Genomic DNA, 57671 nt, shown 5'->3' with positions numbered 1-57671 from the left:
ACGAACGCAAAGAAGGCTGATGCTCCTGAAGCAAACAAGTCACAAAAGCAAAACAACAAGCCTAAGAAGAAGCAGAACGCAAATGCTAATAAGCCAACGCCTGCTAAGAATAATAATAATCAACCTGCTAAGCCAGCTGAAAATGGAGCGGAGGTCGCTAAGAAAAAGAAGCGTCGTCCACGTCGTCGTAAGCCAAAGGCAACGCAAGGTGAGTCAGCACCATCAGCTGAATAAAACACAAGCGTCGATTCTAACGGGTCGACGCTTGTTTGTTAGGAAGGATGCATCATGAACGAAGAACAAACGCAACGTTACGAACTGCTATTAGCAAAAGGAAAAGAAGCTTATGAGAATCATGCATTCTGTCCAGCGCTGGATGCATTTGATGAAGCATATGATTTGCAACAAACGCCAGAACTTAATCAATTGATTACACGCGTGCTATTAGCGGATGGTCAATTCAAGACGGCACAATTGTTTGCGGATGAATTCATTGATTCATATCTAGAAAGTGCCGAGTTAGCGGAGTTATATGTGACGGTGGCATTAAAGAATCAACAATTTATTGCCGCACGAGAATTTGTGACGTGGGTGGCACCAGAAGTTGCGACGACATTAACGGCTGAAATCGAGACTGCCGAAGAAACTTTTAGAACGGAACAAAAGGCAACGTTGAACACGATTGCCCGTCAGTTCTATCACCTAAGTGACGGGGATGCCGTTAACCAGAAAGAACGTCTAATTGCTGCTGACAAGTTGCCACTTCGCGAATACCTGGTTGGTGCACGTTTTGCATTGGTTGATCCGTTCTTGCCAGCAATTGCCCGTGTGACCGTGCTAGACAAGCTACGCCGCTTACAAGTGACCGAGTCAGTTGAGATGACCTGGTTGGATGAAAAGACCCTCATAATCGTGCCAAATGAGTTGCAATCACTAGATGACATGCCACTTTTCCAAACAGTGGTGGCGACGTTATCTGGTTATGAACATGAAATTGGCCCGGCTACGGTACACGCTTTGGTTGAACAAGCCCGTTTGATGTTGATGATTGCTTATCCAGCAATTGATCGCGTTGTTGAGAACCCACGCGCTTGGGCAGCTGGTTTAATGGCGGAGACGATGGGTGAAAATGCCCCAGTGGAGCCGGTTGAACAACAATCTTGGCGGGCAAAATTAGGGCAAGAAATGATGGGATTAATGCCTTAAAAAAACTATTTTGAAATTGATAGTCGAATTTAGGTAAAAAATATTTACAAAAATCGCCAAGTTATATATAATAATTCCAGTCTCATATAGAGAAATTACAAAGATTTTCGCACCAAGTTGTTTTAGTTCTGTAAGGAATGTAGTATAATACTATTTAAGCAATAAGGGTTAGCCCATTTAAGGGCTAACATGCGAATATTAGGAGGACAAGCTTTTGGCTAAGGAAAATTTCGAGCGCACTAAGCCTCACGTTAACATTGGAACTATCGGTCACGTCGACCACGGTAAGACTACTTTGACTGCCGCTATCTCAAAGGTATTGGCTGACAAGGGATTGGCTGAGCAACAAGACTTTGCTGCTATCGACGCTGCTCCTGAAGAGCGTGAGCGTGGTATCACGATCAACACTGCTCACATCGAGTACGAGACGGAAGCTCGTCACTACGCCCACATCGACGCCCCTGGTCACGCGGACTACGTTAAGAACATGATCACTGGTGCTGCCCAAATGGACGGTGCTATCTTGGTTGTTGCTTCAACTGACGGTCCTATGCCACAAACTCGTGAGCACATCTTGTTGGCTCGCCAAGTTGGTGTTGACTACTTGGTTGTGTTCTTGAACAAGGTTGACTTGGTTGACGACGAAGAGTTGGTTGACTTGGTTGAAATGGAAGTTCGTGAATTGTTGTCAGAGTACGATTTCCCTGGGGATGATATTCCAGTTATCCGCGGATCAGCTTTGAAGGCTTTGGAAGGTGACCCAGAACAAGTTAAGGTTATCGAAGAGTTGATGGACACTGTTGACTCATACATCCCAACGCCAGAGCGTGACACTGACAAGCCATTCTTGATGCCTGTCGAAGACGTATTTACGATCACTGGTCGTGGTACTGTTGCTTCAGGTCGTATCGACCGTGGAACTGTTAACTTGAACGATGAAGTTGAAATCGTTGGTTTGCACGAAGACGTTCGTAAGACTGTTGTTACTGGAATCGAAATGTTCCGTAAGTCAATGCAACAAGGTCAAGCTGGTGATAACATCGGTGCATTGTTGCGTGGTGTTGATCGTAAGGAAATCGAGCGTGGTCAAGTTTTGGCTAAGCCTGGTTCAATCCAAACGCACACTAAGTTCTTGGCCGAAGTTTATGTTTTGACTAAGGAAGAAGGAGGCCGTCACACGCCATTCTTCACTAACTACCGTCCACAATTCTACTTCCACACGACTGACGTTACGGGTGTAGTTCAATTGCCAGAAGGCGTTGAAATGGTTATGCCTGGTGACAACGTAACATTCGATATCGAATTGATCGCACCAGTTGCCATCGAAAAGGGATTGAAGTTTACGGTTCGTGAAGGTGGACGTACTGTCGGTGCCGGAACTGTTTCAGAAATCAAGGACTAATTTTACGGTTAACGTAGAATTTTCCAATGTAGCTTAGGCTGCTCAAAAAAGAGAGTTATGACATATTCGTATGTCATAACTCTCTTTTTGTTTATCCAGGCAGATTGTTGGGCGTTTCGTCTAACGGATGGTATTCTGACCGTAAGATTACTTGATACGGGGGAATAACCATGGCGAGACCGAAGACGAAAGCGGAGTTATTAACTGCATCAGAACAGCAATTTGAGAAGATGTGGCAATTAGTTGATGCCATGCCAGAAGAAGAACAAACTGCGACCTTTGCTTTTGGGGCTGATATGGGCAAGGAAGCACATTGGGGACGCGATAAGAATGTCCGTGATGTCTTAGTTCATCTCTATGAATGGCACCAGTTACTATTGCGATGGGTGAACGCAAATCTAAATGGTGATCAGCAACCATTCTTGCCAGCACCCTATAATTGGAAAACGTATGGTGAGATGAATGCTGGCTTCTGGGAACAACACCAGGAGACCACACTAGCGGATGCAAAGGTCATGCTACATGAAAGCCACGACAAAGTAATGGCGTTGATTACGGACTTTTCCGATGAAGCATTGTTTACCAAACAGTATTTTTCATGGACGGGGACAACAACGCTTGGTAGCTATTGTATTTCAGCCACAGTTGCACATTATGAATGGGCAATAAAGAAGCTTAAAGTACATAAGAAAACTTACCAGGCGTAATGACTGGTATGACAAGGTTCTTGGTATTCACATGAATTCAAGAGCCTTTTTTCTGTAAATTTTGTTGCTCACGACCAACGCAAATGTGATAGAGTAGCTTATACACTTTTTTCAATGAAGAGGAGCTTTAAACAATGCAAATTTATTTGGCAGCACCATTCTTTAGCGATGAGCAAATTGATCGTGTCGCACGTATTGAGGCAGCCCTAGAGGCTAACCCAACGGTGACTGATTTCTACTCACCACGCCACCACCAAAAGACAGATAACCCAGAGTACACGCCAGCATGGGCTGCTGAAGTATTCCGTCGAGATGTCACACAAGTGTTGGACGCTGACGCATTGGTTGTTGTTGCTGATTTCCGTGATGATGACGCTGATTCAGGAACAGCCTTTGAAGCTGGTATGGCATGGGCATTGAAGAAGCCAGTGATCATGGTCGAAGAGACGGACTACAAGACTAACTTGATGTTGACGGAGTCATTGACGGCCTTCGTTAACAAGGCTGAAGATTTGGCAACTTATGACTTTAAGAACTACCCAGAGTCAAAGTTTGAAGGTCAACTTTTCTAAGTTCGTTTTTGTCGGGAAAATGTCGTGTTTTGGCCTACATTTATTGCCAAATAACGGTTTTTCCGGTAAACTTATAAAGTATGTAAAGATAATATATGTCGTCGGTCTTTAACCGGTGACTATTGGAGGAATAAACATGGCAAACGCAGTTTTCACTAAGGGTGAAGGCAACAAGGGAACGATCAAGTTCGAAGTTCCTGTTGACGTATACGAAAAGGGTATCGACGCCGCATTTAACGACGTTAAGAAGCAAATTACGGTTCCTGGTTTCCGTAAGGGTAAGATGCCTAAGCAAGTCTTTTTCCAAATGTACGGTGAAGAGTCATTGTACCAAGACGCTTTGAACGTTGTATTGCCAGATGTATTTGCTGATGCAGTTGCTGAAGCAGGTGTTACGACTGTTGGTCAACCAAAGATCGACGCAGAGTCAATGAACAAGGGTGAAGCTTGGGTTTTGACTGCTGAAGTTGAATTGGCACCAGAAATCGAATTGGGCGAGTACAAGGGTGTTAAGGTTCCTGCATCAGACGTTACTGTTTCTGATGAAGAATTGGATGCTGAAATCACTCGTTTGCAAGAAGGTCAAGCAGAATTGGTTTTGGTTGACGCTCCTGCAAAGAACGGTGACACGGTTGTTATCGACTTCGTTGGTTCAGTTGACGGTGTTGAGTTCGACGGTGGAAAGGGTGAGAACTACTCACTTGAATTGGGTTCAGGCTCATTCATCCCTGGCTTCGAAGACCAATTGGTTGGTGCCAAGGCCGAAGACGTTGTTAACGTTAACGTAACGTTCCCAGAAGAATACCAAGCTGCTGACTTGGCAGGTAAGGACGCTTTGTTCGTTGTTACTGTGCACGAAGTTAAGGCTAAGGAAGTTCCAGCTTTGGACGACGAGTTCGCAAAGGACATCGACGAAGAAGTTGAAACTTTGGCAGAATTGAAGGACAAGGTTAAGGCTCGCTTGACGACTTCTAAGGAAGACGCAGCTAAGGATGCCAAGGAAGACGCAGCTATCGCAGCTGTTGTTGACAACGCATCTGTTGAAGGTGGTCAAATTCCTGACTCAATGATTCACGAAGACGTTCACCGTCAAATGAACCAATTCTTTGCTTCAATGCAACAACAAGGTATCTCACCAGAGTTGTACTACCAAATCACTGGTTCATCAGAAGATGATTTGCACAAGCAATACGAAGAAGGTGCTGAGCGTCGTGTAAAGACGAACTTGGTATTGGAAGCTATTGTTAAGGCAGAAAACATCAAGCCATCAGCTGACGACATTGCTGCTGAAGTAAAGTCATTGGCTGACCAATATGGTATGGACGAAGCTGCTGTTCGCGGTGCTTTGTCAGACGACATGTTGTCACACGACATTGCTATCAAGCAAGTTGTTGACATGATCGTTGATAACGCTGTTGAAGCTTAATTCAATTAAACGTTAAACAAAAGAGGTTAGACTTTTTCGAGTCTAACCTCTTTTTGCAGTGTTACACTATATAAGGTCTAAGAATATCGTATTAAAAAACACAAAATCTCTGGTACAATAGTAGGTAACTTACGTTTAGTCTAACGTTTAAAAACTTACAGGAGGTTGAACAGTGTTTAATACTACCGATAATTCAAACGGCATTGCCTACTGTTCATTCTGTGGTAAGGCTTCTACTGAAGTGAAGAAGCTTATCGCAGGGCCTGGCGTATACATTTGTAACGAATGTGTGGCTTTGGCACAAGATATTATTAATGAAGATTTGCAACAAGATGCATTGGAGCGCACATTGACTTTGAAAACACCACGTGAAATTGTCGATAACTTGAATTCATACGTTATCGGACAAGACGAAGCTAAGCGTACTCTTGCAGTTGCCGTCTACAACCACTACAAGCGCGTTAACGCGATGTTGACGGGCGAAACTGGGGCTGAAGGTGTTGAACTGCAAAAGTCAAACATCGCCATGATCGGACCTACTGGGTCTGGTAAGACGTACATCGCACAATCAATGGCTAAGCTATTGAACGTGCCATTCGCAATTGCGGATGCCACGACTTTGACTGAAGCTGGATACGTCGGAGAAGACGTTGAAAACATTCTATTGAAGTTGATCCAAGCCGCCGACTACGATGTCGAGCGTGCTGAAACTGGTATCATCTACATCGACGAAATTGACAAGATTGCCAAGAAGGCCGAAAACGTTTCAATTACGCGAGACGTTTCTGGTGAAGGTGTGCAACAAGCCCTTTTGAAGATGCTAGAAGGTACGATTGCTAACGTTCCGCCTCAAGGAGGACGTAAGCACCCTAACCAAGAGTTTATTCAAATCGATACGACGAACATTTTGTTCATCGTAGGTGGTGCCTTTGCAGGTATCGAACAAATGGTTAAGGAACGTGTTGGTGCGAAGGTTATTGGATTCGGAACGGATTCAAAGACGCAACAATTCAACACGTCAGACAAGTCAATCATGCAACAAGTTGTGCCTGAAGACTTGATGAGCTTTGGTTTGATTCCAGAATTCATTGGTCGTTTGCCAATTTTGACTGCTTTGGAAGAATTGACTGAAGACGATTTGGTTCGCATCTTGACGGAGCCTAAGAACGCGTTGGTTAAGCAATACCAAGCTTTGTTGGCTCTTGAAGGTGTTGCTTTGACGTTCACGCCTGAAGCTTTGAAGGCTATGGCCCACTTGGCTATCGAGCGTGAGACGGGAGCCCGTGGCTTGCGTTCAATCATCGAAGAAACGATGCGTGACGTGATGTTCGACGTACCTTCACGTGATGACGTTAATGGCGTTATTATTACGGAAGGTGCCGTTTTGAACCACGAGCAACCTGAATTGGTCACTGAACAAGCATAATTTAACGGAGGATTTATCATGGAAGTACACAATGTCGAAATGGTAATGTCTGCCGTTCGTGCGAGCCAATACCCAACTGATGGGTTGCCAGAAGTGGCTTTTGTGGGTCGTTCAAACGTTGGTAAGTCATCATTGACGAACGTTTTGATTAACCGCAAGTCATTTGCTCGCACGTCATCACAACCAGGTAAGACGCAAACGTTGAACTTCTACAAGGTAGAGGATCAAATTTTCTTCGTCGACGTGCCTGGTTACGGTTATGCCAAGGTGTCAAAGAAGGCGCGTGAAGAATTCGCTGTGATGATCGGTGAATACTTGCGCACACGTGAGCCTTTGAAGGGAATTGTACAACTTGTTGATGCACGTCACATGCCTTCTAAGGAAGACATCGAGATGTACAACTGGTTGACGTCAGACGACATTGGCTTGCCAGTGCTTGTTGTTGCGACGAAGGCCGACAAGATTTCACGCGGTAAGTGGAACAAGGCTGAAGCTGGCATCAAGCGTGGGTTGCAATTCAACCCCGATGTTTCTGACTTTGAGATTTTCTCATCAGAAACGAAGTATGGTAAGGACAATGTTTGGGATTGGCTAGAAGCTCGTATGCTAGATGGTACGGACTTCGATCCTGAAGAATTCGAAGACTAATAATTATACCCATGTCATTTATTGGCATGGGTATTTTTTGTATGTAAAACGGTTAGATTGCAACCGTTTTCAGATGCAAATTCGATGAAATAAGCGCTATTCTTTGAATTCAATCTCACACGGCGGTACTATTTAGTCATCGCTTAGGAGGGCATTCGAGTATGAATAAAGTAGTTAAGGGAGCAGCACTTGCATCAGCAAGTCTAATTTTTGGATCAATCGTGGTACCAACGGCAACGCAGGCCGCCACATATAAGACAATCAATTGGACGGAGACTGCACAACTCGGTACGATGGACCAAGCAAAGTCATCTGCTGCAGTTGATTTTGATGCCATGCAAGCCATTGGGGATGGTTTGTACCGTAATGATAAGAACAGCACACCACAATTGGCATTGGCTGAATCAGTTGAAAAGTCTGATGACGGATTGACGTACACATTCAAGCTTCGTCCAAATTTGAAGTGGTCAAATGGGGATGCCTTGACGGCCAACGACTTCGTTTATGGTTGGCAACGTACCAACAATCCAAAGACGGCGTCAACGTATGCCTATCTATTCTCAGGTATTAAGGGCGCTGATGACATTCAGTCAGGCAAGGACAAGAACTTGGATGATTTGGGTGTAAAGGCGCTGGATGACACGACTTTGCAAGTCACGCTAGACAAGCCAATGCCACAGTTGGAATCAATTTTAACTATGGCACCATTCTTCCCACAAAATAAGGCTTTCGTTGAAAAGGCCGGTAGCAAGTACGGTACGACGGCTAAGTACACGTTGTCATCTGGTCCATTCGTCATGAAGGGTTGGAGTGGTTCGAACAACAAGTATACGTTGGTGAAGAACAAGCAATACTGGGATGCAAAGGCGGTTAAGACGCCTAAGATTGTCGTGCAAGCGATTAAGGACCAAAACACTGGTTATAACTTGTATAAGGCTGGTAGCGTCGACTTCACGAACTTGTCACCTGACCAAGTCACGGCGTCAAAGAATTCAAAGGCCTACAAGGTGATTCCATCAGCCACAACGGCTTATGTAGAATTCAATCAAAAGAATTATCCGGTCTACAAGAACGTGAAGATTCGCCAAGCGATGTCTTATGCCATTGATCGTAAGACGTTGGCAAATAAGATTTTGACTGGAACGGCTACACCGGCAACGACGTTCACGGCTGCCAAATTGGCTAAGGATCCAAATACGGGCGAAGATTTTGCCAAGTCAGCAGCTGTGCCTGGCGCAATCGCGTATGACAAGACCAAGGCTAAGCAGTTGATAAAGGAAGGCCTTAAAGAGACTGGTAAAAAGAAGTTATCTGTCCAATTGTTGGCTGATGACACAGATGCTTCAAAGCGTATGGCCCAGTTCATCCAAGCCCAATGGCAAAAGTTAGACAACGTGAAGGTAACCATCAAGGTGGTACCATTCAAGCAAAGTTTGGCTTTGTCCGAGGCCAAGAAGTTCCAAGTAGTCATTGACCGTTGGGGCGCTGACTACGCGGATCCATCATCATTCTTGGATTTGGCAACGACGAATTCAGACTTCAACTATGGTAGCTGGAGTGACCAAACGTATGATGACGCCGTGAACGCAGCCAAGACAACCGATGTGAACGACCCTAACAAGCGTTACGAAGACTACAAGACAGCTGAGCAACAGATTGAAAAGCAAGTTGGTGTTGCGCCACTTTACTACCAATCATCAGCCACGTTGATGCGCCCATCAGTTAAGAATGTGGTGCTGAACCCAGTTGGATCACCATACGACTGGAAGTGGGCCTACAAGAAGTAACCAGCATTAAATGGTATACTGGTATCGAGAAGAGGGCTCAGCTACCGTAGAAAGTAGGTAACGATAATGCAAGCGAAGCATGGTACACAAATTGTGGATGTCTGGCAGATTTCAGATGACATGTCACCAGCTGTTTGGGTGCAAGACGCATTCAAACAAGGACTACTCCACTGGGATGCACGTGAAGAAAACACTTTGATGCTCAATGCACCTTGGTCGGTTGCAATGGGGGCGTGTGGTGACTTTCTAACACGTGATGGGCAGGAATTGCGCATCGTGAATGAAAAAGAATTCGAAAAAGATTATCAGGTAATCGATAATCAATAGCATCGACCGGAAAGCGCTGAAATATCAGCGCTTTTTTGCTATACTGGTAGTTATGAATAAACAAGAAGAGGAAAGACAACATGGCAGAAAAGACACGTTTTAAAGGCGAAATTCTAGGTAAAGAAATCATAATTACAGCGGCTGAATCACAAGCACACATGAAGGCTGTTTTTGAATTGGCTAACCAACAATTGGACCAAATGAAGCAATTGGCACCCAAGTTGTCAGATGACCAACTCCTAACATTGTTGGCCATCAACGCCTTGTCAGACCAATTGAAGATGCAAGCTGAGAAGGATCACGCTGAATAATGAACTTGCTGTCAATTATTATTGCAGTATTGCTTCTGGCGGCGGTGCTACGTGGTCGTTACCTAGGTTTCGTCCGTAGTTTACTGACGTTAGGTGGCCGTTTTGTGGTTTACGCAGTGGCTGTATTGATGTCACACCGTTTGGGAAGCTGGATTCACGAAACATTTTTGATGACCGTGCAAGCACGCTGGGCGGCCAACGGCGTACCCGATTTTGTTTCTGATAAAGCCAATGAATTTTTAGCATCTGGCTTAGCGTTTGGACTCATTATGGTGATTGGAACGTTCATTGTGCGTTCGATCGAGCGTAGTTTGCGTTTCATTAACCAGGTACCCTTGCTTGGAACGGTTAATCGTCTAGCAGGTATGTTGGTTTACGGCCTTTTAGTCTACGTTGAAATCTTCTTTGTTTTACAATTAACACAGACATGGGAAATCCCTTGGTACCACGATGCGATGATTCAGTCACCCATCGCCCAATGGATTTTGAATCAGACACCTTACTTCTCAGATGCCATCTATCAATGGTGGATTCTCCAGTAGGGATTAATAAGAGATATTAGAGGTTAAGACACATGAATAAGAAAGTCTTAGCAACCCTTGAGTATGAAGCGGTAAAGGCCCAATTGCGACCATACCTCTCAACGGCTGCTGGTGAAAATGAGTTGCGCAACTTGTTGCCAACTGCAGATGCCAACGAAATGCAAACGTGGTTGGCAGAAACGTCAGACGCAGCTAAGGTGCTACGCTGGCAAGGTGGGATTAACATTCCAAAGTTGGCGGATGTTAAGCCACACATGCAACGTTTGAAGATTGATGCGTCATTGAGTGGGACCGAATTGGCGCAAGTCGGACGCGTGCTGTTTACGACGGGACAAATGCGTTTGTTCTTCGAAAACTTGGTGGAAGATCGCGGTGAGCCATTGGCTGCCTTGCGTCCTTACTACACGCGTTTGGTGGTTATGCAAGATTTGACGCGTCGTGTGAATACGGCGATTGATGGGGATGGTCGTGTGACCGATGAAGCCTCACCAGAATTGCACCGTGTGCGTCAAGCCATCACGTCAACGGAAAATGCCATCCGTCAAAAGATGCAAGATTACACACGTGGCAAGTCAGCGCAATACTTGTCTGACCCAATCGTGACGATACGTAATGATCGTTATGTTATTCCAGTTAAGACGGAATACCGTAGTCACTTCGGTGGTGTCGTGCACGACCAATCACAAACGGGGCAAACGTTGTACATCGAGCCTGGTGATGTGGTTGACATGAACAACCGCTTGCGTGAGCACTACATCAAGGAGCGTCACGAAGAAGAGCGTGTTTTGGCTGAATTGTCAGCCATGTTGCGCCCTGAAGCCGACAACATTCAAAAGAATGCTGAAGTTTTGGGTCACTTGGACTTTGTGAACGCTAAGGCTCGTTATGCTGCTGCTACGAAGTCACAAGAGCCTGAGTATAGCCCGGAGAACCACGTGCGTTTGTTGCAAGCGCGTCACCCATTGTTGGACCCACAAAAGGCTGTGGCCAACGATATTATCATTGGTGAAGACTACAAGGCCATCATCGTCACGGGTCCTAACACCGGTGGTAAGACGATTACCTTGAAGACGTTGGGCTTGTTGCAATTGATGGCCCAATCAGGGTTGTTCATTCCAGTTGCTGAGTACTCAACAGTTGGTTTGTTCAAGGAAGTCTTTGCGGACATTGGTGATGAGCAATCAATCGAGCAATCATTGTCAACGTTCTCATCACACATGGTGAACATCGTTGAAATCTTGAAGCAAATTGACGCTGATTCATTGGTGCTATTCGACGAATTGGGTGCCGGAACTGATCCGCAAGAAGGAGCAGCTTTAGCCATGTCAATTTTGGATGCCGTGGGTGCCAAGGGTTCATACACTGTTGCCACGACTCACTACCCTGAGTTGAAGGTTTACGGCTACAACCGCGTTGATACCATCAATGCCTCAATGGAATTTGACGTTGAAACATTGCGTCCAACGTACAAGTTCTTGTTGGGAATTCCTGGTCGTTCAAACGCCTTGGAGATTTCAAAGCGTTTGGGCTTGGATCAAAGCATCATCGATGCGGCAGCCTCATTGACGACGGAAGATTCACAAGAATTGAACGACATGATTGCCGACTTGGTTGAACGTCGTAACGCCGTGTTGGCCCAACAAGTGCAATTGGCCCAACAAGTCATCGAAAATCGTCAAATGAAGAACGATTACGAGCAAAAGCTTGAAAAGATGGAAACTGAGAAGGCTCGCACACTTGAAGAAGCCAAGAAGGAAGCAAACCACATCGTTGCTGATTCACGTAAGAAGGCTGATAAGATTATAGCTGATTTGCGTAAGATGCAACTTGATGGTGTGGCCGTTAAGGAAAACAAGTTGATGGATGCCAAGGGTGCCTTGAACGCCATGCGTCAAGAACCATCAGCTGAAAACAACCGTGTTTTGCGTAAGGCTAAGAAGGCGAAGAGCCAAAACATCGAAGCCGGCGATACGGTTTTGGTGCGTGAGTACGGTCAACAAGGTACGGTTAAGCGTAAGCTCAAGGACGGTAAGTTTGAAGTCCAAATGGGTATCTTGAAGATGGTGCTTGCTGAAGATGAAATCGAAAAGCAAAACGTTGCCGAAGTGAAGTCAGAGCAAAAGGCTGCGCCAAAGCCACGTGTTAACACCAGCAAGGCCGTTAACCGTGCGAACGCATCAGCAACACTTGATTTGCGTGGACAACGCTATGAAGCTGCCATGAGCGAGCTTGATCAATTTATCGATCGCGCATTGCTAAACAACTTGCCTTCCGTTGAAATTATTCACGGTAAGGGAACTGGTGCAATCCGCCAAGGTGTGCAAGAATACTTGCGTTCACACCGTGCCGTGAAGAACTTCAACTTCACGGGTCCTGATCAAGGAGCCACGTACGCTGAACTAGGTTAATACTGAATGAAGACCAGCAATTCGTTGCTGGTCTTTTTGTAAACCTTGACGTATTTGTGGCCAATTCTTAAACCCGCAATAAAACATACCGAATCCAGGTGTTTATATCAGTTTTTCATTTAAGAGTTAGTTATAATAACCACAAGGAACTAACTAAAGGGAGTAATAAAATTATGGCAGAAGCAAATTTGGATACCAAAGCATTGTTGGAGAAGTACTTGCGTGATTCACACGTTTTGAACTTGGCAACAGCCGTTAACAACCGTCCATCAAACCGTGACGTCTTTTATTTGACGCCCGATGAGTTGACGGACTACATTTACATCACAACGACGCGCAACTCAAACAAGATGGCTGAAATTGAGGCTAACCGATTTGTTGCGTTCACGACGGTGCCAACTGATGAGGACAATGGGGTAGTCACATCAAACAAGGCTGAAATTCATTTGACGGACAAGTCAATTGATGACGTCGCAGAATTGATTGAAAACCAAATTCCAAACTGGATGGATGTTGCTGGAGAAGCAAAGGACAGCTTTGTTGTGTTGAAGTTGTCATTTAGCTCAGTCAAGATCTTCGGTGATCAAGGAATCAGTTCATTGTTGTTGAACGAAGAAGGCGTTGCTGAAGAAGCAATGTAATACTGACTAGAAAAGAATGTCCAATTGGGCATTCTTTTTTCTTTATTGCGGTTGTTTCGCAAATTGGGCATATGTATTCGGTACAGTAAAAGCATTAAGACTTACGGGAGAGAGTATTAGTATTATGCCTTTTACAAAACGAATTATTGCTGGGTCAACGTTAATCACGCTGTTGCCAATTTTATTTGGTGCCGTTCTGTATCAGCAGTTGCCTGATCGCATGCCCACACATTTTGCAGCAGATGGTTCTGTCACAGCGACTATGCCCAAGTTGGCAGTGGTGCTCGGATTACCGTTGATATTTGTCATCATAAATGTCATCATCTTGGTATTTATGAATGCTGACCCGAAGAATAAACACTTAACTGGCTTTCCAGTGGCAATTATTATCGCGAGCCTAATTCCGTTTATTACGGTCGCAACGATGTTAATGGTGGATGTCTTAGCGCTTGGCTACCGAGTTCAAATCACAACGGTGGTGATGTTTATTTTAGGCATTGTGTTTATCGCCATAGGCTTGGTACTACCGAAAGTAGATACCAGTTACACCATTGGTATTCGCACGCCCTGGACGCTGTCAAACCGCAATAATTGGCGCATGGTGCATCGTTTAGGTGGTCGCTTGTTCATTGGTGCCGGAATCTTGCTATTCGGCTGTGCGGGCTTTAATCACACACCAATTTTCTTAACGATTCTGGTCATCATTATCTTGATTGTTGTCATCGTCCCAATTGTTTATTCATATCTGCTTTGGCGCCAATCTAACCGTTAATTTGAGGGATTAAATGCCTATTCGACAAATCGGACACTTGGCGTTATACTAAGCTTACATTAGAAAATAATGAGGGAGGAACGCTAATTATGGCAGTTCAAGATATTACGGATGCAACATTCGAACAAGAGACAAATACAGGGGTAACGTTGACTGATTTCTGGGCAACGTGGTGTGGTCCTTGCCGCATGCAATCACCTGTTGTTGAAACGGTAGCTGAATCAATGCCTGACGTAAAGTTCAACAAGATGGATGTTGATCAAAACCCTGCCACGGCCCAAGAATTTGGTATCATGGCGATTCCAACGCTCCTTGTAAAGAAGGATGGCGAAGTGGTTGAACGCTTGACTGGTTTCACACCAGCACATCAACTAGAAGCAATTTTGGCAAAGTATGCCTAACGGTTAAACGAGATGTTTATGCATCTCGTTTTTTATTTGGACCAGTTCACGATGTGGACTGGTCTTTTTTATTATCAAGTCATCTAATTGTACTGACAAATAAAAAGTTGGAAACAAAGTGGCCATGTAAAAGTCTGAAATTGTACGCACAACAAAAAGTGCAACTTTCACAAAAATGTTCGTGAATTATATAACAATCAAGATGATGAATGCCTGAAACACAAGCTATTCCCGACGTTTGGACGGAAATTTGACCTTTGTAACTGATTTGAGACGATTTTTTGGCGTCAGTGAAATTAATTAATTGTCCGTATGACATATTTGGGGTTGTTTTATGTTGTCCGGACGAATAGAATAAAGCATGTAAAGAAAGCGCTTTCTTGTATTACCTGATAAACACCATTCGCGCATTAGGTAATTTAAATTATTTAGACGAGAACTAATTTAATTAGTTGTATTAGGTGGAGTAATCATGAAAGAAAAAAAGATTTCAAGTAAATTCATTTACTTCTTCGGCGCGTTCGGGGGAATTCTATTTGGATATGACATTGGTGTTATGACGGGGGCCTTGCCATTCTTGCAGAATGATTGGAACTTGCAAAACAATGCCTCAATCATCGGTTGGATCACATCATCATTGATGTTGGGAGCAATCATTGGAGGCGCTTTGGCGGGTCAACTTTCTGACAAACTTGGTCGTCGTAAGATGGTTTTGATTGCAGCGGTTTTGTTCGCAGTATTCTCACTTGCATCAGCCTTGTCACCACACGATGGTCAATATTACTTGATTGCAGTTCGTATCTTCCTGGGACTTGCAGTCGGAGCGGCATCAGCTTTGGTGCCAGCGTACATGTCTGAAATGGCGCCAGCCGCAGTTCGTGGGCGTTTGTCAGGTATTAATCAATTGATGATTGTGTCAGGTATGTTGTTGTCATATATCGCAGACTACGCTTTGCAAGGTTTGCCTGAAAGCATCGCATGGCGCATGATGCTTGGTTTGGCTGCTGTGCCAGCCGTTATCTTGTTCCTAGGTGTGCTTCGTTTGCCTGAATCACCACGATTCTTGGTTAAGCAAGGTAAGTTGCAAGAGGCGCGTCAAGTTTTGAGCTGGATTCGCCGTCCAGAAGAAGTCGAAGCAGAAATGCGCGACATCGAAGATACCGCAGCTGGTGAAGCTGCTGTAAGTAAGGTAACGTCATGGGGAACGTTGTTTACAGGTCGTTACCGTTACTTGGTGATTGCTGGAATCGGTGTTGCCGCCTTCCAACAATTCCAAGGTGCAAATGCTATTTTCTACTACATCCCATTAATCGTTGAAAAGGCGACTGGTTCATCAGCAAGTTCAGCTTTGCTTTGGCCAATTGTTCAAGGTGTGATTTTGGTTATCGGTGCCTTGGTTTACATGGTGATTGCCGACAAGTTTAAGCGTCGTACGTTGTTGACGGTTGGTGGAACTGTGATGGGATTGTCATTCTTGATGCCAGCTGTCTTGAACGCCGTGATGCCTAACATGAGCCCAATGATGATTGTTGTGTTCTTGAGTATCTATGTGGCCTTCTACTCAGCAACTTGGGCCCCATTGACTTGGGTATTGGTTGGTGAAATCTTCCCATTGGCTATCCGTGGTCGCGCAAGTGGATTGGCTTCTTCCTTCAACTGGATTGGATCATTCTTGGTTGGATTGTTGTTCCCAATTATGACGGCTGCCATGGCCCAAGAAGCTGTGTTCGCCATCTTCGGAATTATCTGTGTGCTTGGTGTTGTCTTCGTTCGCGTGGCAGTGCCAGAAACGCGTGGTCGTTCATTGGAAGAAATCGAACAAGTTGGTGCTGCCCGTGCCGCTCTTAAGGGTGAAAACGGTGTGGTAGAAGGACGCGAAGCCTAGGCTACAGTGAGGATTCACAAAGTTAGCGGGAAATAGGAGAGAGTTATGACTAATAACGATATTAAAACAGTTATCAATACTGGCCAAGCAGCCCTTGGTATTGAATTTGGTTCAACTCGCATCAAGGCTGTCCTGGTAGCGCCGGACTTTTCGACGATTGCCGTGGGTAGCCACGAATGGGAAAACAAGCTTGAAAATGGTGTTTGGACGTACTCACTAGATGATATCTGGTCGGGTGTTCAAGATGCTTACCGTGATATGGCGGATCAAGTCAACCAGAATTATGCGACAGTGATTCGTAATCTATCATCAGTTGGCTTCGCAGCCATGATGCACGGTTACATGGCATTTGATAAGGGTGATAACTTGTTGGTGCCATTCCGTACTTGGCGTAATGCCATGACGGCTGATGCAGCCAAGCAATTAACGACGTTGTTTGATTTCAATATTCCGCAACGTTGGAGTATCGCGCACTTGTTCCAAGCGATTTTGAATCAAGAGGCCCATGTGAAGGATGTTGCCTTCATGACAACGTTAGCTGGTTATGTGCACTGGCAGTTGACCGGTGAAAAGGTATTGGGTGTTGGGGATGCTTCTGGTGTCTTCCCAATCGATTCACAAACTGGCGACTATGATGAAGCGATGATTGAGAAATTTAATCAATTGAAGGCGGTGCAACAGTACCACTGGACATTGCGTGATATTTTGCCAACGGTTAAGACGGCTGGTGAAGTTGCCGGTCGTTTGACTGATGAAGGTGCTAAGCTATTGGATCCGAGTGGCTTGCTGACAGATGGGGCAATTGCTGCCGCTCCTGAAGGCGATGCCGGTACGGGGATGGTTTCAACCAACTCAGTTAAGCAACGTACAGCCAATGTTTCAGCCGGAACATCTGCCTTCGCCATGATTGTGTTGGAAAAGGCATTGTCTGAAGTTCACGAAGATATTGATATGGTGACGACGCCGGATGGGTCAGCAGTGGCCATGGTTCACGCCAATAATTGCACCTCTGAAATTAATGCTTGGGCCCGTGTGTTTAAGCAATTCTCACAAGCAATTGGTGTTGATATCAGTAACAACGACTTGTACGGGGCACTGTTCCAATCTGCATTGGATGGCCGTCCAGATGCTGGTGGTTTGTTGAGTTACGGCTATCACTCAGGTGAAAACATCACTGGTGCTAGCGAAGGTCGTCCGTTGTTCGTTCGTACACCGAACGCTGAATTCAATTTGCCGAACTTGATGCGTATGCATATTTTCTCAGCCTTTGGTGCCGTGAAAATCGGTTTGGATATCTTGAAGCAAGAAGATGTTGCGATGGACTCAGTCGTTGCACAAGGAGGCATCTTCAATACGCCGGTGGTTGGTCAAAAGCTTTTGGCTGCCGTTATGGATGCGCCAGTAACGTTGATGACGAACGCTGGTGAAGGTGGTCCATGGGGAATGGCTGTCCTAGGTCAATATGTCACGATGCGTCGTGAAGATGAGTCGTTGGCGGACTTCTTGGAGAAGCGTGTGTTCGCTAACCAAGACAGTACGACGATGGCACCTGATCCGGTGGACGTGACTGGTTTTGAAGAATTCATGGTTCGTTATAAGGCGGGAATTGGTATTGAACAAGTTGCCATTACTGCGCTGACGGACGAACCGGTAGTCATAAAAGAAGAGGAGCGTGATATTCATGTTGGAGAACTTGAAGCAGCGGGTGTATGACGCAAACATGGCTTTGCCAAAGCACAATTTGATTAAGTTTACATGGGGAAACGTATCAGAAATTGATCGTGACAGTGGCCTCTTTGTTATCAAGCCATCCGGTGTTGCTTATGAAGATTTAACACCTGACGACATGGTTGTTGTGGATTTGGATGGCAATGTGGTTGAAGGTGACTTGAACCCATCAAGCGATACAGAAACGCACCGTGTGTTGTATCGTGAGTTTCCGGAAATTGGTGGCATTGTGCACACACATTCACCATGGGCGGTTTCATTCGCGCAAGCTGGTGTTGATATTCCGGCTGCTGGAACGACCCATGCAGACACGTTCTACGGGGATGTCCCTGCAACAACATTGATGACGGACGATGAAATTATGGGTGAATACGAACTTGAAACGGGAAACGTTATTGTGAAAACGTTTGAAGATCGTTGCATCGATCCGGTCGAAGTGCCAGCGGTATTGGTACAAGATCACGGTCCGTTTGTTTGGGGACCAAACGCTGCTAAGGCAGTATATAACTCAGTTGTGTTGGAAGAAGTTGCACAAATGGCCTACCACACGATGATGTTGAATCCACACAATGTGCACATGTCACAAACGTTGTTGGATAAGCACTATTTGCGTAAGCATGGTGCGAATGCTTATTACGGACAAAACACGGCGAAGCCGGTTGCAAATTAAAATTAGCGAAATTACTTAGGGGATTAATGATTATGTTTAACGAAAATAACTACAAGTTCTGGTTTATCACGGGTTCACAATTCTTGTACGGACCTGAAACATTGCAAGAAGTTGAAGCAAACGCAAAGAAGATTGTGGACGGCTTGAATGAATCAGGCGTATTGCCATACCCAATCGAGTTCAAGTTGGTAGCCACAACGTCAGAAAACATCGCAGCAACGATGAAGGAAGCCAACTTCGATGACTCAGTTGCTGGTGTGATTACGTGGATGCACACGTTCTCACCAGCTAAGAACTGGATCCGTGGTACGCAATTGTTGCAAAAGCCATTGTTGCACTTGGCAACGCAATTCTTGGAAGAATTGCCATACGAGACGATTGACTTCGATTACATGAACACGAACCAATCTGCCCACGGAGATCGTGAGTACGCATTTATTAACGCTCGTTTGGGTATCAATAACAAGATTATTGCTGGTTACTGGCAACATGATGACGTGCGTCAAGAAATTTCAAATTGGATGGACGTCGCAGTTGCTTACAACGAATCATTTAAGATTAAGGTTGTGACGTTCGGTGACAAGATGCGCAACGTGGCTGTTACTGACGGTGACAAGGTTGAAGCACAAATCAAGTTTGGTTGGACAGTTGATTACTGGGCTGTCGGTGACTTGGTAGAAGCGGTTAACGCCGTTAACCCTGACGACATCGACGCCAAGTACGCTGAATTGGAGAAGGAATACGACTTCGTTATCGGCGACAACACACCAGAAAAGTTTGAGCACAACGTGAAGTACCAAATCCGTGAATACTTCGGTATCAAGCACTTTATGGACAAGCACGGTTACACGGCCTTCACAACGAACTTCGAAGATTTGTTCGGTTTGGAGCAATTGCCAGGTTTGGCTGCCCAATTGTTGATGGCTGAAGGTTACGGCTTCGCCGGTGAAGGAGACTGGAAGACGGCTGCTTTGACGCGTTTGATGAAGATTATGGCGCACAACGAAGCAACGGTCTTCATGGAAGACTACACATTGGACTTCCGTAAGGGTCACGAAGCTATCTTGGGATCACACATGTTGGAAGTTGATCCAACGATTGCATCAGACAAGCCACGTGTAGAAGTTCACCCATTGGGTATCGGTGGTAAGGATGATCCAGCTCGTTTGGTCTTCACGGGTATGGAAGGTGACGGAATCGACGCCACGATGGCTGACTACGGTAACGAGTTCAAGTTGATGTCATATGATGTGACTGGTAACAAGCCGGAGGCTGAAATGCCTCACTTGCCAGTGGCTAAGCAATTGTGGACGCCAAAGCAAGGTTTGAACCAAGGTGCTGTTGGTTGGATGTCAGTTGGTGGTGGACACCACACGGTTTTGTCATTTAAGATTACGGCCGAGCAATTGCAAGATTTGGCTAACATGTTCAAGTTGACTTACGTAGACATTAAGGGCTAATTGTATTTTCAAAACGTCTTAAAAACTTAAATCATCTCAAAAGTTACAAAGCAGGAGCGACGTTCACAAAAACGTCGCTTTTGTGTTTCAAAAACATCGGGTAAAATAGCTTGTGGAGGGACTCACAATGTCAGATTTAACAACAAAAGTAACCCTTGCCGATGGCCACCAAATGCCATTGCAAGGTCTTGGACTATATAAGGTTACCAACCAAGCTGAATTGACAGATGTCATGAACGCGGCTTGGGAAAGTGGCTATCGCCTATTTGATACCGCCCAAATGTATCAAAACGAAGGAATGCTGGGAACGGCTATCAAGGATCTCGCGTTGCCACGTCAGGAAATGTTTATCACAACTAAGGTAGCGGAAAGTAACCAAGGTTATGATGCGACGTTGGCATCTGTTGAAACGTCATTGCGCGAGTTGGACATGGATTATGTTGATTTGTTGTTGGTACACTGGCCATTGCATCAACATTTCTTTGAAACGTGGCGCGCATTTGAGCGTTTGAAGGATGAGGGATTGGTGAAGTCAATCGGAACGTCAAACTATGGCATGGTGCACTTGCAATATCTTGCCACGCAAGCGAATGAGCAACCTGTTGTCAACCAAGTGGAAAACCACCCACATTTGACGCAAGATGCGTTGCTGCAATATCACAAGGATAACAACATTCAAACGCAAGCATGGGCACCACTTGGTCGTGGGTCAGTCTTGGCCGAGCCGGTGATTGTTGAAATTGCGGCAAAGCACGGCAAGACGCCAGCACAAATTGTACTGCGTTGGCACGTGCAACGTGGCACGAGTATCATTCCAAAGTCTTCAAAGCCAGAACGCGTTATCGAAAATGGTAACGTGTATGATTTCGCTTTGACTGATGAAGAAATGACATTAATTACGAATTTGAATAAGTTTGAGCGCATCAGCCAAGAACCAGAACAGGTTTATGAGCGTGGCGCACAATACCCACACTAAAACATACAAAAACAGCGACACTGCTGAGCTTGATGATCAAGTCTCAGTAATATCGCTGTTTTTTTGTTTACGCTTGGCGTTTAAAGCACTTATTTACCAGCTTTTCAAATTTATCTTCAAATTCAGGACTCCAACGGCTCCATACTAGGATGAACCAGGCGATGATGAAGCCGACTGTTAGTACGAAAGCGATGATATCTGCAACAAAAGCGGGTGTACCGAAGCTTTTAAGGACTAACATGATCAGTAAATAGAAGAATGGGCCGGCGACTATTAAGCCGAGGGTCATCGCGAGAGAATCTTCTCTATCATGAATGATGGCCGTGGCTTCTTTTTGACCGGTAATGACGAGTTCGATGAATTCTGGCTTGGTGACAATGTTAATATCGCCTTGTTCATCTGCAGGCAAGGTTTGCCTAAATGCCAAAGCTTGTTCAATATGGTCGCCGACTGAATAAGGGGCGACAGTTTCACCGAAGGCAGTTGGACTTAAGTTAAATAGTTCGTTGTAAGGAACGGTTGTCGTCTGTGCCTCGGAATAAATGGTTAGCGTCGTTGCGCCTTTTTTAACGAGATAGTACATAACAAAATCCTCCGTTATATAGCACGCTCATCCTACTTAACTTCATTATCCAGGGCATGACGCGTTGTTTCAAATTATTTGCTCAAAAGAAAAAGAAGTTCCCGCCATTGGCGAGAACTTCTTTTAATATTTAATCAACGTGGCGACTTGAAGAGTCACGAACGATTAGGTCACTTGGGTAGTGAATGTTTTCTACCTTGTTGCCGTTAATAATGTTTAGCAACATGTTTGCGGCATCACGCCCCATTTTACTCTGTGGGTGACGTACAGTTGTTAGGCTTGGTGTCATGTATTGCGACATGGCGTAATCGTCAAATCCAACAATCGCAACATCTTCTGGCACACGCAGGCCAAGTGACTTGACCAGATCAATGGTTTGAATCGCCAAAGCGTCGTTGTACAGCGCCAAGGCCGTTGGACGATCGGCTGCTTCGAGGTGCGCCTCAATCTTATTCAAAATTTGGGCGTTACTTGCTTCATCATTTGATTGATACATCACGATGTTACTGTGTAGCGCGATGGCAGGGTATTGTTGGTATGCCTTGTAGAAGCCTTGCATACGGTGCGCACCTTGCACATCGTCGACCTTGAACACCCCAAGAATGCGTTCGTGACCTTGATTAATCAGGTGAGTAATCAAATCAGCTTCGGCGTTTGAGTCGTCAACTTCCAAGTAGGGGAAATCGAAATGCTCATACGTTGAGTTGATAAACACGGTTGGGATATTCAACTCATGAATCTGATCATACAAGTCTTTGTTGGGATTTGGTAGGGCAGACATCGTTGGTTCGATAATCAATCCGTTAACCCCTGTTTCAATCATGCGCATCAAACTTTGACGCTCACGCTCGTAAGTGTTGTGTGTGTTACTAATGAAGAGCGAATAACCTTCGTCAGAAATCACACGGTCAATCCCGCTGATGATTTCAGGGAAGATATAGTCGGCTAGGTGCGTTGTGATAACACCAATCACCTTATTGTCAGTTGCAACGGCTGGCGCTTTATTCCAGTCATCAACATACATACCGCCACCTTGTACACGGTATAGGAGGTGTTCTTGTTCCAAATCACTGGTGGCGCGACGGACGGTGTAGCGGCTCACGCCATATTGTTCAGTTAAGTTGGCTTCGGTTGGTAGCTTGTCGCCGATGGCGTACTTACCAGCGAGAATATCATCGCGAAGCCCTTTCTTAACGATATCGTATTTTGTATCCATATCAATTAGATCTTATCTTTCTGTCTTTATCGTTCTTTCATTATACAAGGGATTGTCTGAATTTGTTAGACGAATCAGTGAATTGTTATGAATAGTGGAAGGGTTTTATGGGTTGTCCGTACAAATGTAAGCGCATCCGGTATTAAGGACAGTTGTCACTATTTGAGAGTTAGTTCTGGGAAGGAGAAATGGTTTTCCTGTCTAAACGCACGTATATAAAGGTTTGTGGCTGTATGCAACTTACAATTACATTGTGAATAAAGTATCAAACTTTAAGAAACTGTGAACTGTTCGTGAAAAGGTCTTATTTGGGGTTGCGAGTTGTCCGTACAAGTAATTTAATAATAATCGTTAAAGAAAAGAAAACGCTTTCAGATAATTTAGGAGTTTTACAGATATGACAGTTAGCTACGAAAATCCGGTTATTATCCAACGTGCTGATCCATTCATTTACAAGCACACGGACGGTTACTACTACTTTGTTGCTTCAGTACCAGCTTACAACTTGATTGAGTTGCGTCGCGCCAAGACGATTGATGGTTTGGCACATGCGATGCCACGAACAATCTGGCGTAAGCATGATTCAGGTACTGGTGAACAAAGTGAATTGATTTGGGCACCGGAGCTGCACTACACAGATGGTAAGTGGTATGTCTACTACGCAGCATCACACACAACAGCATTTGATGAAAATGGGATGTTCCAACACCGCATGTTCGCCATTGAGTGTGAAGCGGCTGACCCAATGGAAACTGAAGATAACTGGGTTGAAAAGGGACAAATCGAAACCCACCTTGATTCATTTGCATTGGACGCAACGTCATTCGAATTGAATGACAAGTTGTACTACGTATGGGCGCAAAAGGATCCAGCAATTAAGGGTAATTCAAACTTGTACATTGCTGAAATGGAAAATCCATGGACGCTGAAGACAGCACCGGTCATGTTGTCAAAGCCAGAATTTGATTGGGAAACCAAGATTTTCTGGGTGAACGAAGGGCCAGCAATCTTGAAGCGTAACGGCAAGGTGTTCTTGTCGTTCTCAGGGTCAGCAACCGACGAAAACTACGCAATGGGGATGTTGTGGATTGAAGATGATCAGGATGTGCTTGATGCCGCTAACTGGCACAAGCTCGACCACCCAGTCTTCCAATCTGACATGGAAAACGGTTTGTACGGACCAGGGCACAATTCATTTACGGTTGCTGAAGATGGTGAAACAGATTTGTTGGTTTACCACGTACGCAACTACTTGGACATCAAGGGTGATCCTTTGTACGATCCAAACCGCCACACGATGGTGCAACCATTCGAGTGGGATGACAACGGCTTCCCAGTGTTCGGTAAGCCACAACCATTTACTTTTAACTAATACATGAAAACTCAGGGGGATAATCATGAGTCAAGTTGTTAAGGAAAGCAAGCATTTTTGGGGATTTGCTGCTTCGCACTTTAGTTACTTCTTTATTTGGGCCATCACATATGGATTCTTGACGCTTTGGTTGGGTCAAGAAGCAGGTTTGACCGGAGCACAATCCGGCGTGGTCTTCTCATTGGTGGCAGGAATGTCATTGCTGTTCCAACCGTTGTTCGGAATTATTTCTGACAAGTTGGTCTTCAAAAAGACACTGTTGATTACAATCGCAGTCGCTGGAATCTTCATTGGACCTTACTTCCAATGGGCCTTCATGCCAATCTTGGCCATTAGCCCAGTATTGGCATCAATCGTAACGGGTGTGGTCTTGGCCTTCATCTTGAACGGTGGTGTGTCAGTTATCGAGCAATACGTACAACGTGCATCATTGGCCAACAAGTTTGAGTTTGGTCACTCACGTATGGGTGGATCTGTTGCCGGTGCCGTATCAGCCTTGGTTGCTGGTCGTTTGTTCTTGTGGCAACCAAACGCAATCTGGTGGGCCTGCTCGGCTTCAGCTGTTTTGCTAACAATGTTGTTGTTGTTCTCAACGAAGATTAACTTCTCAAATGCAGCTGCTGCAATGGGAACCTCAAATGAAAAGTTGACGAAGAAGGATATCTTCTCAATCTTCAAGTTGCGTAACTTCTGGATCTTGGCCCTATTCTACATGGGTGCCTCAGCTTTGTTCGACGTGTTCGACCAACAATTTATCGTCTTCTTTAAGACATTCTTTGAGACTGATGCTCAAGGAACAATGATGTACTCATACATGAACTCAGCACAAACGGTTATCGAATTGTGCTTGATGATTCCAATGCCATTTATCATCAACAAGATTGGTGCCCGTAATGGATTGTTGATTTACGGATTCTTGACGTTCGTTCGTATCTTCGGATCAGCGATGGCACCATCATGGGAGTGGATTGTATTCTTCCGTTTGCTTGCCGGATTCGAAATGCCTTTGCTATTGGTTTCAATCATGAAGTACATCTCAGGTGCCTTCGACATTCGTTTGTACGCAACGGTTTACGCTTTGGCATCAAACTTTGCTAAGCAAATTTCAGTCTTTATCTTCTCAACTGTAGCCGGATCAATGTACGACAAGACTGGTTACCAATCAACGTACTTGATGATGTCAGCTGTGGTTTTGGTTATCACGTTGGTAGCCGTATTCTTCTTGGAGCGTGAAAAGAAGGTGAACCCAGTTAAAGAAGCAGCAGGTGGACCGGTCGAGCAGGTGACCGAGCCACAGGCGTAACTCTAACAAAAATGTAATTGCGAAAGATTTTTAAGTTATAAAATAGTTATCCCGATTGGCAGCGATGCCGATCGGGATTTTTTAATTTGTACGGTTAAAAGTAAACTTACATATAATTCGTTTTAAACAACAGAAAAGCTATTAAATCAACGTTTAATAGCGTTTTGCAAAAAGAATTATCTGTGAACATTGTGCGTGTTGTATGAATTGTACGGATAACCTATTGAATTGTCCGTACAAGTGGTTTAAACTATTTCATGTAAACGATTACAAAAGAAATTAAATTCTCGTTTGAGGGGAACGGAATCAATGAATAAAGAACAAATTCAAAATGAAATCATGAATGGCCAAACGGCTTTGGGGATCGAATTTGGTTCAACACGAATCAAGGCGGTGCTGGTCGGAACTGACTTCTCAACAATTGCTGTTGGTAGTCACGAATGGGAAAACAAGCTTGAAAATGGCGTTTGGACATACTCACTAGAAGACATCTGGTCAGGTGTTCAAGATGCCTACCGCGATATGGCAGATCAAGTAACTGATAAGTACGGTACGGTAATTCGTAACTTGTCATCAATTGGTTTTGCAGCCATGATGCACGGTTACATGGCGTTCGATAAGGGTGGTAATTTGTTGGTGCCATTCCGCACGTGGCGTAACGCAATTACTGGTGAAGCCGCTGGTCAACTAACAGAATTGTTTGACTTCAACATTCCACAACGTTGGAGCATCGCACACTTGTTCCAAGCAATCTTGAACCAAGAAGTGCACGTGAAGGATATCGACTTCATGACAACGTTGGCTGGTTATGTGCACTGGCAAGTGACTGGTGAAAAGGTGTTGGGTGTTGGGGATGCATCAGGTGTCTTCCCAATCGACTCAGACACAGTTGATTACGATGAAACGATGTTGGCGCAATTCGACGAGTTGAAGTCAGTGCAACAATATCACTGGCAATTGCGTGACATCTTGCCAACGGTTAAGACAGCTGGTGAAGTTGCTGGTCGTTTGACGGATGAAGGTGCTAATTTGTTGGATCCAAGTGGTTTGCTTGCAGGTGGGGCTATCGCGGCTGCACCTGAAGGAGATGCTGGTACCGGAATGGTGGCAACGAACTCAGTTAAGCAACGTACGGCCAATGTCTCAGCTGGAACGTCAGCGTTTGCCATGATCGTCTTGGAAAAGGCATTGTCACAAGCACACGAAGATATTGATATGGTCACGACGCCAGATGGGTCAGCGGTTGCCATGGTTCACGCCAATAACTGCACGTCTGAAATTAACGCTTGGGCCCGTGTCTTCAAGCAATTCTCACAAGCAATCGGTGTTGAGATTAGCACAAACGAGTTGTATGGTGCTTTGTTCCGTTCAGTCTTGGATGCTCGCCCGGATGCAGGCGGCTTGCTAAGTTACGGTTACCACTCAGGTGAAAACATTACGGCAGTTGACGAAGGACGCCCGTTGTTTGTTCGTACGCCAAACGCCGAATTCAACCTACCAAACTTGATGCGCACGCACCTATATTCAGCGCTCGGTGCCGTTAAGATTGGCTTGGATATCTTGAAGCAAGAAGATGTTGCGATGGATTCAGTTGTTGCACAAGGTGGTATCTTCAACACACCAGTTGTGGGACAAAAGATTTTGGCAGCTGTGATGGATGCGCCAGTCACGTTGATGACAAACGCTGGTGAAGGTGGCCCTTGGGGAATGGCTGTCTTGTCACAATACGTCACGATGCGCGAAGCTGGCGAAAACCTAGCTGATTTCTTGGAGGAGCGTGTGTTTGCGAACCAAGAAAGCGTTACGATGGCACCAGATCCAGTTGATGTCGCCGGATTTGAAGAATTTATGGACCGTTACAAGGCTGGAATTGCAATTGAACGTGTGGCAATTAATGCCATTTCAGATGAGCCAGTATCAGTGGTCGCTGAGACTGAGGAGGAAGAAGTATATGCTTGAGAATTTGAAGCGTCGCGTGTATGACGCAAACATGGCTTTGCCAAAGCACGATTTGATTAAGTTTACTTGGGGGAACGTGTCAGAAATCGACCGTGAAAGTGGCTTGTTTGTCATCAAGCCATCAGGTGTTGATTACGAAGATTTGACACCAGCTGACATGGTTGTCGTCGATTTGGACGGTAACGTGGTTGAAGGTGACTTGAACCCATCAAGCGATACGGAAACGCACCGTGTCTTGTACCGTGAGTTCCCAGAAATCGGTGGTATCGTCCACACGCACTCACCATGGGCCGTTTCATTTGCCCAAGCTGGGGTGGATATCCCAGCATGTGGTACGACCCATGCGGATACGTTCTACGGGGATATTCCAGCAACGAGTTTGATGACGGAACAAGAAATTAACGGTGAATACGAGCTTGAAACGGGAAACGTTATCGTCAAAGCGTTTGAAGAGCGTTGCATCGATCCGGTTGAAGTGCCTGCAGTGCTGGTACAAGATCACGGTCCATTTGTTTGGGGACCAAATGCCACCAAGGCGGTCTACAACTCAGTCGTGTTGGAAGAGGTCGCACAAATGGCGTACCACACGATGATGTTGAATCCACATAATGTGCACATGTCACAAACATTGATGGATAAGCACTACTTGCGTAAGCACGGTGCAAATGCTTATTACGGACAAAACACGGCGAAGCCGGTTGCAAATTAAAATTAGCGAAATTACTTAGGGGATTAATGATTATGTTTAACGAAAATAACTACAAGTTCTGGTTTATCACGGGTTCACAATTCTTGTATGGACCTGAAACGTTGCAAGAAGTTGAAGCAAACGCAAAGAAGATTGTGGACGGCTTGAATGAATCAGGCGTATTGCCATACCCAATCGAGTTCAAGTTGGTAGCCACAACGTCAGAAAACATCGCCACAACGATGAAGGAAGCCAACTTCGATGACTCAGTTGCTGGTGTGATTACGTGGATGCACACGTTCTCACCAGCTAAGAACTGGATCCGTGGTACGCAATTGTTGCAAAAGCCATTGCTACACTTGGCAACGCAATTCTTGAACAACTTGCCATACGAGACGATTGACTTCGATTACATGAACACGAACCAATCAGCTCACGGTGACCGTGAGTATGCCTTCATCAATGCCCGCTTGGGTATTAACAACAAGATCATCTCAGGACACTGGGAGGATCAAGAAGTTCGCGAAGCCGTTGCAAATTGGATGGACGTAGCGGTTGCCTACAACGAATCATTTAAGATTAAGGTTGTGACATTCGGTGACAAGATGCGTAATGTGGCTGTTACTGACGGTGACAAGGTTGAAGCGCAAATCAAGTTTGGTTGGACGGTTGATTACTGGGCTGTCGGTGACTTGGTAGAAGCGGTTAACGCCGTTAACCCTGACGACATCGACGCCAAGTACGCTGAATTGGAGAAGGAATACGACTTCGTTATCGGCGACAACACACCAGAAAAGTTTGAGCACAACGTGAAGTACCAAATCCGTGAATACTTCGGTATCAAGCACTTTATGGACAAGCGCGGTTACACGGCCTTCACGACGAACTTCGAAGACTTGTTCGGTTTAGAGCAATTGCCAGGTTTGGCTGCGCAATTGTTGATGGCTGAAGGTTACGGCTTCGCCGGTGAAGGAGACTGGAAGACGGCTGCTTTGACGCGTTTGATGAAGATTATGGCGCACAACGAAGCAACGGTCTTCATGGAAGACTACACATTGGACTTCCGTAAGGGTCACGAAGCTATCTTGGGATCACACATGTTGGAAGTTGACCCAACGATTGCCTCAGATAAGCCACGTGTAGAAGTGCACCCATTGGGTATCGGTGGTAAGGATGATCCAGCTCGTTTGGTCTTCACGGGTATGGAGGGTGACGGAATCGATGCCACGATGGCTGACTACGGTAACGAGTTCAAGTTGATGTCATATGACGTGACTGGTAACAAGCCGGAGGCTGAAATGCCACACTTGCCAGTGGCTAAGCAATTGTGGACGCCAAAGCAAGGTTTGAACCCAGGTGCTGTTGGTTGGATGTCAGTTGGTGGTGGTCACCACACGGTCTTGTCATTCAAGATTACGGCTGAACAATTGCAAGATTTGTCTAACATGTTCAAGTTGACTTACGTGGACATCAAGGGCTAAACCTGACAGACATTTTAACTGGCGCTATTAACTAACGTAAACAGCTCAAAACTCTCAAAAACATCTCATTTGCCAGTTAAAATGAAACCGTCTCTGACCAAGTGTTAGGGGCGGTTATTCTGTAATAACGATTAAGATTGGAAAACTATCATGAAACCATTAAATGATTCAGAAATTGCCCGCCTCGCTGAGATTGATATCTTTGATAAAGTCGATCAAGGTGAGTGGTACCAATATGCTAAGGAATCAGCTATTCAAGCAATTGTTAAAGCATCTGCACAGCGCGTGCAAATCATTAATGATGTTGCGAAAACGGACATCGAAGAGGCGACACGTCTGTTGCACGAGTTTTTGCCTAATTTAGCTGAAACAGCTGATGTGTACTTCCCAATTACGGCGATTGAACATCCAGAGCGTTTGACTGTCGGTGAAAACAGCTTCATTAACGCGAATCTGCAAATTTTGAGTGCCGGTAAGGTAACGATTGGTGATAACTGCTTTATCGGTCCGAACACGCAACTCTACACACCAAATCATCATCCATACGACGTGGCTTTGCGTCGAGAAGGGTGGCAATATGATTTGCCAATTACTATCGGGAACGATGTTTGGTTTGGCGGCTCAGTGATTGTCCTGCCTGGTGTTACGATTGGTGACAACGTTGTGGTTGGTGCTGGTAGCGTCGTCACGAAAGACGTTCCAAGTAACACGATGGTTGCGGGTAATCCAGCTCGTGCCATTAAAGATTTAACACAAAAGTAAAACGAAAACCGGCGTCATCTCAATTTGCGAGATGACGCCGGTTTTGCATTAGTTTGTCTTTGTGCCAACGAATCCCTTGCTAGGGATGTTCGTTGGTTGTGTAATTTGAATATCGGGATGATCCGCGATGTAGTCACCGATGAGGTCGGCGGTTTCAATTTGGACCTCACGGATAACCTTGTCGATTGTGTACATCTTGTAATTTCCCGTACCGGTAGCACGGTAGTTGTTCATCGTTACTTCGAATGTGTCAGTCATCGACATTGGCTGACCATTAATCGTCAACGCTGTCACACGATTACCGGCAGGACGACTGAAATCAAAGGTGTAATCAATCCCGCTCCAAATGTCGTAATTGTAGTGTTGTACTTTTGGCTCCAAGAAACGGGGATTAATCGTCAATTCACCAGTTGGTGTGAGCGTGAAATAGCGTCCGCTAATTTCCAGAGCATCCTTGATATCCTGACCAGTCAACTTTTCAACAACGAGTGTGTTTGGATAGATGTAATTTGTCATCACATCGCGACGGGTCACTTCATTTGGTAGCCCGCGTACTTCGTCATTAAACAAAGCGGTGTTTGAAATGTGCGTACCAGTCGCAGCCATTTGTACTTGATTCACCAACTCAATGAACGGGTGATTATGCAAACGTGCGTCGAAATGGTTGGTGACCTGCATATTGTCACCAACCGTGCCGATAGCAGTATCCAACCAGTCGTTAACTTGATCATTCAAGGGTGTGACCAAATCAAGAATTGCGGGATGCTCTTTATAATCACCCGTCGCAATCAATTGGGCATCCGCTTGCGTAATGTGCAAGGTGTTATCCAACTCGAGGTCAATCGCGCCGATGTATTCACCGCGATAACCAGGTTGGGTGGTTGGCACGCCATTAACGACGTTTGCAATCGTACGGTGCTGGTGGCCGGTAATTAAGGCGTCGACACCAGACAATTGCAACAGCTCATAGCCTTGGTTTTCAGTCGTGAGGACTTCTAGGCGCTTCCCAGTGGTCAAATCGTGTGAGAAGCCACCGTGATACGCGAGTACCAGGATATCGACGTTAGGGCGCAGCTCAGCAATATAACGCTTTGCGGTCTCAACTGGATCGTTGAATACCAAACCGCGAATGTTATCTGGGTGCTCCCAGTGTGGAATGTATGACGTCGTCAAACCGATGATACCGATTCGCACGTGATTACGATTGATGATGGTGAAGGGCTTGCCAATGAAAGGTTCGCCGGTTGTTTCGTCAAGAATGTTGGCGTTCAACAAATTAGTGACACCGGCCATCGCAGTTTCTAGGTAGTCACGCCCATAATTGAACTCGTGATTGCCGAGAATGCGGACGTCAAAGCTGGCAGTATTCGCCAAATCGTTGTAAATTCCCAAGTCATCGCGATCAATTTTTTCGATGTAGTTGGTCAACGGTGAACCTTGAATAAAGTCCCCGTTATCGATGGCAATTACCACATCATCTGCGGTAGCTTGCGCACGAAGTTCATTCATAGTGGTTACGGCACGTGACAAGCCAATGCGCGTATTCAAAAGTGGTCGGCGAAAGTCATCCGCACGGAAATACCCGTGAACGTCTGAGGTTGAAACCAACGTGACATGCATGATACTGCCTCCGTTAAAATTGTGTTTAATACTATATAGATTACAGCAAAACGGACATCTGATAAATACTAAAGGGAAGCTACTAAAAATGATATGCATACAATAAAAGCCCTAACTCCGTTGTTGAAAGAGTTAGGGCTTTTCGTACAGCTTCAAATTATTTAGCGTCTAGCTTTCGTTTTTGTTGGATAACCTTAAAAATAAGAAGCACATTCAACAAAAGAGACAAAATTAGTAACCATGGGAAAAACCGATAGTACCAAGGGGTTGCACTAGGCGCCCATCGGTCATTTTTTTCGTCATTGGTCAGCACGTCATCAGACTCAGCGGTAACATTAATATCACTATCGTTTACAGGCGTAAGTGTAAGGTCGGTGGTTAATGTTTCCTTGTTCGTGATGGTGTCATTTGTTGTTGAACTACTAATTTCTGAGTCAATCAACCTTTTATTAGTTAGAAGTCTTACGCTACTTTCATCGGATGATTCGACCGCATCTGCACCATCTTTCCCAGAAAGTCTTCCGCTTGTTTCGTTATCCTCGGCATCGTTTGAGGGGCCGATAGGCAGCGTGTCGTCGTCAGCAGGAGGTCCAATAGGTTGCGTGTCTCCGGTAGAAGGAGGTCCAATAGGTTGCACATCACCAGTAGAGGGTGGAGCAATTGGCTGAAAGTCCCCTTTAGAAGGCGGCGCGATAGGTTGTAAATCGGGATCCGATTCGTCTCGATTTGGTGGCGTAATAGGTTGTGTATCAGGTGTTGATGGCGGCGCAATCGGCTGCGTATCAAGACCCGGCTCGATAACGCCAGTAACAATTAATCCATAACAAAGCGTTCGTAGCGAATCAACGTGTGATGTGTATTCAAAAGTGCTGGTTCCACTGATGGTTCGAAAAGTTGAAACTTCATTCGGGTGTGCGCCAGGTGTTCGTAGCATCACTTCTTTGATACCTTCAGCCGTTAGTCTAGCGCCATATTCTTTTGCACGTGCACTTACAGCTGAACTACCGACTTCGGCTAAATCTGATCCACTAAGTAAAAAGGCTTGTTTCTTACCGATTGCCACCGTTGGCGTAGTTGGTATGGCGTTCGATGCCATAGACTTATAGAATAGCTGGACGTTTTGACTGATAGGATCAATGCCACCATCGGTATTCGACTCCCAAATGCCGTATTTCCCTTTTTTATCGCTCAACTTTAAGTTTGGAACGGAAGTTGGTGCAATGTAATCTTCGTACTTTGTACCAGCGATAGCCCCGAATGACCCGGAAGTGCCACTATACCAGGAATTAAGTTGCATGTATGGCAAACTTTCTTCGTAGCCATACAAGTCATTGTCATCGCGAGCAAAGTAATATGAACTCGCTCTAGTGAATGCCTCTGACCAACTCAGCCCGCCAGAAAGATGGGCAATTAGGTATGTGTCTTGTTGCATTGTGCCTTCGCCCGGCGCCCTAATAATCGACCAAAGGCTGTCCATAAACGTAATAGTACCATCCCCGTTGTTAACAGGGGCGTATGCGACTGCTTTAGAAGAATCAGTTACAGTGGCATATGTCAGGACAGGTTCGGTAAACGTAGTTGCAAGTAAGGATGCAACCATTATTGAAACCTTTGCTAGTTTAAAAATAATCATTTCCTACCTTTCGACTAATTAAGTAAGTTAATTCTGACAGGTAGGGCGTAGAACGTCACACCGTGATTTCACGGCATTGGACAAATATGTGAAAACGATTAGTAAGCGAGTGTGACCATTGATTGTTCTGATTGTTCGAAATTTGTCACGATGAATGTTAGGAATCTTATATAGTAAATATTTGTAGGTGGTAGACAGAATTTTCTCTCTCGCAACTACACAGTCCCACCGCCTACATAAAAGACACAAAAATGCGCCCCTGAAATTCAGAGGCGCATTTTTGTGTTGTATTAGGTTGTTACGGGAATTGCCAAAATATCTTCTAATGCTGACCAATCGGCGGCGGTTGGTGGCATATGCCATTGCAGCTGGAATGGCACATCAAGATTTTGAACGTTAATATCTGAAACAAAAAGCAAAGTATTTTCAGTGATGTGACGTTCAACGACGATGTTAGCGTTTGGTCGATCTTTGAAGAGTGATTTAACAAGCAAATCAAAGTTCGCACCTTGACTAAATTCAAAGACAACATGGAAGGGCGGGTTCACCAACTCAAGTGGAATTGTCGTCATCATCAAAAACAAGTAATCGTACATGATGCCAGCTTGATTTGAGGTCACTCTTTTTCGATTGTGGCTGAAAGATGGCGTAATAATGTTGGTCATTTGAGATGCAAATTGCATATAGTCGTTATATTGATGCAAAGCGATTGTGTCTGATGGGTCAAAAATATAGTCGGCATTTGTGTATTCAAAAAAATACAGTCGTGAATGGAGTCGACTTAGTGAATCGCAAACGGTTTTTGAGAAAATAGTCTCAGATTTAGTAGCATCAAGCTTGAAATAGCGACCAAATTCATTAATGAATAAGTTGTTTAGGTTACTGATAACAGTGTTTTCAAGCACAATCGCATCCCACTCAGGCGAATCGGGTAACATGGCCTCGCTATACAGATAACGCAACATCATGTAGCTTTCTAATTTAGCATCTTCTTCCGGTAAATTTGGGAATTTGGCTAAGATGGCGTTCGAAAGACCAGTGATAGTGTGCTCTGGCCAGCGCATCAATATCTTTTTGAACCGTGGATCGGTTTGCAATTGCTGGCTTGGATTTTTTCCTTGAGCCATACGCGTGAAGACAATGTAGTAGACGTATTTTACTTTGATTTTCTGAACTTGCGTAAATTTAAATGTTGGGCCACCGATTATGTTTTCTATTCGTGCAATACCTTCTTCAATGGCAGCGTTTGTCTCGCCATCGAAAGGAAGATTTTCACCAAAAAATTTGAAATACATTTCAAACAAAAATGAACGAATTGAAACTTCTTGTCCTTCGAAACGCAGATTAGTTGAGATGGTGATTTGGTACTTTTCGAGGATGTTCTCAAGCTTTTTTCTAACGCGATAGACGCTGGTTGGCGAGATGAAGTATTCGTTGCTCTTATGCTAGATTTACGGACAGATTTTTCTCTGCCCTGTAAACTAATAGCAGAGGAGCATTTTTTATATGATTCGATATTCACCAGAATTTAAGCAATCTCTTGTCGAGATGCACAACCAAGGGCGTTCTTACACTGAACTAGCCGCTGAATACGGGCCTTCGGCCGATTCAATCCGTAACTGGGTCAAATTGTACACAGTCCACGAAGTGGACGGCGAAAAATGGACGCAAGCTGATGTAAACGCATTACAAAAGGAAAACGCCAAACTTCGCGAAGAACTTGAGATTTTAAAACGAGCCGCGGTGTTGCTTTCGAAGTACAATTAACGCAAAATCGCGAGTTAGGACTGGAAATCATTGACCGGTCACTCGCAATGGGACACCGCATAACAAGCGTTTTATCGGCTTTGAACATTGCTCGAAGCACGTATTATCAATGGAAAAACTGGCAACCTAGCCAACGAGAAACACGGCGTAATGCTCTGAAAACGGCAATTAAAGCCGTTTATAACACCAATCGTGGCATCTATGGCTACCGTCGTATCGCAGCGTTCTTGCGCTTCATTTTGAAGACTGATGTTGGCGATCGTTTGGTTTGGGAACTCATGAATGAGCTCAATCTCAAATCTCGCATGGTCAAGAAGTCATACAAGAAGCCAACAACAACCACTGACACACCTCAAAAGCCCAACCTCATGAAGAAGTTGGATAATTTGAGTGGCGTTCTGGCAACTGACATTACATACATCCAGTTGATGAATCGTGAGTGGGTTTATCTGGCAACCGTCTATGACCCAGAAAAGCGTCGCGTAGTCTCATACGGACTAAGTCCAGAGATGACCAAGGAATTCGCAACATCCGTCGTAGTTAAGGCTCTAAGAGCCAACGGTAAGCCAAAGATGATTCACAGCGACATGGGAAGCCAATACACTTCTAGCCTGTTCGAAGGAACATTACAAAACTCTGGAATAAATCACTCTTACTCCCGTAAGGGGCATCCTTACGATAACGCTCGTATCGAGAGCTTCCATTCGCTCATCAAGCGCGAAATGATTTATCACGAAGAGTACAGGACCATTGATGATGTCCGGGTGTCTGTCGAGTGGTATGTGAACTGGTACAACAACAGTCGCATCAACTCACGCACTGATTGGCTTCGGGCCGCCTAGACCAATGTCTGGTTTACTTAATCTCGATTATCGGCACCAGCCGGTACGACACAGTTTATAAGCCGTCACTTGTGAATTTCAAAAATTCGCCTTGTGAAGGCTTATTTACCGCACGCTACAACTTGTGAAATCCGGCCGGTTCACAATCTATACCACTCGTTTTCTCTCGACGGAAGGGCTGAGCCCTGTTCCGCCTACAAAAACACCCAGAAATCACGCCATTTTAGGCTGAAATCCGGGTTTTGAAAATTTTTCGGAGTCCGGCACCTCTCGGTGCCGAAAAAACCTGTCCATAATCTTGACATCAGCGCCCCTAGTCAGGAAAATGTAGTTCAATTATTTGTAGATGAGGATGAAAACACCCTGTTTAGCAGGTCCACTATCAGTAGGATGGCTAGTGGAAAAACAAAACTAAAACAGGAAATAATCCCCAATCTCGATAATATTGCCGAAAACATCTTGTATCAGGTGCAGGACTACTACAGGAGTGAATCGTACAGCGAGTTGGTGTCGACTTGGGAAAATCAATTTAAAGAAAACGGATTCGATGAGACGATGGGACTGTTTAGTCGTTTTGACGACAGAAATGTTGATGACAAAGAATGGGAATATAAATTGATTAGTTTTTTTGTCGACCTTATTAGGTTGGCATTTGATAATTCAAATCTAGAAGCGTCCCAAAATGTACATCAGGATTACGCTGTCGCTGATAATTTCTCATCACATGATCGCGAGATAATCGGTAGACAGACGGAGCTTAAGAAAATGGATAAGTTGCTTTTTGATGAGCACAAAACGTCGATTATCTTAACCGGTATTGGTGGTATCGGTAAGTCCGCACTGGCTATTAATTTTGTTGAGGACCGACGTGATAAGATTCCTGGATTCATTCGGTATTATGAATACGACCAAACAGAGGATTTCAAAACGAATATTGCTAATAAATTATTGCCAGATTATCCATTTTCAACTCACGATGAAGAAAAGCGCTTTAAGGAAGTTGTTTCAGCGCTACATAGTCAGAAAAACGGTGGATTAGTTGTTATAGATAATATGAACGGTCACCCTAAAGCAGCGACTGGATATAAAGAGCTAACTGCGGGTGGCAACGTGCAATTTATTTTTGTTACGCGTGAGGCTTCAATGCCGGATGATGATAATAGTGTTTATGTTGGGGGGCGCTGATGTCAAGATTATGGACAGGTTTTTTCGGCACCGAGAGGTGCCGGACTCCGAAAAATTTTCAAAACCCGGATTTCAGCCTAAAATGGCGTGATTTCTGGGTGTTTTTGTAGGCGGAACAGGGCTCAGCCCTTCCGTCGAGAGAAAACGAGTGGTATAGATTGTGAACCGGCCGGATTTCACAAGTTGTAGCGTGCGGTAAATAAGCCTTCACAAGGCGAATTTTTGAAATTCACAAGTGACGGCTTATAAACTGTGTCGTACCGGCTGGTGCCGATAATCGAGATTAAGTAAACCAGACATTGGTCTAGGCGGCCCGAAGCCAATCAGTGCGTGAGTTGATGCGACTGTTGTTGTACCAGTTCACATACCACTCGACAGACACCCGGACATCATCAATGGTCCTGTACTCTTCGTGATAAATCATTTCGCGCTTGATGAGCGAATGGAAGCTCTCGATACGAGCGTTATCGTAAGGATGCCCCTTACGGGAGTAAGAGTGATTTATTCCAGAGTTTTGTAATGTTCCTTCGAACAGGCTAGAAGTGTATTGGCTTCCCATGTCGCTGTGAATCATCTTTGGCTTACCGTTGGCTCTTAGAGCCTTAACTACGACGGATGTTGCGAATTCCTTGGTCATCTCTGGACTTAGTCCGTATGAGACTACGCGACGCTTTTCTGGGTCATAGACGGTTGCCAGATAAACCCACTCACGATTCATCAACTGGATGTATGTAATGTCAGTTGCCAGAACGCCACTCAAATTATCCAACTTCTTCATGAGGTTGGGCTTTTGAGGTGTGTCAGTGGTTGTTGTTGGCTTCTTGTATGACTTCTTGACCATGCGAGATTTGAGATTGAGCTCATTCATGAGTTCCCAAACCAAACGATCGCCAACATCAGTCTTCAAAATGAAGCGCAAGAACGCTGCGATACGACGGTAGCCATAGATGCCACGATTGGTGTTATAAACGGCTTTAATTGCCGTTTTCAGAGCATTACGCCGTGTTTCTCGTTGGCTAGGTTGCCAGTTTTTCCATTGATAATACGTGCTTCGAGCAATGTTCAAAGCCGATAAAACGCTTGTTATGCGGTGTCCCATTGCGAGTGACCGGTCAATGATTTCCAGTCCTAACTCGCGATTTTGCGTTAATTGTACTTCGAAAGCAACACCGCGGCTCGTTTTAAAATCTCAAGTTCTTCGCGAAGTTTGGCGTTTTCCTTTTGTAATGCGTTTACATCAGCTTGCGTCCATTTTTCGCCGTCCACTTCGTGGACTGTGTACAATTTGACCCAGTTACGGATTGAATCGGCCGAAGGCCCGTATTCAGCGGCTAGTTCAGTGTAAGAACGCCCTTGGTTGTGCATCTCGACAAGAGATTGCTTAAATTCTGGTGAATATCGAATCATATAAAAAATGCTCCTCTGCTATTAGTTTACAGGGCAGAGAAAAATCTGTCCGTAAATCTAGCATAAGAGCAGGGAATTGAGTACGGAGGATCAGGTTCGTCTGTTTAACCAGTATTATGACGGGGACAAAGTCAATCAAGATACGCTCGAAGAAATCCTGCATCGAATCGGTGGGCATACGATGATGATCGAGCTACTGGCGAAGTATGCTGAAACAACATATGACAGCTTGGACCACGTTCTAGCAATGCTTAAGCAAAAAGGAATCGAAGCCTTAGATAGTCCAGTAGACACAATTCATGGTTACGCATTTCATAAACAAGAAACAATTCAGGAAACTGTTAAATGGTTATTTGATGTCAGTGAGTTATCGGATACTGAAAAGCGATTGTTGAGTTTGCTGGCACAATTACCCACGGCAGGTTTCAAAGCGCCTGATTTCAACAAAGCCACAAATAATGTTTTTAGAGCGGATTTGAATGAACTAAAAAATCGGAGCTGGATTCATATTGAACATTGGATGATTTCTGTTCATCCATTGATTCGTGAGGCCGTGAATGACTATCATTTGCTAAAGTTTAATGACGTAATTGGATTAGTAACGTTCGTTAAAGAAAAAATGCAGGGCGACATAACACTGTCGGAAGTTAACGACTATGCCAGCATGGTGGCGAATTTAGTTCGAAACGTCGAGTATGATGATAATGAAGGTTGGGGTGAGTTCGACGAAATTGCTGATTTGTTGGCAGACAAGCATGCGTATGGGACATTGCCGTCCATCTATACCGAATTGATTAAGAAAAGGCCAGATGATGATAATTATCTGCGCATAGTGGATGCATATAAGCGAGTAGGTAAATTTGCGGCAGCCATTAAGATGGACCAGGAATATATCGAGTTTGCCTCTTCTCCTGATCAGTACACTCAGCGTGCAGACGCAGATACAGAGATTGGTAATTTGTATCGTAAACAAGGTGACTATGAGAACGCGAAGAAATATTTTGAAGATGCACTTCAAGAGTTTGAAGGCAAGTCAACTGATAGCTTGATATACGCAGACATCTATAATCAACGTGGAATCATGTACGTAAATCTTGATCGATTGGATGAAGCAGAGGCTGATTATATTAAATCGTTAAAAATTAGAAAAGCATCAAAGGCTGGTGAACCAGAAAAAACTGAGCAAATCGCATATTCAAATCGTAATCTAGGGACTGTTTTTCAAAAGCGATTTGAAAAGGATGGACAACTAGAAGATTTGAATCGAGCGATTTTGTATCATACAACTGCGTTAAAATTGCGTAATGATAGATCTGACCGACAATTGGATCAGATTGGACAGTCGTATACACAACTTGGGCGTGATTATGCGCTAAAGAAAGATTGGGAAAATGCTGAAGCAAATCTAAAACGGGGATTAGAAGTTCGCATTGAACAGTATGGCGATATTGAGAATAATGAAATTGCTTGGGCGAATTTTGGGTTAGGTGAGATGTACCATAACGCTGGTGATAATCAAACAGCACTAATATATGCAAAGAAAGCCTATGATATTCGTAACGATGCGTCCGATGTAGATAAAAACTTTCAATATATAGTGGAAAGTGGCGTTTTGTTAGTCAAAATTTATTCTGCTCTTGGGAGTGCGAAGGAAGCAAACGACATGGCCCAGTTGGTAGAGAAAGCTAATAAACAAGTGAAGAACACGGAGAAGGCCAATACTAATTTAGAAAAGTTGCAGGAAGCCGTGGAGATTGAATAGGCTGCGAAATATTCATCAGAGTTAATTTCAAAGCTAACCCCTGCAAACGCTTCCGTGATAAAATATAAGTGTCAATTAAAGAATTAATGGACAATGGGGAGGTTTATCATGAAAGATATTTTGCCGGGTATGACGGTACATTTGACGGTCGGTAATTATACCGACACGACAATCACGGTCAATGGTCACAAGATGACGTTTACGAGCATCTACGAAATTGGGTTGGGCGACACTGTATGCATGTTTGATGCAGATACTGAAAACGAAACAGTTCGCTTGTTGAAGGTGCCAGTTCACCAATATTAATTTGATACTAAAAAAACGGGCCAAGGGAAGTCGGCTGACTCTCCTTGGCCCGTTTCTGTTAGTGATTAACTTTATCAGAAGTTAAAAATGCGTCATCGCTGAAGTTTTCTTGATTGGTAGTGAATACTGATCAATCACTTGGTCAACATCTTCAACTGGTACGTGAAGCCAAAGTGCCACGCGACCAGAGTTTGAACGGTTACTTGCCGTGGTAATTTTACTTGCTGCATACGCAATACGCACATCTTCTTCTGTTAATGCCATATTATTCTCCTTAAGAATCGAGTTGAAACGTTGCTGAATCGCTGTGCCTATCTACATTATTCATCTCTTTTCTTGGCTGAATACACTATCTCCAATATCTAGTGTACTCGGAATAGTGCAACATTGTATATAAAAGGGAACATTACGAAAAAAGACGCCCTAAAACTAGGACGCCCCCCGTATTTCACCTTAAGCTGTAACATCCAACATCAACAAACGAATCTGTTTGAGCCAACGCGCATACGTGGCTCGGTGGATGCTTAGACGCGCGCATCGATTCGTGATGGTATCGGTCGGATACTTAATCAAATCGATAATCACGCGTTCTAAGTCAGATTTGTTCTTTTCCCGGGTGACCAACTTGGCCAGTACTTGATGCAGTTCAAAACGGTCTAAAGCATTTGAACTGCGCAGATCTTCGACATTTTCATCAGCTGGCTCAAAACAAGTGTGCTCATCATACCGCTTAGCCTGCCGTTGAAAGTCACGAAGTCGCCAAAGCAATAACCGATAAAGGGCGTTGTTCTTGCAAGGGGAGGGAACGTATCCGCCCATCAGTTGTAATAGGATAATTAACCGCAGTTCCTGATAGTAATCGTCGTAATCAGGTGACGTGCGGAAAACATGCCCGGCTTTGAGTACGCTGCGAATCATCATATCGTACTGTGGGAGTTGAGTTGCATAATCTACTTGTTGGACCATAAAGTCCTCCTTTCGTTTTAACACTTTTGGCGTAACCAGTTACTTATTTCTGGCCGTTTACTATTAAAGCACATCTGTTTTGACGGCAAACTGTGTCTAAACCCGCGAAAATCGGGTGAAGGTTTTCTGATTTGTCTAAATTAGAGCTAAAATCACAGTTTTTAGTCAGAGCAGATGGCGTTAAAAAAGACGTGGGGGAATATGTTTTATGCTTAAGTACGAAATCGATCGGACGGGGTATGTCATTGGATTAAGCGGTCTTCCGTTGGAGAAGGGCAACCGCCAGATTGAGATGTCAGTTGACCAAACGCTGTGCCTGCTGGCTGAGCGGCGCGACAAGGGGTATGCGACTCGTATTGTGACAATGGATGGGGAAGTTCGTTTAGTGGGGAAAACGCCACATGCGTTGATTGCTGAAATGAAGGCACGTAATTATTGGCCAACACTGTGGGAAATGAGCGCTTATTATGCGTTGTATGCAATTAAGCATAAGCGTCTAAACAAGGCTGAAATTGGGCCAGGGGTTGCGTTTTTCCCAATTACGGATTCGCAACGAAACACAACATGGATTAATGTCGCAGCGATTACCGGTGTAACTAGTACTGCACGAGGTGCGATCATTGAAACATCAGCTGGCGTGAATTTTCAGGTTACTAAGACTGCGGATAGCGTTCGCGCTGATTTAGCTGCCATTAAGGTGATTAGTCGCTGGATGTTGCAGGCGTATACCGCTAATCAGTTCGTGGATAAGCCTAATTTGTTAGGGTGGCTACCGTGGCCGTACGCTACGCCATATGATGTGAATGTGCAGAAGCTTGAGATGCTAAAAGTTTTACTGATGCTGGGACATTTCTCTGGCGTGGTCTTTTTTGGGACAAAGCTTCAAACGGCACTTGAGGACGTAGCGAGGTCAGTGAAAGAGAGTGACTGTTATAAGTTCGGGTGGCTGAAGCTTCGATGGCTTGATAATTTGCTAAATGACGAATAAAGATTAAGACCCGGGAACTTGTGTTTTCGGGTTTTTAAGTGTCATCGACTTCATGTAGTGGTAGCGACTTTCGTAGTTCAAAATACGAAACTTCAAATTTACACTGTAATCTTCAGGGTAAAAATGAGGTGGAAGATATGACAGATATAAAAATTGGCGACATATTTGGATTTGAAAAATTACGCGAATCGTACCCAGATAGACGTATCAAACTCCGTTTTAATACATCATGGAACACCAATGACCGACAGGGTAAACGAATGCGTCGAGACTTCTTTCAGATGTACGCGAATGATGATGAGGTTTTTGAGGTCTGGATTCTATCGCAAGCTAAACGACGTAATCGTAATGACGATATTACATTCCAATTTATTGAAACGCAACCGCACCGGTGGCTATTTGTTGGTCCTTATGTGATTTTAGCGAAGGATGCCTTAGTGGCGCGTGATCCGGTTGCGGATTATGATGAAATTCCGTACGCAAAGGCAGAAAAATTACCCCAGTATGAGGCATTTGAAGGTCGAGCGATTTTTGACTGGAAAAATATCAATCGTGCATGGTGGTATGTTCGACCAGACATTGTTGATAATGTACCATTGCTTGAAATTCTGCCCGAACCAATCTTGAAGCGAACGAATCAATTCCCGGGTTTTGAGAATGTGAATGTTGATTATCAAACGTTGCAGAGTGAATTGACTAGTGTGGCGTGGCAAACTGCGCTATCGAGTGTTTACGGTGTGTACTTAATAACTGACAATCGAACTGGTCGGCATTATGTTGGATCAGCGACCGGAGCCGGGGGCATATTGTCACGCTGGCAAACGTATCTTGCGAAAGGATATGACCCTGAAGAAGAGAACAGCAAAGACTATCCAAATCGTGGGCTGAATGAATTGGTTCAGAACCACGGGTTGGATTACATTCGCCGCCACTTTTCATACAGTATTTTGGAGATTTTCAGCAAGAACGAGCAGGGACGCAAACAAGCGTTAGCGCGTGAGGTCTACTGGAAGGATGTCATGCAAACACGTCGCTTTGGGTACAACCGCAATTAATCAAAACGTAAACGGTAGCGAACTCCCTTGTAGGTGTACACTGGAATAAGTGATTATCGACGAGGGAGAAGTTGAAATGGTTGTTAATTTTACCAATGTGGCTGAATTTTTCGTAATGTTAAGCGCGGTTATTGCTTCAGTCTTGTTGCTACGATACAGGGGCGCTTTGCGAAAGAGTGGTAACTTCAAAGTTGTGGGCGGTCTCAAGAAGAAGTACAGGGTTGCAATGTTGCCAATTGCGCTAATGCTTGTCGTCGATTTGTCTGCCGAAATCATCAAGGTGATGTACTATCCAGTAATTGCTGACGTGGTGATTATTATTATCGCAATCGTTGGCATTGTTGGTCTGGCAGCGTTGAAAATGGATGCCTCTAAAAGTGATGCTGCGATGGTACGGACGTTTGGATTGTTCCGAAGCACGTTCATCATGTATACTTTCACATTTGCAATCATGATTATTAGCATGCCATAACGGATCTTGAGCAGTGTTCTGATTAATTTCAGGGCACTGTTTTTCTTTTGAAATCGACCATTTTTTGACTAATCTTGATAGATTACTCGAATCTAGTTGTAACCGCTTACATGTGTTGGTATGCTAAATGCGTAACAGACAGAATAAGATGTATGGGGGATACAACATGTACAAGTCAACGATTCCAACCGGTTTTCCAGAGGGGTTCTTGTGGGGTGGCGCAACAGCTGCCAACCAATACGAGGGTGCTTGGAATGAAGATGGCAAGGGATTAAGCACGGCCGAAGTGGTGAAGAAGGCCGAGAAGCGTACCGATATGAGTTTGGGGAATATCACGCTTGAAGATATTGAAATCGCGATTGCGGACAAGACGGATGAAAATTATCCAAAGCGTCGTGGAGTGGATTTCTACCACCGCTTTGAAGAAGATTTGGCGTTGATGGGTGAAATGGGTGCGAAGGCATTCCGCATTTCATTGGCCTGGACACGTATTTTCCCGAATGGTGATGAGACGGAGCCGAACGAAGCTGGCTTGGTGTTCTACGACAAGGTTTTTGAAACAATGGCCAAGTACGGCATTGAGCCTGTGGTTACGTTGTCACACTATGAGAGTCCAATTCATTTGACGATGACACGCAATGGTTGGGCTGATCGTGCGACGATTGCGGACTTTAATCGCTTTACGGAGACGGTCTTCCGTCGCTACAAGGGCAAGGTGAAGTACTGGTTGACGTTTAACGAAATCAACACGGGTTCATTTGGTTTCCACGAGACGGGTGCGGTTGATACTGGCTTGCCTTACGATGAGCAATTGCAAATTCGTTACCAAGCGCTGCACCACCAATTTGTGGCCAGTGCGATTGCAACAAAGCAAGTGCATGAAATTGATCCGGAAGCTAAGATTGGTGCGATGTTGGCGCGTATGCAAACATACCCAGCCACGTCAAATCCAACCGACGTGCAAGCTACCCAGGTGCAAGATGAGTTGAACTTGTTCTTCACGGATGTCCAAGTACGTGGTGAGTATCCTGAGTTTATGAATCGCTACTTTGCGGAGCATAATGTGACGATTGCGATGGCTGACGATGACGAGGCGATTTTGAAGGCGCACCCAGTCGACTTCTTGAGTTTCAGTTACTACATGTCAACGGTGACATCTGCCGGTGATAGTGAAGCGGATGCGCTGGGTAACATGGCTGTTGGTGGTCGTAACCCATACTTGGAGGCCTCTGATTGGGGTTGGCAAATCGATCCAATCGGTCTGCGTATTGCCTTGAATGAGATGTGGGACCGTTACCGCGTGCCGTTGTTCATCGTTGAAAATGGTTTGGGTGCGCTTGATGAAATTGCTGAAGATGGAGGCATTCATGACACGTACCGTATCGATTACCTCCGTAAGCACATCGAGCAAATGCGTGAGGCGATTATCGATGGTGTTGATTTGATGGGTTATACAATGTGGGGAATTATTGACTTGGTGTCATTCTCAACATCAGAAATGTCAAAGCGTTACGGTGTGGTTTACGTTGATCAAGATGACGCTGGTAACGGAACGCTGGCACGTAAGAAGAAGGATTCATTCGCGTGGTACAAGAAGGTTATCGCGACGAATGGTGATGATTTGAATTAATGCTGGAACGTGTCTGCCGGGTGGTGGGCGCGTTTTTTGGTAGAATTTAGTTACAAGGTTTTGGGGGAGGTTGGATTATGAGTAAGACTTATCAACAATTCGTAGCGTCACAAAAGCGTGGTGAACGAAAAATGCCGTTTGAGCCAGTAGTGGTAGGACCACTTCTGTTTCCGTTTTTCAAAGATGTCCTTGAACCGGTACCAGAAGTGATGATCAACGATGATGGTATGCCTGTCGTTGTGACCAAGGATGATTTATTGTACTTTTTGAAGCATGATATTTCGCCTTTTGTGACGGTGGGGATGGCGAATAAGACGATGTGGGAAGCGGTGAATGCCGTTAAAGCAGCGTCACATTCGGATTGGACCAAGAGTGGCCCTGGTTTATTTACATTACCGACTCGTTTCATCGAAAAGCGCATCAAACAGTCGGTGATTCTGAGGTTCGCTGGCGGTAAGGAGTTTGTGACGCAGATTGGTAAGTTGGAGAAGATTACGGCTAAGTTTGCAGAGGGTGACCTGGATAAACAGCCTGAACAGACTACTTGGTATTTAGATTAAGATAGGTAATGAAAAGGTGATACATGGTGTAAAATAAGTGTTATACTATATGTGAATAAAATCACAAAAGATAACTTTGGAGGAATCATCATGGAACGTGTATTTGCAAGTCCATCTCGTTATGTGCAAGGGGCGCACGTATTGGAAAGTGGCATTAATCACATCAAAGAATTGGGATCAAACGCATTGTTGTTGGCTGGTAACCACACGTGGGCTGCCGTTGGGGAAACGTTTGCCAAGAATTTGGAAGCTGCTGGCATGTCATATACGCGAGTTGCGTTCCAAGGTGAGGCATCACGTTCAGAAATCGCCCGTGCGGTTGGTATTGCTCGTGAAAACAACAGCGATGTTGTCCTTGGTTTAGGTGGTGGTAAGGCCGTCGATTCAGCGAAGGCCATTGCGGACGAAGCTAACTTGCCAGTCGTAATTTTGCCAACTTTGGCATCAACTGATGCACCAACGTCAGCTTTGTCAGTTATTTATACTGATGATGGTGCATTTGAGAGTTACTTATTCTACAAGAAAAATCCTGAGTTGGTGATGGTCGACACGGATGTTATCGCCAAGTCACCAGTGCGCTACTTGGCTTCCGGTATTGCAGATGCCATGGCGACGCTTATCGAAGTGAAGGCTGTTAGTGAAAAGCATGGTGATACGATGGCCGGTGGAAAGCAAACGTTGGCGGCAGTTGCAATCGCCGAAAAGGCAGAAGAAACATTGTTCAACTATGGCTTGCAAGCAATCGAAGCGAACCGCCAAGGTGTTGTAACGGCTGCCCTTGAATCAGTTGTCGAAGCAAATACGTTACTTTCAGGATTGGGATTTGAGTCTGGCGGATTGGCTGCAGCGCACGCAATCCACAACGGATTCACAGCATTGACTGGTGACATTCACCACCTAACGCACGGTGAAAAGGTGGCTTACGGTACGTTGACGCAAATGATTTTGCAAAATGAAACGGCGGAAACGTTGGATAAGTACATTGATTTCTATCAAAAGCTTGGTTTGCCAACAACACTTGAAGAAATGCACTTGGAAAACGCATCACGCGAAGACTTGTTGAAGATTGGTGTTCAAGCAACTGCTGAAGGTGAGACGATTCACCAGATGCCATTTGAAGTGACGGCTGAGGATGTTGCAAATGCGTTGGTTGCAGTCGATGCATATGTGAAGTCACGTTGATACTAAAAATCACACCAAAAGAGAGGGCGACCTCTCTTTTTTTAGTTTTGAGGTGCATTTTTAAGTTTCATCACGTAAGCTATACCTATAAACCATTGAGGGGGATTATGATAATGGCAAAAATAAGCGATGGCTTCCAATCTTTGAAGCAAGGTGCGGGCCGTGTGGGTGAATCGGTGAAGGCGAAGACCGTTGAAACGCGCGTGAACATGATTGTGAATCGCAAGTTGCAACAACCGTTCAAGGCATTGAAGCAAACGCGCCGAGTGGCAATTCAGCAGTTGGCTGAGCTGTACAAGAACAATAAAATCAGTACGAGTGAATTCGACGCAGTGGCTTTGCAATATGAAACGCAGTTGGTAGCGGGTGCGAACGAAGCATTGCGCAACATGGTTGTGTCATTTATGACGGATGAGGCGACGAAGCAATTCGATTTTGACTCAGATTTGATTCACGATGTGCAATTGACGCCGATGACACCAGCTAAGTACGTGAAGATTACACCGAATGCGACCGCGAATGCCTTGAGCAAGTCATCAAAGCGCGCGATGGTTCTGCAAGCCGGTACGATGGCGGCCCGACAAGCAGCTAAGTTGCGCAAAACAGCTGCTGCAACGCCCAAGAAGGGCAACCCATTGGTGAAGAATGTGGCCGTTGATCTGGCAGTCGCTGGAGTTGGCTTTGCGATTGATTTGGTGGAGAACCAAGTGATGGCGCGCAAGCAGTTCAAGGTATCTGGTTTGTTGACGGAGTACGAGCAAGTTTTGCAACAGGTTGCTGAGCAAGTCGAAGTCTTCAAGGCTAGCTTGCAGGTGGTAGATGGTCAATTGAAGTTGTTGCCGTTGGCGGAACTGATTGACGATGATAATGATGAAATTTAGTCGAAGTAGTAGGAGTTGCTACGGCAGATCTTTTTCTGTCTGAAGGTGACATTGCCACTTCAGTCTCGTTTTTAAGACTTAAATAAATTAAAATTACAGTACGACAAAAAGAGATGTCAGCGATATAGCGGGCATCTCTTTTGTGGTTTATGGGGATTTGTTGACAGTGTTAGCAATATTATGCAAAAAGATAAAGTGTGGGGGAAGTCTGATTATGGACAAGCTTGATTTGAAGTGGGTAAAACAGGACATAAAACAAATTCAAGAAAATCAATTATCGAACCAGCTTGAACTGGTGAAAGCACAAACGAAAAATACCATTTTAGAAACTTGAGTGAACGAATTGGAAAAAGAAATCCGTCGTCAACGCGATTGTCGTCGTGCCGATTTTTGGTTTTTGTTTGGGTTGGTGTTTATTGTGTTTATCCTAATTGATTTGGTTGTGCGTAAACAATAGCTCTGATCGATAAGCTTTTGCTTCTAAAATTTTTCACGAGCGCCTGGTATGCTGGTTGAAAAATGGAGGTTCGGCATATGTCATGGTTAGTCTATATAATTGCGTTAATTGGGTTTATTCGAAGCTGCACGTCATCTGACCAGCTGATACCGGTCATCGTTATCTTCTCGGTAATCTTGGTCATCAAGCTGGTTTCGGGAAGCTTCATTGCCGGATTGCTTTACTGGGGCTTTGTTGTTTTTGTGTTTTTTGTACTAGGCTTTGCGGGCCAAATCATTGGAGTTGTAAACTTTGAAGGGGAATCACCCAATCTACAGGAGTACGGACTTTTGATACTATCAATGGTTATCGTTGCTTGGTATGGTCTGAAGTACTTGTTGACGGGCAAGATTGGTAAATAAAAAGGAAGCACCGATTTGGTACTTCCTAATAATTGCGATTTACTTGGCTTCGTTGTAACCATCGATGATGGCGTTAACGTTGGCGACGTTCTCAGCGACCCAGTCAGCCAATGTTGATGTGGTGTACAAGCGGTTTTCAGTGTGATCACCGTGTAGTGAATCAAGCACCAACGTTTCAGAATCAGTGACAAAGCGACCATTGAACACAGCCTCATCTGTGTGGGCAATCGTGCCGATTTCAGACAAAGCAACGAACTTATCAGTCCCATTAAATTGGTTAAGTGGTGTTAGACCCATGAACAACAAGCCGTTTTCTTCAAAACTAATCACGAAATTCTTACCCGTGAAAGCATTGAAGGCACCGATCACATCTTCAAGCTTGTGGTTAGCTTCGATGTAAGCGACGTTGGTTGTGTCAGCGGGGTAACCCAATTCTTGTTTCTTTGCGGCGATATCCGCAGCGTTAAAAGCACTTGCCATGACGATCTCCTAAAAATTTGATGGAATTAGTTTAGCATAATGCCTGGTATGACTGCGTTGAAAAGGGAACTTGCCGGTTTGATTCACCGTTATGAAAAAAATGGTGATTGTATTTGGCGCTAACTCTGTTACACTAATCATGAATTAAATATTCACCACTGGGGGAGCCATTTGGCTGAGACGGTATGACCGGACCCTTTGAACCTGTTGAGTTAAGACTTGCGTAGGGAAGTGATGGTAGACCGACCAGATAAGACTATCCAATCGATCAATCCGTTTCTTTATACGCGGGTTGGTCGATTTTTTTGTCTATTCTGGAGGAATTATGAATCATTTACTGACCAACATCCGTGAACAACAACCGCTCGTGCTGAACGTTGCAAATTTTGTGACGATGCAACACGTGGCGGATGCAATTAATGTCGTAGGCGCTTCGCCTTTGATGACTAACGAGCCGCACGAAGCTGCTGAACTAGTTGGCATTTCGTCGGCGGTCGTTTTGAACATAGGGACGCTATCTGAAGCACAATGGCCGCTATTTTTGGCAGTTGGCCAAGCGGCTAATCAACAAAACAAGCCGGTGATTTTGGATCCAGTCGCGGTGGGGATGCCATACCGTGCGCAATTTGTGCGTCGTTTGCTGGAAAATGTAACTGTTGATATTATCCGAGGCAACGCCAGCGAAATTGCGTGGTTCGCCCAGGCAGAAGTTGCGGGTCGTGGGATTGATACCTTGGATCAAACAACGCATCAACAAGAAGCTGAGTTAGCTGCTAAAAAGACTGGCGCGGTGATTGTACAAACTGGTGTGGTTGATGTGATTACCGATGGCGTGCGTACGCAGACGGTGGTTACGAATTCACCATTGTTAGCGATTAATGTTGGTGCTGGCGATATGTTGAGCGGTTTAATTGGCGCATTTGCTGCCGTGACGGAGGACTACTTTGCTGCCGGGGTAGCAGCTACTGAATTATTTGGTGAAGCTGGTGAACGGGCATCTGCGCAAGTGAATCATTTACCGGGTCACTTTATCGGTGCGCTATTCAATGAGTTGTATGTGATAACGCAAACGGAGGTGACAACGCGATGATTGATATCACACAGGTGTTAACAGTAGCGGGTATTGACTCAAGTGGTGGTGCCGGCGCCAACGCGGATTTGAAAACGTTCCATAATCAAGGTGTCTACGGTGCTTTAATCATTACTGGTTTGACGGCGCAAAATACATTGGGCGTCCAAGGCATCTTGCCGACGCCAACTGATTTTATTAGTGACCAATTCAAAAGTGTCTTGTCTGATCTAGATATTCGGGCATTAAAAACTGGCGCGTTGTTTGATGCAGACCGGGTGCATGTCGTTGCGGACGAAATCGCCAATTCTGGTGTAGCGCATGTGGTTGTTGATCCCGTGATGGTTGCAAAAGGTGGTGCCAAGCTACTAACCGATGATGCCATTGAGGCGGTGAAAAATGAGTTATTCCCGTTAGCGACGGTTGTGACACCAAACTTGGCTGAAGCGTCGGTCTTGTTGAATCGGGCGATTGCCACAGAAGAGGACATGGTGAACGCTGCGCATGAACTGCAACTACTGGGTCCAAAAAATGTAGTCTTGAAGGGTGGTCATTTGAAAGATAGTCACTCTGACGATGTGGCGGATTATGTAGCATTCGCGGACGGAACCGGCCGTTGGTACCACGCGCCAAGCATTGAGACAAACCGCACACATGGGACTGGTGACACGTTATCTGCCTTCATTACAGCACATCTTGCGCAAGGTGAAACGTTAGTAGAGATCATGCCCCGTGCCAAAGCGTTTATGAATGCTGCGATTGCGGAAACGATTGCCGTTGGTCACGGCCACGGCCCACTGAATCATTGGGTGACAGAATGAAGAAAGAACTTTTACAACGATATTTTGTCGCCGGCTCGCAGAACTTTCCTGATTTAACGTTGGCCGAATATGAAGATCGACTCGCAGTAATGATGCAATCAGGTATTACAGCGTACCAGTTCCGTGAAAAGAACCCTGCACTGTCGACTGATGAAAAACAAGCTTTGGCGATGCGATTGCGGGAAAAGGCTCGTGAATTAGCTGTGCCGTTTATCGTTGATGACGATGTTGCATTGGCAATAGCGGTTGAAGCGGATGGTGTTCACGTTGGCCAGGATGATATGCCAATCACGGATGTCGTGACACAGGTTGCTGGCCAGATGATTGTGGGGCTATCGGTTCGCAATAAGGCCGAAATGGTCGCCGCTCAGTCGGTGATGGGCATTGATTATCTGGGCGTTGGACCGGTTTTTGCGACCGCAACGAAGGCTGATGCAGCTACGCCATTAGGATTAGACGGCCTCACGACGACCTTGAATGCTAATACAAAACAACTGCCAACCGTTGCAATCGGTGGCATTACACTTAAAGACTTACCTGCATTACGTCAATCGGGTGTCGATGGTGTTGCGGTGATTAGTCTATTGAGCGAAGCACCAGATGTTCGGTCGGTGATTAATGAGATGAAAGCAAAGTGGGGAACGTTATGACACGTGAAGAACTCATGCCAATTCGCGACAATATGATGGCCGCGATTATGCAAGAACCCTTTGTCCAAGGTATCCGGACTGGTGTGTTGTCACAGACTAGTCGTGATTATTACGTCGCACAAGATCATCATTACGTGGCTACGTTTATGATGCTGTTAGAACAAACGAATGCACAATTGCCATTAGAACTAAGACGACATGCTATGTCTGAGTCGGATGAGAGCGATGCGCATTTGGGTCTTGCGCCAAGTGAACGCTATCACCAAATTGCAGTAGGTGCACATAATGCGAACTACCTCAATCATTTGCGGGACACAGTCGCCCAAGGTGATCCACTAGCCAGCATGTTGGCGTTATTACCATGCACAGAATCATACGGCTTAATTGCACAACGTTTGCAACAGCAAGGGGTCGCATCGAATGGGTTTGATGTCTGGGTAGATTACTACGCGAATCAAGCCTATCAGTCAATCATTGACTGGAGTTGGCGGACGGTTGATCAGCTATTTGCGCAAACGCAATCTGAAAAAGCTGATTACGCGCGCATTTACGAAACGTCATATCACCATGAATTGGCGTTTTGGCAGGCAGCTAATCAATGACAGGGACTATTTAAAGAAAAGCATCCCACAAGTCGCTCTCTATAATTCAGCGACCGGTCAAGAATTGCAGATGAATATTTCGGTTGGGCCCATTATGCTAGTACTTGTGAGAGGGTTTAGTAGTTTCATGGATTCTCCTAAACTTATGTTGTTGTGGGTGATGTGAGTTACTCATAAAGGCACGCTTCCATTAGCGTGCCTTTTTTGCATATGCAGGTATAATGAAGGAAAGCAAACAAATGGAGGGGACTATGAAGACAATTGTGATTACTGGTGCCAGTGATGGTATCGGGGCCGCTGCCGCTAAGGAGTTGGTTAACCTTGGCCATCAAGTGGTGATTGTTGGACGCAACCCAGAAAAAACAGCGAAAGTCGCGACTGAACTTGGTATGCCGTATCATTTGGCTGACTTTACGAAATTAGCGGATGTCGAGCGTTTGGCGGTTGAACTACGTCAGTACGACCACATTGATGTGCTGGCAAATAATGCAGGTGGCATTATGGGTGACCGTACGTTGACGGCCGATGGCTATGAAAAGACGTGCCAAGTGAATCATTTGGCTGGGTTCCTTTTAACAAATCTACTATTAGATAAGTTGCTGGCTGATCATGCAACAGTCATTCAAACATCAAGTATTGCGGCGAACTTGTTTGTGAAGACGTTTGACGTTAATGATGTGAACGTGGCCCATGAGTATACGTCGGAAAAGGCATACGGTTATGCAAAATACGAAAACATTCTATTCACCCGTGAGCTACAACGTCGGTACGGTGATCAGCTAACGGCCGTTGCGTTCCACCCTGGTGTTGTTCGCACGAGTTTTTCATCTGAATCAAACACGTTTATGCGTTGGCTATACCGTACACCATTGAAGTATTTGGGGGCAATTAGTCCAGAGCGCAGTGCCAAGCGTTTGGTGAACTTGGCTCTTGGTGTACCTGGCACTGACTTCATTGCCGGCGAAGTATATGATGGTAAGAAGTTGCTACCAGTCAAAGTAGTGGATGATGGTAATACAAATGCCCGTCAGCTGTGGGAAGAATCTGCCAAGATGGTGGCACAGTTTACTTCTATATAGAAGAAACGAGGTTATGATGAGTAACAAGCAAATGATTTTCTGGGGACCGGAACTATTAAAAGTGGCAGCGCTAGGCGTATTGGATATAGCGGATGGCCGTTTGTACCGTGTTGCCGACCGACGTTTGACGTTTCGTTCTACGCCAAGTGCGGTCGTGGCGACTGCAGAAGGTGTGGCGGCTGATAACCCGCAACCGTTAATCGTTAAAGAGTATACGGTAACGGCAGAACAAGTTCGTGAAATCGAGACGCTACTACCAGAGTTCGATGTGGTTGATGTGATGGGGATGCTAGAACTACAAGCGCACGTTACTGATGACCACCATGAGATGAAGCTGAGCTACATTGCCGATTTTAAAGAAACGTTTGAGTCAGAGATTGGTCACCGTGACTTTGCGGCGTATTTACGTGATGCAACTTATCGATATGCTGATTAATTGAGAGATGAGGAAGAGAATGGAAAAGAAGAATATTAAATTGGGGATGACAGTAATCGCTGTGTTGTTATTCCTAGTCGCAATCGTCGTGATGTTTGTGACGCATAGCAAAGAAGTCACATCAGGACTCATTTTTATCGGTCTAGTGATTGGCTACTATGCAGCAAAGGTTAAGTAAGGAGTGATAAGCCAGATGTATTTCGACTTTAAGACGGTAGATTTAGCGGACGGTATGCAAGAATTACGTATTGCGCGACATGAGGGCGTGCCAATGACGCAACATACCCGGATTGCGCTATCGCAAAAATTGGCCAAGACGCTAGGATTCGACTATCGCTCACTACCAATGTTAGCTGCGCCTGATGTTTCAGCCTATTACGCGGTAACATCAGAAAAAGCGTCTGGTGATCTAGAAGTGATTATGCGCAATGCAATGGATAATGAACCGGAAGCATTTGTTGTCGCAGATTGGGAATCATACCTAGAAAATGGTGAAGGCGAATTCGGACCATTCTTGTTTGCGATGTTTGATGAATGGCTTCATGTACCAGAAGCACGTGACCTCTATCAAATTTCACCATTAGAATTTGAAAATCAGTCCAGCGGACCATGGGCGTTCTATCAAGCGCCACGCGAGATCACGAAGCAGATGGTAGCTGACAACCGTGATTTTGATAGTGAACTACGCCGTCGCATCAAGGAAACAGTTAACAAAGATTTGTATTACGATAAGTAAGATGACGGTTGTCCCTGATTAGGGATAACCGCTTTTCTGTTTTATGGGGTGAATTAGTTGACGGTTTGGGGTAAATAAGAGTAGTATATTTAAGTTGTCTTTTGGGTGTTTCACCTACGTCCTTATCGTTTAAGAAAAAGGGTGTTGACAATATCAAATCTCTTCTGTAATATATATTAAGTTGTTTCGGATGTATGAACATTTCATGAAGAAGCAATGAAAAAGAATTGAAATTGATTGTTGACAATCGCATTTCTCTTCTGTATTATAGATTAAGTCGTCAGGGCGACGACGTAGGTCATTGAAAACTGAATATCGTTTCGATGAAACAAATGTGTAGGGTCATCAAGCTAGTTCTTGATGCAAAAACATTTGTGAAGTCAATTCGCTAGTAAATTCGTTTAACTTCTGTTAAACAACAAAAATTGAGTTATACTCAAACTTCAAATTGAGAGTTTGATCCTGGCTCAGGATGAACGCTGGCGGCGTGCCTAATACATGCAAGTCGAACGCTTTGTGGTTCAACTGATTTGAAGAGCTTGCTCAGATATGACGATGGACATTGCAAAGAGTGGCGAACGGGTGAGTAACACGTGGGAAACCTACCTCTTAGCAGGGGATAACATTTGGAAACAGATGCTAATACCGTATAACAATGACAACCGCATGGTTGTTATTTAAAAGATGGTTCTGCTATCACTAAGAGATGGTCCCGCGGTGCATTAGCTAGTTGGTAAGGTAATGGCTTACCAAGGCGATGATGCATAGCCGAGTTGAGAGACTGATCGGCCACAATGGGACTGAGACACGGCCCATACTCCTACGGGAGGCAGCAGTAGGGAATCTTCCACAATGGGCGAAAGCCTGATGGAGCAACGCCGCGTGTGTGATGAAGGGTTTCGGCTCGTAAAACACTGTTGTAAGAGAAGAATGACATTGAGAGTAACTGTTCAATGTGTGACGGTATCTTACCAGAAAGGAACGGCTAAATACGTGCCAGCAGCCGCGGTAATACGTATGTTCCAAGCGTTATCCGGATTTATTGGGCGTAAAGCGAGCGCAGACGGTTATTTAAGTCTGAAGTGAAAGCCCTCAGCTCAACTGAGGAATTGCTTTGGAAACTGGATGACTTGAGTGCAGTAGAGGAAAGTGGAACTCCATGTGTAGCGGTGAAATGCGTAGATATATGGAAGAACACCAGTGGCGAAGGCGGCTTTCTGGACTGTAACTGACGTTGAGGCTCGAAAGTGTGGGTAGCAAACAGGATTAGATACCCTGGTAGTCCACACCGTAAACGATGAGTGCTAGGTGTTTGAGGGTTTCCGCCCTTAAGTGCCGCAGCTAACGCATTAAGCACTCCGCCTGGGGAGTACGACCGCAAGGTTGAAACTCAAAGGAATTGACGGGGACCCGCACAAGCGGTGGAGCATGTGGTTTAATTCGAAGCAACGCGAAGAACCTTACCAGGTCTTGACATCCCTTGACAACTCCAGAGATGGAGCGTTCCCTTCGGGGACAAGGTGACAGGTGGTGCATGGTTGTCGTCAGCTCGTGTCGTGAGATGTTGGGTTAAGTCCCGCAACGAGCGCAACCCTTATTACTAGTTGCCAGCATTCAGTTGGGCACTCTAGTGAGACTGCCGGTGACAAACCGGAGGAAGGTGGGGATGACGTCAAATCATCATGCCCCTTATGACCTGGGCTACACACGTGCTACAATGGCGTATACAACGAGTTGCCAACCCGCGAGGGTGAGCTAATCTCTTAAAGTACGTCTCAGTTCGGATTGTAGGCTGCAACTCGCCTACATGAAGTCGGAATCGCTAGTAATCGCGGATCAGCACGCCGCGGTGAATACGTTCCCGGGTCTTGTACACACCGCCCGTCACACCATGAGAGTTTGTAACACCCAAAGCCGGTGGGGTAACCTTCGGGAGCCAGCCGTCTAAGGTGGGACAGATGATTAGGGTGAAGTCGTAACAAGGTAGCCGTAGGAGAACCTGCGGCTGGATCACCTCCTTTCTAA

The 57671-nt window shown here is 45.0% G+C and carries 58 protein-coding genes, 1 rRNA gene and 1 riboswitch (1 of these 60 only partly in view); of the genes, 49 read left to right on the top strand and 10 right to left on the bottom strand.

Translation table 11 applies throughout. From position 1 onward, the window contains the following. The 21 genes from ACAW68_06315 to ACAW68_06215 form a co-directional block, all read left to right on the top strand. Positions 1 to 234 carry the 3' end of a ribonuclease J gene (locus ACAW68_06315; GenBank protein XGA15097.1) on the top strand. It extends 1710 nt beyond the left edge of the window, so the window shows 234 of its 1944 coding nt (coding positions 1711-1944); its start codon lies beyond the left edge, outside the window; its stop codon occupies positions 232 to 234. Between the two features lie 54 nt (positions 235 to 288). After that, a complete protein-coding gene (locus ACAW68_06310) occupies positions 289 to 1206 on the top strand; it encodes a hypothetical protein (protein XGA15096.1) in 918 nt (305 codons plus the stop codon). A 214-nt stretch (positions 1207 to 1420) separates the two neighbouring features. After that, on the top strand, positions 1421 to 2608 hold the full coding sequence (gene tuf / locus ACAW68_06305) for an elongation factor Tu (GenBank protein ID XGA15095.1): 1188 nt from the start codon (positions 1421 to 1423) through the stop codon (positions 2606 to 2608). 170 nt (positions 2609 to 2778) lie between these two features. Continuing rightward, the gene (locus ACAW68_06300; protein ID XGA15094.1) at positions 2779 to 3315 is read left to right on the top strand and encodes a ClbS/DfsB family four-helix bundle protein; all 537 of its coding nucleotides are present in this window, start codon (positions 2779 to 2781) and stop codon (positions 3313 to 3315) included. 134 nt (positions 3316 to 3449) lie between these two features. Next, positions 3450 to 3887 (top strand): nucleoside 2-deoxyribosyltransferase, encoded by a 438-nt coding sequence (locus ACAW68_06295; GenBank protein ID XGA15093.1) that lies wholly within the window; start codon positions 3450 to 3452, stop codon positions 3885 to 3887. Between the two features lie 136 nt (positions 3888 to 4023). Then, the gene (gene tig / locus ACAW68_06290) at positions 4024 to 5313 is read left to right on the top strand and encodes a trigger factor (GenBank protein ID XGA15092.1); all 1290 of its coding nucleotides are present in this window, start codon (positions 4024 to 4026) and stop codon (positions 5311 to 5313) included. 172 nt (positions 5314 to 5485) lie between these two features. Further along, a complete protein-coding gene (gene clpX, locus ACAW68_06285; protein ID XGA15091.1) occupies positions 5486 to 6739 on the top strand; it encodes an ATP-dependent Clp protease ATP-binding subunit ClpX in 1254 nt (417 codons plus the stop codon). Between the two features lie 18 nt (positions 6740 to 6757). Continuing rightward, positions 6758 to 7387 carry a ribosome biogenesis GTP-binding protein YihA/YsxC gene (yihA, locus tag ACAW68_06280; protein ID XGA15090.1) on the top strand — a complete coding sequence of 210 codons (630 nt, stop codon included), beginning with the start codon at positions 6758 to 6760 and terminating at the stop codon, positions 7385 to 7387. Between the two features lie 161 nt (positions 7388 to 7548). Continuing rightward, positions 7549 to 9174 (top strand): peptide ABC transporter substrate-binding protein, encoded by a 1626-nt coding sequence (locus tag ACAW68_06275; protein XGA15089.1) that lies wholly within the window; start codon positions 7549 to 7551, stop codon positions 9172 to 9174. 66 nt (positions 9175 to 9240) lie between these two features. After that, on the top strand, positions 9241 to 9501 hold the full coding sequence (locus tag ACAW68_06270) for a hypothetical protein (GenBank protein XGA15088.1): 261 nt from the start codon (positions 9241 to 9243) through the stop codon (positions 9499 to 9501). Between the two features lie 80 nt (positions 9502 to 9581). After that, complete coding sequence (gene zapA / locus ACAW68_06265; protein XGA15087.1) at positions 9582 to 9812, top strand: cell division protein ZapA; 231 nt, start codon at positions 9582 to 9584, stop codon at positions 9810 to 9812. Next, on the top strand, positions 9812 to 10354 hold the full coding sequence (locus tag ACAW68_06260) for a CvpA family protein (protein ID XGA15086.1): 543 nt from the start codon (positions 9812 to 9814) through the stop codon (positions 10352 to 10354). Before zapA ends, ACAW68_06260 begins: the two co-directional genes overlap by 1 nt. Before the next feature lie 32 nt (positions 10355 to 10386). Continuing rightward, the gene (locus ACAW68_06255; protein ID XGA15085.1) at positions 10387 to 12762 is read left to right on the top strand and encodes an endonuclease MutS2; all 2376 of its coding nucleotides are present in this window, start codon (positions 10387 to 10389) and stop codon (positions 12760 to 12762) included. Positions 12763 to 12935: 173 nt separating this feature from the next. Beyond that, positions 12936 to 13403 carry a pyridoxamine 5'-phosphate oxidase family protein gene (locus ACAW68_06250; protein XGA15084.1) on the top strand — a complete coding sequence of 156 codons (468 nt, stop codon included), beginning with the start codon at positions 12936 to 12938 and terminating at the stop codon, positions 13401 to 13403. Between the two features lie 124 nt (positions 13404 to 13527). Then, positions 13528 to 14175 (top strand): SdpI family protein, encoded by a 648-nt coding sequence (locus ACAW68_06245; protein ID XGA15083.1) that lies wholly within the window; start codon positions 13528 to 13530, stop codon positions 14173 to 14175. A gap of 89 nt (positions 14176 to 14264) precedes the next feature. Continuing rightward, positions 14265 to 14576, top strand: a complete 312-nt coding sequence (gene trxA / locus ACAW68_06240) for a thioredoxin (GenBank protein ID XGA15082.1) — start codon at positions 14265 to 14267, stop codon at positions 14574 to 14576. Positions 14577 to 15045: 469 nt separating this feature from the next. Further along, on the top strand, positions 15046 to 16461 hold the full coding sequence (locus ACAW68_06235; protein XGA17012.1) for a sugar porter family MFS transporter: 1416 nt from the start codon (positions 15046 to 15048) through the stop codon (positions 16459 to 16461). A gap of 45 nt (positions 16462 to 16506) precedes the next feature. Further along, positions 16507 to 18174: a xylulokinase gene (locus ACAW68_06230; GenBank protein ID XGA15081.1), complete on the top strand. Its 1668-nt coding sequence runs from the start codon at positions 16507 to 16509 to the stop codon at positions 18172 to 18174. Continuing rightward, positions 18143 to 18859, top strand: coding sequence for an L-ribulose-5-phosphate 4-epimerase (locus ACAW68_06225; protein XGA15080.1), 717 nt, complete (start codon positions 18143 to 18145; stop codon positions 18857 to 18859). Before ACAW68_06230 ends, ACAW68_06225 begins: the two co-directional genes overlap by 32 nt. A gap of 32 nt (positions 18860 to 18891) precedes the next feature. Beyond that, positions 18892 to 20319 carry an L-arabinose isomerase gene (araA, locus tag ACAW68_06220; protein XGA15079.1) on the top strand — a complete coding sequence of 476 codons (1428 nt, stop codon included), beginning with the start codon at positions 18892 to 18894 and terminating at the stop codon, positions 20317 to 20319. 127 nt (positions 20320 to 20446) lie between these two features. Further along, positions 20447 to 21295, top strand: a complete 849-nt coding sequence (locus ACAW68_06215; GenBank protein XGA15078.1) for an aldo/keto reductase — start codon at positions 20447 to 20449, stop codon at positions 21293 to 21295. Positions 21296 to 21362: 67 nt separating this feature from the next. Here ACAW68_06215 and ACAW68_06210 read toward each other — a convergent pair whose 3' ends face one another. Beyond that, complete coding sequence (locus ACAW68_06210; GenBank protein XGA15077.1) at positions 21363 to 21878, bottom strand: hypothetical protein; 516 nt, start codon at positions 21876 to 21878, stop codon at positions 21363 to 21365. 130 nt (positions 21879 to 22008) lie between these two features. Further along, positions 22009 to 23094, bottom strand: coding sequence for a GntR family transcriptional regulator (locus ACAW68_06205; GenBank protein XGA15076.1), 1086 nt, complete (start codon positions 23092 to 23094; stop codon positions 22009 to 22011). A gap of 397 nt (positions 23095 to 23491) precedes the next feature. On the opposite strand from ACAW68_06205, the gene ACAW68_06200 reads away from it, so the two are divergent. The 6 genes from ACAW68_06200 (at position 23492) to ACAW68_06175 (ending at position 30659) form a co-directional block, all read left to right on the top strand. Beyond that, positions 23492 to 24466, top strand: coding sequence for a glycoside hydrolase family 43 protein (locus tag ACAW68_06200; GenBank protein ID XGA15075.1), 975 nt, complete (start codon positions 23492 to 23494; stop codon positions 24464 to 24466). Between the two features lie 25 nt (positions 24467 to 24491). Continuing rightward, positions 24492 to 25769, top strand: coding sequence for an oligosaccharide MFS transporter (locus ACAW68_06195; protein ID XGA15074.1), 1278 nt, complete (start codon positions 24492 to 24494; stop codon positions 25767 to 25769). Between the two features lie 309 nt (positions 25770 to 26078). Beyond that, a complete protein-coding gene (locus ACAW68_06190) occupies positions 26079 to 27728 on the top strand; it encodes a xylulokinase (protein XGA15073.1) in 1650 nt (549 codons plus the stop codon). Beyond that, positions 27721 to 28437 carry an L-ribulose-5-phosphate 4-epimerase gene (locus ACAW68_06185; protein XGA15072.1) on the top strand — a complete coding sequence of 239 codons (717 nt, stop codon included), beginning with the start codon at positions 27721 to 27723 and terminating at the stop codon, positions 28435 to 28437. The genes ACAW68_06190 and ACAW68_06185 overlap by 8 nt, the downstream gene beginning before the upstream one ends. Before the next feature lie 32 nt (positions 28438 to 28469). Then, positions 28470 to 29897: an L-arabinose isomerase gene (gene araA / locus ACAW68_06180; protein ID XGA15071.1), complete on the top strand. Its 1428-nt coding sequence runs from the start codon at positions 28470 to 28472 to the stop codon at positions 29895 to 29897. A gap of 150 nt (positions 29898 to 30047) precedes the next feature. Further along, complete coding sequence (locus tag ACAW68_06175; protein ID XGA15070.1) at positions 30048 to 30659, top strand: sugar O-acetyltransferase; 612 nt, start codon at positions 30048 to 30050, stop codon at positions 30657 to 30659. A gap of 48 nt (positions 30660 to 30707) precedes the next feature. Here ACAW68_06175 and ACAW68_06170 read toward each other — a convergent pair whose 3' ends face one another. The 3 genes from ACAW68_06170 to ACAW68_06160 all read right to left on the bottom strand — a co-directional run bounded on the left by ACAW68_06170 (position 30708) and on the right by ACAW68_06160 (position 35336). Beyond that, entirely contained in the window at positions 30708 to 32279 is a 1572-nt protein-coding gene (locus tag ACAW68_06170) for a bifunctional UDP-sugar hydrolase/5'-nucleotidase (protein XGA15069.1), read from the bottom strand. A 157-nt stretch (positions 32280 to 32436) separates the two neighbouring features. Beyond that, positions 32437 to 33912 carry a hypothetical protein gene (locus ACAW68_06165; protein ID XGA15068.1) on the bottom strand — a complete coding sequence of 492 codons (1476 nt, stop codon included), beginning with the start codon at positions 33910 to 33912 and terminating at the stop codon, positions 32437 to 32439. A 290-nt stretch (positions 33913 to 34202) separates the two neighbouring features. Further along, positions 34203 to 35336, bottom strand: a complete 1134-nt coding sequence (locus ACAW68_06160; protein XGA17011.1) for a helix-turn-helix domain-containing protein — start codon at positions 35334 to 35336, stop codon at positions 34203 to 34205. Between the two features lie 82 nt (positions 35337 to 35418). Here ACAW68_06160 and ACAW68_06155 point away from each other — a divergent pair, with 82 nt between their 5' ends. The 3 genes from ACAW68_06155 to ACAW68_06145 all read left to right on the top strand — a co-directional run bounded on the left by ACAW68_06155 (position 35419) and on the right by ACAW68_06145 (position 37706). After that, on the top strand, positions 35419 to 35679 hold the full coding sequence (locus tag ACAW68_06155) for a transposase (protein ID XGA15067.1): 261 nt from the start codon (positions 35419 to 35421) through the stop codon (positions 35677 to 35679). Positions 35680 to 35699: 20 nt separating this feature from the next. After that, the gene (locus ACAW68_06150) at positions 35700 to 36521 is read left to right on the top strand and encodes an IS3 family transposase (protein ID XGA17010.1); all 822 of its coding nucleotides are present in this window, start codon (positions 35700 to 35702) and stop codon (positions 36519 to 36521) included. 390 nt (positions 36522 to 36911) lie between these two features. Continuing rightward, positions 36912 to 37706, top strand: a complete 795-nt coding sequence (locus ACAW68_06145; GenBank protein XGA15066.1) for a hypothetical protein — start codon at positions 36912 to 36914, stop codon at positions 37704 to 37706. Positions 37707 to 38010: 304 nt separating this feature from the next. Here the strand turns inward: ACAW68_06145 and ACAW68_06140 are convergent, their stop codons facing one another. Beyond that, on the bottom strand, positions 38011 to 38826 hold the full coding sequence (locus tag ACAW68_06140; protein ID XGA17009.1) for an IS3 family transposase: 816 nt from the start codon (positions 38824 to 38826) through the stop codon (positions 38011 to 38013). A 26-nt stretch (positions 38827 to 38852) separates the two neighbouring features. Continuing rightward, the gene (locus ACAW68_06135; protein ID XGA15065.1) at positions 38853 to 39113 is read right to left on the bottom strand and encodes a transposase; all 261 of its coding nucleotides are present in this window, start codon (positions 39111 to 39113) and stop codon (positions 38853 to 38855) included. 76 nt (positions 39114 to 39189) lie between these two features. Here ACAW68_06135 and ACAW68_06130 point away from each other — a divergent pair, with 76 nt between their 5' ends. Both ACAW68_06130 and ACAW68_06125 read left to right on the top strand, forming a co-directional pair. Then, a complete protein-coding gene (locus ACAW68_06130; GenBank protein ID XGA15064.1) occupies positions 39190 to 40875 on the top strand; it encodes a tetratricopeptide repeat protein in 1686 nt (561 codons plus the stop codon). 108 nt (positions 40876 to 40983) lie between these two features. Further along, positions 40984 to 41181: a hypothetical protein gene (locus tag ACAW68_06125; protein XGA15063.1), complete on the top strand. Its 198-nt coding sequence runs from the start codon at positions 40984 to 40986 to the stop codon at positions 41179 to 41181. A gap of 81 nt (positions 41182 to 41262) precedes the next feature. Here the strand turns inward: ACAW68_06125 and ACAW68_06120 are convergent, their stop codons facing one another. Beyond that, complete coding sequence (locus ACAW68_06120) at positions 41263 to 41445, bottom strand: hypothetical protein (GenBank protein XGA15062.1); 183 nt, start codon at positions 41443 to 41445, stop codon at positions 41263 to 41265. A gap of 189 nt (positions 41446 to 41634) precedes the next feature. After that, a complete protein-coding gene (locus tag ACAW68_06115) occupies positions 41635 to 42147 on the bottom strand; it encodes a hypothetical protein (protein XGA15061.1) in 513 nt (170 codons plus the stop codon). Positions 42148 to 42355: 208 nt separating this feature from the next. On the opposite strand from ACAW68_06115, the gene ACAW68_06110 reads away from it, so the two are divergent. The 8 genes from ACAW68_06110 to ACAW68_06075 all read left to right on the top strand — a co-directional run bounded on the left by ACAW68_06110 (position 42356) and on the right by ACAW68_06075 (position 49773). Further along, positions 42356 to 43135: a hypothetical protein gene (locus ACAW68_06110; protein XGA15060.1), complete on the top strand. Its 780-nt coding sequence runs from the start codon at positions 42356 to 42358 to the stop codon at positions 43133 to 43135. Between the two features lie 137 nt (positions 43136 to 43272). Beyond that, the gene (locus ACAW68_06105; GenBank protein ID XGA15059.1) at positions 43273 to 44190 is read left to right on the top strand and encodes a GIY-YIG nuclease family protein; all 918 of its coding nucleotides are present in this window, start codon (positions 43273 to 43275) and stop codon (positions 44188 to 44190) included. A gap of 76 nt (positions 44191 to 44266) precedes the next feature. Continuing rightward, positions 44267 to 44662, top strand: a complete 396-nt coding sequence (locus tag ACAW68_06100) for a hypothetical protein (GenBank protein XGA15058.1) — start codon at positions 44267 to 44269, stop codon at positions 44660 to 44662. Positions 44663 to 44828: 166 nt separating this feature from the next. Beyond that, positions 44829 to 46292, top strand: a complete 1464-nt coding sequence (locus ACAW68_06095) for a glycoside hydrolase family 1 protein (protein ID XGA15057.1) — start codon at positions 44829 to 44831, stop codon at positions 46290 to 46292. A gap of 77 nt (positions 46293 to 46369) precedes the next feature. After that, positions 46370 to 46852 (top strand): hypothetical protein, encoded by a 483-nt coding sequence (locus ACAW68_06090; GenBank protein ID XGA15056.1) that lies wholly within the window; start codon positions 46370 to 46372, stop codon positions 46850 to 46852. 90 nt (positions 46853 to 46942) lie between these two features. After that, positions 46943 to 48034, top strand: coding sequence for a glycerol dehydrogenase (locus tag ACAW68_06085; protein ID XGA15055.1), 1092 nt, complete (start codon positions 46943 to 46945; stop codon positions 48032 to 48034). A gap of 113 nt (positions 48035 to 48147) precedes the next feature. Beyond that, complete coding sequence (locus ACAW68_06080) at positions 48148 to 48915, top strand: hypothetical protein (GenBank protein XGA15054.1); 768 nt, start codon at positions 48148 to 48150, stop codon at positions 48913 to 48915. A gap of 534 nt (positions 48916 to 49449) precedes the next feature. Continuing rightward, the gene (locus ACAW68_06075) at positions 49450 to 49773 is read left to right on the top strand and encodes a hypothetical protein (protein XGA15053.1); all 324 of its coding nucleotides are present in this window, start codon (positions 49450 to 49452) and stop codon (positions 49771 to 49773) included. A 39-nt stretch (positions 49774 to 49812) separates the two neighbouring features. Here the strand turns inward: ACAW68_06075 and ACAW68_06070 are convergent, their stop codons facing one another. After that, the gene (locus ACAW68_06070) at positions 49813 to 50253 is read right to left on the bottom strand and encodes a hypothetical protein (GenBank protein XGA15052.1); all 441 of its coding nucleotides are present in this window, start codon (positions 50251 to 50253) and stop codon (positions 49813 to 49815) included. Positions 50254 to 50403: 150 nt separating this feature from the next. Continuing rightward, positions 50404 to 50500, top strand: a riboswitch (TPP riboswitch). A 78-nt stretch (positions 50501 to 50578) separates the two neighbouring features. Here ACAW68_06070 and thiM point away from each other — a divergent pair. From thiM to ACAW68_06025, 9 genes are all read left to right on the top strand, one after another. Beyond that, complete coding sequence (gene thiM / locus ACAW68_06065) at positions 50579 to 51343, top strand: hydroxyethylthiazole kinase (GenBank protein ID XGA15051.1); 765 nt, start codon at positions 50579 to 50581, stop codon at positions 51341 to 51343. Beyond that, positions 51340 to 52143 carry a bifunctional hydroxymethylpyrimidine kinase/phosphomethylpyrimidine kinase gene (gene thiD, locus ACAW68_06060; protein ID XGA15050.1) on the top strand — a complete coding sequence of 268 codons (804 nt, stop codon included), beginning with the start codon at positions 51340 to 51342 and terminating at the stop codon, positions 52141 to 52143. The genes thiM and thiD overlap by 4 nt, the downstream gene beginning before the upstream one ends. After that, a complete protein-coding gene (thiE, locus tag ACAW68_06055; protein XGA15049.1) occupies positions 52140 to 52793 on the top strand; it encodes a thiamine phosphate synthase in 654 nt (217 codons plus the stop codon). The genes thiD and thiE overlap by 4 nt, the downstream gene beginning before the upstream one ends. Beyond that, positions 52790 to 53395 carry a TenA family protein gene (locus tag ACAW68_06050; GenBank protein XGA15048.1) on the top strand — a complete coding sequence of 202 codons (606 nt, stop codon included), beginning with the start codon at positions 52790 to 52792 and terminating at the stop codon, positions 53393 to 53395. The genes thiE and ACAW68_06050 overlap by 4 nt, the downstream gene beginning before the upstream one ends. A 251-nt stretch (positions 53396 to 53646) precedes the next feature. Continuing rightward, a complete protein-coding gene (locus ACAW68_06045) occupies positions 53647 to 54474 on the top strand; it encodes an SDR family NAD(P)-dependent oxidoreductase (protein ID XGA15047.1) in 828 nt (275 codons plus the stop codon). Positions 54475 to 54487: 13 nt separating this feature from the next. After that, positions 54488 to 54910 carry a hypothetical protein gene (locus ACAW68_06040; protein XGA15046.1) on the top strand — a complete coding sequence of 141 codons (423 nt, stop codon included), beginning with the start codon at positions 54488 to 54490 and terminating at the stop codon, positions 54908 to 54910. A gap of 19 nt (positions 54911 to 54929) precedes the next feature. Further along, positions 54930 to 55088, top strand: a complete 159-nt coding sequence (locus tag ACAW68_06035) for a hypothetical protein (protein ID XGA15045.1) — start codon at positions 54930 to 54932, stop codon at positions 55086 to 55088. A gap of 15 nt (positions 55089 to 55103) precedes the next feature. Beyond that, positions 55104 to 55646 carry a hypothetical protein gene (locus ACAW68_06030; protein ID XGA15044.1) on the top strand — a complete coding sequence of 181 codons (543 nt, stop codon included), beginning with the start codon at positions 55104 to 55106 and terminating at the stop codon, positions 55644 to 55646. Positions 55647 to 56090: 444 nt separating this feature from the next. Next, positions 56091 to 57667, top strand: a 16S ribosomal RNA gene (locus ACAW68_06025). The last annotated feature ends 4 nt before the right edge of the window (positions 57668 to 57671 follow it).

Source organism: Weissella confusa, assembly GCA_041871065.1.
GTDB lineage: Bacteria > Bacillota > Bacilli > Lactobacillales > Lactobacillaceae > Weissella > Weissella confusa_A.
Note: the sequence above shows the minus strand (reverse complement) of the source record. Positions and strands in the feature narration are given on the sequence as shown.

Bases quoted from the DNA above. Each gene is read 5' to 3' on its own strand.
- ACAW68_06215 (XGA15078.1), top strand. From the start codon at position 20,447: ATGTCAGATTTAACAACAAAAGTAACCCTTGCCGATGGCCACCAAATG.
- ACAW68_06125 (XGA15063.1), top strand. From the start codon at position 40,984: ATGAAAGATATTTTGCCGGGTATGACGGTACATTTGACGGTCGGTAAT.
- ACAW68_06275 (XGA15089.1), top strand. From the start codon at position 7,549: ATGAATAAAGTAGTTAAGGGAGCAGCACTTGCATCAGCAAGTCTAATT.
- ACAW68_06100 (XGA15058.1), top strand. From the start codon at position 44,267: ATGGTTGTTAATTTTACCAATGTGGCTGAATTTTTCGTAATGTTAAGC.
- ACAW68_06190 (XGA15073.1), top strand. From the start codon at position 26,079: ATGAATAAAGAACAAATTCAAAATGAAATCATGAATGGCCAAACGGCT.
- araA (XGA15071.1), top strand. From the start codon at position 28,470: ATGTTTAACGAAAATAACTACAAGTTCTGGTTTATCACGGGTTCACAA.
- ACAW68_06095 (XGA15057.1), top strand. From the start codon at position 44,829: ATGTACAAGTCAACGATTCCAACCGGTTTTCCAGAGGGGTTCTTGTGG.
- ACAW68_06230 (XGA15081.1), top strand. From the start codon at position 16,507: ATGACTAATAACGATATTAAAACAGTTATCAATACTGGCCAAGCAGCC.
- ACAW68_06050 (XGA15048.1), top strand. From the start codon at position 52,790: ATGACACGTGAAGAACTCATGCCAATTCGCGACAATATGATGGCCGCG.
- thiE (XGA15049.1), top strand. From the start codon at position 52,140: ATGAAGAAAGAACTTTTACAACGATATTTTGTCGCCGGCTCGCAGAAC.
- trxA (XGA15082.1), top strand. From the start codon at position 14,265: ATGGCAGTTCAAGATATTACGGATGCAACATTCGAACAAGAGACAAAT.
- ACAW68_06310 (XGA15096.1), top strand. From the start codon at position 289: ATGAACGAAGAACAAACGCAACGTTACGAACTGCTATTAGCAAAAGGA.
- ACAW68_06145 (XGA15066.1), top strand. From the start codon at position 36,912: ATGGCTAGTGGAAAAACAAAACTAAAACAGGAAATAATCCCCAATCTC.
- ACAW68_06040 (XGA15046.1), top strand. From the start codon at position 54,488: ATGATGAGTAACAAGCAAATGATTTTCTGGGGACCGGAACTATTAAAA.
- tig (XGA15092.1), top strand. From the start codon at position 4,024: ATGGCAAACGCAGTTTTCACTAAGGGTGAAGGCAACAAGGGAACGATC.
- ACAW68_06165 (XGA15068.1), bottom strand. From the start codon at position 33,912: ATGATTATTTTTAAACTAGCAAAGGTTTCAATAATGGTTGCATCCTTA.
- ACAW68_06045 (XGA15047.1), top strand. From the start codon at position 53,647: ATGAAGACAATTGTGATTACTGGTGCCAGTGATGGTATCGGGGCCGCT.
- ACAW68_06185 (XGA15072.1), top strand. From the start codon at position 27,721: ATGCTTGAGAATTTGAAGCGTCGCGTGTATGACGCAAACATGGCTTTG.
- ACAW68_06035 (XGA15045.1), top strand. From the start codon at position 54,930: ATGGAAAAGAAGAATATTAAATTGGGGATGACAGTAATCGCTGTGTTG.
- ACAW68_06245 (XGA15083.1), top strand. From the start codon at position 13,528: ATGCCTTTTACAAAACGAATTATTGCTGGGTCAACGTTAATCACGCTG.
- ACAW68_06300 (XGA15094.1), top strand. From the start codon at position 2,779: ATGGCGAGACCGAAGACGAAAGCGGAGTTATTAACTGCATCAGAACAG.
- ACAW68_06090 (XGA15056.1), top strand. From the start codon at position 46,370: ATGAGTAAGACTTATCAACAATTCGTAGCGTCACAAAAGCGTGGTGAA.
- ACAW68_06115 (XGA15061.1), bottom strand. From the start codon at position 42,147: ATGGTCCAACAAGTAGATTATGCAACTCAACTCCCACAGTACGATATG.
- ACAW68_06070 (XGA15052.1), bottom strand. From the start codon at position 50,253: ATGGCAAGTGCTTTTAACGCTGCGGATATCGCCGCAAAGAAACAAGAA.
- ACAW68_06085 (XGA15055.1), top strand. From the start codon at position 46,943: ATGGAACGTGTATTTGCAAGTCCATCTCGTTATGTGCAAGGGGCGCAC.
- thiD (XGA15050.1), top strand. From the start codon at position 51,340: ATGATTGATATCACACAGGTGTTAACAGTAGCGGGTATTGACTCAAGT.
- ACAW68_06110 (XGA15060.1), top strand. From the start codon at position 42,356: ATGCTTAAGTACGAAATCGATCGGACGGGGTATGTCATTGGATTAAGC.
- ACAW68_06205 (XGA15076.1), bottom strand. From the start codon at position 23,094: ATGGATACAAAATACGATATCGTTAAGAAAGGGCTTCGCGATGATATT.
- ACAW68_06200 (XGA15075.1), top strand. From the start codon at position 23,492: ATGACAGTTAGCTACGAAAATCCGGTTATTATCCAACGTGCTGATCCA.
- ACAW68_06120 (XGA15062.1), bottom strand. From the start codon at position 41,445: ATGGCATTAACAGAAGAAGATGTGCGTATTGCGTATGCAGCAAGTAAA.
- ACAW68_06250 (XGA15084.1), top strand. From the start codon at position 12,936: ATGGCAGAAGCAAATTTGGATACCAAAGCATTGTTGGAGAAGTACTTG.
- ACAW68_06075 (XGA15053.1), top strand. From the start codon at position 49,450: ATGTCATGGTTAGTCTATATAATTGCGTTAATTGGGTTTATTCGAAGC.
- ACAW68_06295 (XGA15093.1), top strand. From the start codon at position 3,450: ATGCAAATTTATTTGGCAGCACCATTCTTTAGCGATGAGCAAATTGAT.
- ACAW68_06255 (XGA15085.1), top strand. From the start codon at position 10,387: ATGAATAAGAAAGTCTTAGCAACCCTTGAGTATGAAGCGGTAAAGGCC.
- ACAW68_06030 (XGA15044.1), top strand. From the start codon at position 55,104: ATGTATTTCGACTTTAAGACGGTAGATTTAGCGGACGGTATGCAAGAA.
- araA (XGA15079.1), top strand. From the start codon at position 18,892: ATGTTTAACGAAAATAACTACAAGTTCTGGTTTATCACGGGTTCACAA.
- ACAW68_06105 (XGA15059.1), top strand. From the start codon at position 43,273: ATGACAGATATAAAAATTGGCGACATATTTGGATTTGAAAAATTACGC.
- ACAW68_06170 (XGA15069.1), bottom strand. From the start codon at position 32,279: ATGCATGTCACGTTGGTTTCAACCTCAGACGTTCACGGGTATTTCCGT.
- ACAW68_06080 (XGA15054.1), top strand. From the start codon at position 48,148: ATGGCAAAAATAAGCGATGGCTTCCAATCTTTGAAGCAAGGTGCGGGC.
- ACAW68_06155 (XGA15067.1), top strand. From the start codon at position 35,419: ATGATTCGATATTCACCAGAATTTAAGCAATCTCTTGTCGAGATGCAC.
- ACAW68_06225 (XGA15080.1), top strand. From the start codon at position 18,143: ATGTTGGAGAACTTGAAGCAGCGGGTGTATGACGCAAACATGGCTTTG.
- yihA (XGA15090.1), top strand. From the start codon at position 6,758: ATGGAAGTACACAATGTCGAAATGGTAATGTCTGCCGTTCGTGCGAGC.
- thiM (XGA15051.1), top strand. From the start codon at position 50,579: ATGAATCATTTACTGACCAACATCCGTGAACAACAACCGCTCGTGCTG.
- ACAW68_06270 (XGA15088.1), top strand. From the start codon at position 9,241: ATGCAAGCGAAGCATGGTACACAAATTGTGGATGTCTGGCAGATTTCA.
- ACAW68_06195 (XGA15074.1), top strand. From the start codon at position 24,492: ATGAGTCAAGTTGTTAAGGAAAGCAAGCATTTTTGGGGATTTGCTGCT.
- ACAW68_06175 (XGA15070.1), top strand. From the start codon at position 30,048: ATGAAACCATTAAATGATTCAGAAATTGCCCGCCTCGCTGAGATTGAT.
- ACAW68_06210 (XGA15077.1), bottom strand. From the start codon at position 21,878: ATGTACTATCTCGTTAAAAAAGGCGCAACGACGCTAACCATTTATTCC.
- ACAW68_06260 (XGA15086.1), top strand. From the start codon at position 9,812: ATGAACTTGCTGTCAATTATTATTGCAGTATTGCTTCTGGCGGCGGTG.
- ACAW68_06135 (XGA15065.1), bottom strand. From the start codon at position 39,113: ATGATTCGATATTCACCAGAATTTAAGCAATCTCTTGTCGAGATGCAC.
- zapA (XGA15087.1), top strand. From the start codon at position 9,582: ATGGCAGAAAAGACACGTTTTAAAGGCGAAATTCTAGGTAAAGAAATC.